The sequence below is a fragment of the Caballeronia choica genome (assembly GCF_001544535.1).
In the GTDB taxonomy this organism is placed as follows: Bacteria; Pseudomonadota; Gammaproteobacteria; order Burkholderiales; family Burkholderiaceae; genus Caballeronia; species Caballeronia choica.
In genome coordinates, this window is sequence record NZ_FCON02000042.1 from 1 (window position 1) to 57,671 (window position 57,671).

At 63.0% G+C, this 57,671-nt stretch carries 42 protein-coding genes and 3 pseudogenes (1 of these 45 running past the window's edge); 17 read left to right on the top strand and 28 right to left on the bottom strand.

The window, feature by feature from the left end; all coding sequences use genetic code 11:
* Positions 1 to 108: 108 nt before the first annotated feature.
* Entirely contained in the window at positions 109 to 2,445 is a 2,337-nt protein-coding gene (locus AWB68_RS19290) for an FdhF/YdeP family oxidoreductase (RefSeq protein WP_087645951.1), read from the bottom strand.
* Positions 2,446 to 2,615: 170 nt separating this feature from the next.
* Here AWB68_RS19290 and AWB68_RS19295 point away from each other — a divergent pair, with 170 nt between their 5' ends.
* Genes AWB68_RS19295 through pdxR form a run of 3 tightly spaced genes read left to right on the top strand, consistent with a single transcriptional unit; the run spans position 2,616 to position 5,823 of the window.
* Positions 2,616 to 4,025 carry an aminotransferase-like domain-containing protein gene (locus AWB68_RS19295; protein ID WP_087645952.1) on the top strand — a complete coding sequence of 470 codons (1,410 nt, stop codon included), beginning with the start codon at positions 2,616 to 2,618 and terminating at the stop codon, positions 4,023 to 4,025.
* A 30-nt stretch (positions 4,026 to 4,055) separates the two neighbouring features.
* Complete coding sequence (locus AWB68_RS19300; protein ID WP_087645953.1) at positions 4,056 to 4,322, top strand: helix-turn-helix domain-containing protein; 267 nt, start codon at positions 4,056 to 4,058, stop codon at positions 4,320 to 4,322.
* 31 nt (positions 4,323 to 4,353) lie between these two features.
* Complete coding sequence (gene pdxR / locus AWB68_RS19305; protein WP_087645954.1) at positions 4,354 to 5,823, top strand: MocR-like pyridoxine biosynthesis transcription factor PdxR; 1,470 nt, start codon at positions 4,354 to 4,356, stop codon at positions 5,821 to 5,823.
* On the opposite strand, the gene AWB68_RS19310 is transcribed toward pdxR, so the two are convergent.
* Positions 5,812 to 6,912 carry a TAXI family TRAP transporter solute-binding subunit gene (locus AWB68_RS19310; protein WP_087645990.1) on the bottom strand — a complete coding sequence of 367 codons (1,101 nt, stop codon included), beginning with the start codon at positions 6,910 to 6,912 and terminating at the stop codon, positions 5,812 to 5,814. The genes pdxR and AWB68_RS19310 overlap by 12 nt on opposite strands.
* Before the next feature lie 161 nt (positions 6,913 to 7,073).
* Positions 7,074 to 8,807 carry a zinc ribbon domain-containing protein gene (locus AWB68_RS19315; RefSeq protein WP_087645991.1) on the bottom strand — a complete coding sequence of 578 codons (1,734 nt, stop codon included), beginning with the start codon at positions 8,805 to 8,807 and terminating at the stop codon, positions 7,074 to 7,076.
* 419 nt (positions 8,808 to 9,226) lie between these two features.
* Here AWB68_RS19315 and AWB68_RS19320 point away from each other — a divergent pair, with 419 nt between their 5' ends.
* Positions 9,227 to 10,759, top strand: coding sequence for a sensor domain-containing diguanylate cyclase (locus tag AWB68_RS19320; RefSeq protein WP_087645955.1), 1,533 nt, complete (start codon positions 9,227 to 9,229; stop codon positions 10,757 to 10,759).
* 120 nt (positions 10,760 to 10,879) lie between these two features.
* Here the strand turns inward: AWB68_RS19320 and AWB68_RS19325 are convergent, their stop codons facing one another.
* Positions 10,880 to 11,800 carry a dihydrodipicolinate synthase family protein gene (locus tag AWB68_RS19325; protein WP_087645956.1) on the bottom strand — a complete coding sequence of 307 codons (921 nt, stop codon included), beginning with the start codon at positions 11,798 to 11,800 and terminating at the stop codon, positions 10,880 to 10,882.
* A 142-nt stretch (positions 11,801 to 11,942) separates the two neighbouring features.
* Between AWB68_RS19325 and AWB68_RS19330 the strand changes: the two genes are divergently transcribed.
* The 3 genes from AWB68_RS19330 (at position 11,943) to AWB68_RS19340 (ending at position 16,032) form a co-directional block, all read left to right on the top strand.
* Entirely contained in the window at positions 11,943 to 12,896 is a 954-nt protein-coding gene (locus AWB68_RS19330) for a LysR family transcriptional regulator (RefSeq protein WP_087645957.1), read from the top strand.
* Between the two features lie 193 nt (positions 12,897 to 13,089).
* The gene (locus AWB68_RS19335; RefSeq protein ID WP_087645958.1) at positions 13,090 to 14,343 is read left to right on the top strand and encodes a sensor histidine kinase; all 1,254 of its coding nucleotides are present in this window, start codon (positions 13,090 to 13,092) and stop codon (positions 14,341 to 14,343) included.
* A gap of 72 nt (positions 14,344 to 14,415) precedes the next feature.
* Entirely contained in the window at positions 14,416 to 16,032 is a 1,617-nt protein-coding gene (locus AWB68_RS19340) for an alkaline phosphatase D family protein (protein WP_087645959.1), read from the top strand.
* Positions 16,033 to 16,084: 52 nt separating this feature from the next.
* Here the strand turns inward: AWB68_RS19340 and AWB68_RS19345 are convergent, their stop codons facing one another.
* The 3 genes from AWB68_RS19345 to ahpC all read right to left on the bottom strand — a co-directional run bounded on the left by AWB68_RS19345 (position 16,085) and on the right by ahpC (position 19,056).
* Positions 16,085 to 16,339: a hypothetical protein gene (locus tag AWB68_RS19345; protein WP_087645960.1), complete on the bottom strand. Its 255-nt coding sequence runs from the start codon at positions 16,337 to 16,339 to the stop codon at positions 16,085 to 16,087.
* Positions 16,340 to 16,807: 468 nt separating this feature from the next.
* Positions 16,808 to 18,394, bottom strand: a complete 1,587-nt coding sequence (gene ahpF, locus AWB68_RS19350) for an alkyl hydroperoxide reductase subunit F (RefSeq protein ID WP_087645961.1) — start codon at positions 18,392 to 18,394, stop codon at positions 16,808 to 16,810.
* A 98-nt stretch (positions 18,395 to 18,492) separates the two neighbouring features.
* Positions 18,493 to 19,056: an alkyl hydroperoxide reductase subunit C gene (ahpC, locus tag AWB68_RS19355; RefSeq protein ID WP_087645962.1), complete on the bottom strand. Its 564-nt coding sequence runs from the start codon at positions 19,054 to 19,056 to the stop codon at positions 18,493 to 18,495.
* A 222-nt stretch (positions 19,057 to 19,278) separates the two neighbouring features.
* Between ahpC and AWB68_RS19360 the strand changes: the two genes are divergently transcribed.
* Entirely contained in the window at positions 19,279 to 19,974 is a 696-nt protein-coding gene (locus AWB68_RS19360) for an NADPH-dependent F420 reductase (protein ID WP_087645992.1), read from the top strand.
* 26 nt (positions 19,975 to 20,000) lie between these two features.
* On the opposite strand, the gene AWB68_RS19365 is transcribed toward AWB68_RS19360, so the two are convergent.
* Positions 20,001 to 21,632, bottom strand: coding sequence for an ABC transporter substrate-binding protein (locus AWB68_RS19365; RefSeq protein WP_125482973.1), 1,632 nt, complete (start codon positions 21,630 to 21,632; stop codon positions 20,001 to 20,003).
* Between the two features lie 288 nt (positions 21,633 to 21,920).
* Between AWB68_RS19365 and ribA the strand changes: the two genes are divergently transcribed.
* Complete coding sequence (ribA, locus tag AWB68_RS19370; protein ID WP_087645963.1) at positions 21,921 to 22,607, top strand: GTP cyclohydrolase II; 687 nt, start codon at positions 21,921 to 21,923, stop codon at positions 22,605 to 22,607.
* A 382-nt stretch (positions 22,608 to 22,989) separates the two neighbouring features.
* On the opposite strand, the gene AWB68_RS19380 is transcribed toward ribA, so the two are convergent.
* The 6 genes from AWB68_RS19380 to AWB68_RS19400 all read right to left on the bottom strand — a co-directional run bounded on the left by AWB68_RS19380 (position 22,990) and on the right by AWB68_RS19400 (position 27,520).
* Positions 22,990 to 23,841 (bottom strand): carbohydrate ABC transporter permease, encoded by an 852-nt coding sequence (locus AWB68_RS19380; protein WP_087645965.1) that lies wholly within the window; start codon positions 23,839 to 23,841, stop codon positions 22,990 to 22,992.
* Positions 23,841 to 24,710, bottom strand: coding sequence for a carbohydrate ABC transporter permease (locus AWB68_RS19385; RefSeq protein ID WP_087645966.1), 870 nt, complete (start codon positions 24,708 to 24,710; stop codon positions 23,841 to 23,843). Before AWB68_RS19385 ends, AWB68_RS19380 begins: the two co-directional genes overlap by 1 nt.
* Before the next feature lie 28 nt (positions 24,711 to 24,738).
* Positions 24,739 to 25,995 (bottom strand): ABC transporter substrate-binding protein, encoded by a 1,257-nt coding sequence (locus AWB68_RS19390; protein ID WP_087645967.1) that lies wholly within the window; start codon positions 25,993 to 25,995, stop codon positions 24,739 to 24,741.
* A gap of 131 nt (positions 25,996 to 26,126) precedes the next feature.
* A complete protein-coding gene (locus AWB68_RS48240; protein WP_160110032.1) occupies positions 26,127 to 26,288 on the bottom strand; it encodes a hypothetical protein in 162 nt (53 codons plus the stop codon).
* Positions 26,289 to 26,347: 59 nt separating this feature from the next.
* Positions 26,348 to 26,818 carry a cyanase gene (cynS, locus tag AWB68_RS19395; protein ID WP_087645968.1) on the bottom strand — a complete coding sequence of 157 codons (471 nt, stop codon included), beginning with the start codon at positions 26,816 to 26,818 and terminating at the stop codon, positions 26,348 to 26,350.
* Positions 26,819 to 26,860: 42 nt separating this feature from the next.
* Positions 26,861 to 27,520, bottom strand: a complete 660-nt coding sequence (locus tag AWB68_RS19400) for a carbonic anhydrase (RefSeq protein ID WP_087645969.1) — start codon at positions 27,518 to 27,520, stop codon at positions 26,861 to 26,863.
* 123 nt (positions 27,521 to 27,643) lie between these two features.
* Here AWB68_RS19400 and cynR point away from each other — a divergent pair, with 123 nt between their 5' ends.
* Positions 27,644 to 28,597: a transcriptional regulator CynR gene (cynR, locus tag AWB68_RS19405; protein WP_087645970.1), complete on the top strand. Its 954-nt coding sequence runs from the start codon at positions 27,644 to 27,646 to the stop codon at positions 28,595 to 28,597.
* Between the two features lie 156 nt (positions 28,598 to 28,753).
* Here cynR and AWB68_RS51435 read toward each other — a convergent pair.
* Positions 28,754 to 28,861: pseudogene (locus AWB68_RS51435) on the bottom strand (IS5/IS1182 family transposase); the annotation flags it as partial.
* Positions 28,862 to 29,038: 177 nt separating this feature from the next.
* A complete protein-coding gene (locus AWB68_RS19415) occupies positions 29,039 to 29,887 on the bottom strand; it encodes an IclR family transcriptional regulator (protein WP_200828739.1) in 849 nt (282 codons plus the stop codon).
* 144 nt (positions 29,888 to 30,031) lie between these two features.
* Between AWB68_RS19415 and AWB68_RS19420 the strand changes: the two genes are divergently transcribed.
* The 3 genes from AWB68_RS19420 (at position 30,032) to AWB68_RS19430 (ending at position 34,936) form a co-directional block, all read left to right on the top strand.
* Entirely contained in the window at positions 30,032 to 31,240 is a 1,209-nt protein-coding gene (locus AWB68_RS19420; RefSeq protein WP_087645972.1) for an acyl-CoA dehydrogenase family protein, read from the top strand.
* Positions 31,237 to 33,456 (top strand): acetate--CoA ligase family protein, encoded by a 2,220-nt coding sequence (locus AWB68_RS19425; protein WP_087645973.1) that lies wholly within the window; start codon positions 31,237 to 31,239, stop codon positions 33,454 to 33,456. The genes AWB68_RS19420 and AWB68_RS19425 overlap by 4 nt, the downstream gene beginning before the upstream one ends.
* Positions 33,457 to 33,547: 91 nt before the next feature.
* On the top strand, positions 33,548 to 34,936 hold the full coding sequence (locus AWB68_RS19430; protein WP_235028412.1) for an MFS transporter: 1,389 nt from the start codon (positions 33,548 to 33,550) through the stop codon (positions 34,934 to 34,936).
* A 66-nt stretch (positions 34,937 to 35,002) separates the two neighbouring features.
* Here AWB68_RS19430 and AWB68_RS19435 read toward each other — a convergent pair whose 3' ends face one another.
* The 3 genes and pseudogenes from AWB68_RS19435 to AWB68_RS19445 form a co-directional block, all read right to left on the bottom strand.
* The gene (locus tag AWB68_RS19435) at positions 35,003 to 35,335 is read right to left on the bottom strand and encodes a hypothetical protein (protein ID WP_125482974.1); all 333 of its coding nucleotides are present in this window, start codon (positions 35,333 to 35,335) and stop codon (positions 35,003 to 35,005) included.
* Between the two features lie 197 nt (positions 35,336 to 35,532).
* The gene (locus AWB68_RS19440; RefSeq protein ID WP_087645975.1) at positions 35,533 to 36,000 is read right to left on the bottom strand and encodes a hypothetical protein; all 468 of its coding nucleotides are present in this window, start codon (positions 35,998 to 36,000) and stop codon (positions 35,533 to 35,535) included.
* A 157-nt stretch (positions 36,001 to 36,157) separates the two neighbouring features.
* Positions 36,158 to 36,586: pseudogene (locus AWB68_RS19445) on the bottom strand (VOC family protein).
* A gap of 386 nt (positions 36,587 to 36,972) precedes the next feature.
* Here AWB68_RS19445 and AWB68_RS19450 point away from each other — a divergent pair.
* A pseudogene (locus AWB68_RS19450) lies at positions 36,973 to 37,251 on the top strand (LysE family transporter); the annotation flags it as partial.
* 299 nt (positions 37,252 to 37,550) lie between these two features.
* Here the strand turns inward: AWB68_RS19450 and AWB68_RS19455 are convergent.
* The 5 genes from AWB68_RS19455 to AWB68_RS19475 all read right to left on the bottom strand — a co-directional run bounded on the left by AWB68_RS19455 (position 37,551) and on the right by AWB68_RS19475 (position 46,958).
* The gene (locus tag AWB68_RS19455) at positions 37,551 to 38,570 is read right to left on the bottom strand and encodes a hypothetical protein (protein ID WP_125482975.1); all 1,020 of its coding nucleotides are present in this window, start codon (positions 38,568 to 38,570) and stop codon (positions 37,551 to 37,553) included.
* 833 nt (positions 38,571 to 39,403) lie between these two features.
* Positions 39,404 to 42,952, bottom strand: a complete 3,549-nt coding sequence (locus AWB68_RS19460) for a tetratricopeptide repeat protein (protein ID WP_087645977.1) — start codon at positions 42,950 to 42,952, stop codon at positions 39,404 to 39,406.
* Positions 42,953 to 43,076: 124 nt separating this feature from the next.
* Positions 43,077 to 44,552, bottom strand: a complete 1,476-nt coding sequence (locus AWB68_RS19465) for a hypothetical protein (protein ID WP_087645978.1) — start codon at positions 44,550 to 44,552, stop codon at positions 43,077 to 43,079.
* Positions 44,553 to 44,561: 9 nt separating this feature from the next.
* On the bottom strand, positions 44,562 to 45,746 hold the full coding sequence (locus AWB68_RS19470) for a caspase family protein (protein WP_087645979.1): 1,185 nt from the start codon (positions 45,744 to 45,746) through the stop codon (positions 44,562 to 44,564).
* Positions 45,747 to 45,755: 9 nt separating this feature from the next.
* Positions 45,756 to 46,958 (bottom strand): hypothetical protein, encoded by a 1,203-nt coding sequence (locus AWB68_RS19475; protein WP_087645980.1) that lies wholly within the window; start codon positions 46,956 to 46,958, stop codon positions 45,756 to 45,758.
* A 1,098-nt stretch (positions 46,959 to 48,056) separates the two neighbouring features.
* On the opposite strand from AWB68_RS19475, the gene AWB68_RS19480 reads away from it, so the two are divergent.
* Positions 48,057 to 48,368, top strand: coding sequence for a DUF4148 domain-containing protein (locus AWB68_RS19480; RefSeq protein ID WP_087645981.1), 312 nt, complete (start codon positions 48,057 to 48,059; stop codon positions 48,366 to 48,368).
* A 373-nt stretch (positions 48,369 to 48,741) separates the two neighbouring features.
* Here AWB68_RS19480 and AWB68_RS19485 read toward each other — a convergent pair whose 3' ends face one another.
* The 4 genes from AWB68_RS19485 to AWB68_RS19500 all read right to left on the bottom strand — a co-directional run bounded on the left by AWB68_RS19485 (position 48,742) and on the right by AWB68_RS19500 (position 53,791).
* Positions 48,742 to 50,421, bottom strand: coding sequence for an ABC-F family ATP-binding cassette domain-containing protein (locus AWB68_RS19485; RefSeq protein WP_087645982.1), 1,680 nt, complete (start codon positions 50,419 to 50,421; stop codon positions 48,742 to 48,744).
* Between the two features lie 408 nt (positions 50,422 to 50,829).
* Positions 50,830 to 52,518, bottom strand: coding sequence for a M48 family metalloprotease (locus AWB68_RS19490; RefSeq protein ID WP_087645983.1), 1,689 nt, complete (start codon positions 52,516 to 52,518; stop codon positions 50,830 to 50,832).
* Positions 52,515 to 52,880 (bottom strand): hypothetical protein, encoded by a 366-nt coding sequence (locus tag AWB68_RS19495; RefSeq protein ID WP_125482976.1) that lies wholly within the window; start codon positions 52,878 to 52,880, stop codon positions 52,515 to 52,517. Before AWB68_RS19495 ends, AWB68_RS19490 begins: the two co-directional genes overlap by 4 nt.
* The gene (locus tag AWB68_RS19500; protein WP_235028413.1) at positions 52,880 to 53,791 is read right to left on the bottom strand and encodes a CHASE2 domain-containing protein; all 912 of its coding nucleotides are present in this window, start codon (positions 53,789 to 53,791) and stop codon (positions 52,880 to 52,882) included. Before AWB68_RS19500 ends, AWB68_RS19495 begins: the two co-directional genes overlap by 1 nt.
* 825 nt (positions 53,792 to 54,616) lie before the next feature.
* Here AWB68_RS19500 and AWB68_RS19505 point away from each other — a divergent pair.
* Positions 54,617 to 55,285 carry a tyrosine-type recombinase/integrase gene (locus tag AWB68_RS19505; RefSeq protein WP_235028414.1) on the top strand — a complete coding sequence of 223 codons (669 nt, stop codon included), beginning with the start codon at positions 54,617 to 54,619 and terminating at the stop codon, positions 55,283 to 55,285.
* A 908-nt stretch (positions 55,286 to 56,193) separates the two neighbouring features.
* On the top strand, positions 56,194 to 57,671 hold the 5' portion of the coding sequence (locus tag AWB68_RS46620; protein WP_125482977.1) for a Kelch repeat-containing protein. It continues 673 nt past the right edge of the window; the window shows 1,478 of its 2,151 coding nt (coding positions 1-1,478); the start codon lies at positions 56,194 to 56,196; the stop codon falls past the right edge of the window.

The window sequence follows — 57,671 nt, forward strand, 5'->3', positions numbered from 1 at the left end:
TTTCTTTGCTTACTTTCTTTGCAGCAGCAAAGAAAGTGAGTCCCGCCCCGGACAGGGGCAGAGCAAATAAACCAAAACCAAAACAGGTTCCATAGAAGCGCAACAAAATCAAACGGCGTAAACCTCAACCCCACCCCCAAGCGCCAGCGCCCTCGCCCGCTCCAACAACACCGGAATCGACTTCGACGTCGGCGTGCCCGCCCCATCCGCTACGGAAGCGAGTGGCACGAGCGGATTCGTCTCCGGGTAATACGCCCCCAGACACCCCCTCGGAATGTCATATTCCACGAGCAGGAATCCGTCCGCGCGCCGCTCGACGCCATCGTCCCACACGCTGGTGATATCAACCCACTCGCCAGGTTCGAACCCCAGCATGTCGATGTCCTCGCGATTCGCGAACAGCACGCGCCGCTGGCCATACACGCCGCGATAGCGGTCATCCAGCCCGTAGATCGTCGTGTTGTACTGGTCGTGCGAGCGCGTCGTCATCAGCGTCATCAGGCGCTTGCCATGCTGCGCGCGGGCGCGGTGGATCGGCGTATCGACTGAAATCGCATGCACGAGGAATTGCGCCTTGCCGCTCGGCGTCATCCAGACGCGCTCGCGCGACGCCACGCCAAGGTGAAAACCGCCCGGGTGCCTCAGGCGCTCGTTGTAGCCCTCGAAACCGTCGATAACCCGCGCAATCCCGTCGCGGATCAGCGCGTAGTCGTTCGCGTGCGCGAGCCAGTCGACCTTCGCGCTGCCGAGCGTCGCGTGCGCCATGCGCGCGACAATCGCAATCTCCGACAGCAGGTTCGGCGACGCCGGCTTGTTCATCCCATACGAGATGTGCACCATGCTCATCGAATCCTCGACGCTCACGCCCTGCGCCACACCGTTCTGCAAGTCGATCTCGGTGCGCCCGAGCGTCGGCAGGATCAGCGCGTCGCGGCCGTGAATGAGGTGGCTGCGATTGAGCTTCGTCGTGATGTGGACGGTCAGGTCGCACGCGCGCATCGCTTCCCAGGTGCGCGGCGTGTCGGGCGTCGCGATCGAGAAATTGCCGCCGAGGCCGATGAACACCTTCACGCGGCCATCGAGCATCGCCTGGATCGTGTTCACCACATCCAGCCCATGCTCGCGCGGCGGTTCGAAATCGTAGACCTCGCCGAGCCGGTCGAGGAACTGCGGGGTCGGCTGCTCCTCGATGCCGACGGTGCGGTCGCCCTGCACGTTCGAATGTCCGCGCACCGGGCACAGGCCCGCGCCGCGCCGGCCGATGTTCCCGCGCATCATCATCAGGTTCGACAGGATCTGCACCGTCGGCACGGAGTTCTTGTGCTGCGTGAGGCCCATGCCCCACGTCGAGATGACGGCGCGGCCCTTTGCGTAGATGTCGGCGAGTTGCAGGACGTCGTCCATCGGCACGCCCGATTCCACAACGATCGAATCCCAGCTTTCGGCGCGCAGGTCGTCGGCGAACGCATCGAAACCGACCGTGTGTTGCGCGATGAAATCCACGTCGAGCACGCGTTCGGCGCCTGCCGATGCCGCCGCATCGTCCAGTTCGATCACGCGCTTGGCGACGCCCTTGATCAGCGCGAAGTCGCCGCCGACCTTCGGCCGGATAAAGACCGAACTGATCTTCGTGCTGCCCATCGTGAGCATTTCGACCGGATGCTGCGGGCTCGCGAAGCGCTCCAGTCCGCGCTCCTTGAGCGGATTGATCGAGACGATCGTGGCGCCGCGCTTCGCGCACTCGCGCAATTCGCCGAGCATGCGCGGATGGTTCGTCGCGGGATTCTGGCCGAAGAGGAGCAGGGTGTCGGCGTGCTCGAAGTCGTCGAGCGTGACCGTGCCCTTGCCGACGCCGACCGTATGCGGCAGGCCGCGGCTCGTCGCTTCGTGGCACATGTTCGAGCAGTCGGGGAAGTTGTTCGTGCCGAACATGCGCACGAACAACTGGTACAGGAACGCGGCTTCGTTGCTCGCGCGGCCCGACGTGTAGAAGGCGGCGCGGTCGGGGTCGTCGAGGGCGTTCAGATGGCGCGCGATCAGGTGAAACGCATCGTCCCAGCCGATCGGCAGATAGCGGTCGCTTTCGGCGTCGTAGACGAGCGGGTCGGTCAGGCGGCCGTGCTGCTCCAGTTCGAAGTCCGACTGCGTCATCAACTCCGACACGCTGTGCTGCGCGAAAAACGCGGGTGTCACGCGCTTGCTGGTCGCTTCGGCGGCGACGGCCTTCACGCCGTTCTCGCAGAATTCGAACGTCGATGCATGCTCGCGATCCGGCCACGCGCAGCCGGGGCAATCGAAGCCGTCCGGCTGATTCTGGGCGAACAGCGTGCGATAGTTCCCGCCCGTCACCTTCTCCTTGAGCAGGTTGATCGCGACGTACTTGAGCGCGCCCCAGCCAGCCGCCGGGTGCGTGTAGGGTTCGATGCGGGGTTCTGGCTTTTTCATGATCTGGGGCGCGGGAGTCAGGCAAATGAGGCGAATAAGGCGAATGAGCCGATGGACTCAAGACTACTGTGTTCCGAAATCACCGCGGCGCACAGAAATCGTCAAAATCGAGGGATACAGTTGTTGAGTTTTGTCATAGACTTCAGCGATTCCCCGTGCGCTGAGATCCCTTGACGCTCTACGAAAAACTCGCCGATGAAATCGAGGAAGCCGTGCGGCGCGGCGTGTTCACGCCAGGTGAGCGGATCGCGTCCGTGCGGCAGGCGAGCCAGCAGCATGGCGTAAGCATCAAGACGGTGCTGCACGCGTATGCGCTGCTGGAGAGCCGCGGTGTCGTCGAGACGCGGCCGCAGTCGGGCTATTTCGTGCGCGAACTCGCCGCGCCGCGCGTCGCGGAGAAAAAGGCGCAGTCGAGCGCGGTTGCATCGGAAGTCGATGTGAGCCGGCTCGTGCTCTCCACACTGCGCAGCATCCGCGCGAACGACGCCGTGCCGCTCGGCTCGCCGTATCCCGACCCGACGCTGTTCCCGTGGCGCCGCATCAACCAGTACGCGAACGCGATCGCGCGGCGCAATGCGAGCTGGAACCTGATCGACGACCTGCCGCCGGGGAATCCCGAACTGATCCGCCAGATCGCGCGGCGCTATGCCGAGAACGGCGTGCCCGTCGACCCGGATGAAATCATCATCACCGTCGGCGCGACCGAGGCGATCAACCTGAGCCTGCAGGCGGTCGCGAAGCCGGGCGACACGGTGGCCGTCGAATCGCCGACTTACTACGCGATGCTCCACGCGATCGAGCGCCTCGGGATGCGCGCGATCGAGGTGCCGACCCATCCCGCCGACGGCATCGACATCGACGTGCTTGAGCAGATCGTCGCGACGCAGAGGATCGCGGCCTGCATGGTGATGCCGAACTTCCAGAATCCGCTTGGGTTCCAGATGCCGGATGCGAAGAAGGAACGGCTTGTCGCGCTGCTCGCCGGGCACGAGATCCCGGTGATCGAAAACGACGTCTACCACGAGCTTTACTTCGGCGAGACGCGGCCTTCGACGCTCAAGAACTTCGACAAGAAAGGGCTGGTGCTGCACTGCGCGTCGTTTTCGAAGAGCCTCACGGCGTCATACCGGATCGGCTGGGCGATGCCGGGACGCTACCGGGCGCAGGTCGAGAAGCTCAAGTTCCTCAACACGCTGACGACGCCGTCGGTGCCGCAAGTCGCGGTGGCGGATTATCTGCGGCAGGATGGCTTCGACCGCCATCTGCGACAGGTGCGCCGTGCATACCGGCAGCAGTCGCGCATCATGAGCGCGATGGTGCTGCGGTTCTTTCCGGCCGGCACGCGCGTGTCGACGCCGCAAGGCGGCTATGTGCTGTGGGTGGAATTGCCGGAGCGCGTCGATTCGATGCGGCTCTACCAGGCCGCGCTCGCGCACGGCATCACGGTCGGCCCGGGCATGATGTTTTCGACGAAGAACGACTTTCGTCACTTCATCCGGCTGAACTACAGCTATCCGTGGACGTCGCAGACGGAAGACGCGTTGCGGACGTTGGGGGAACTCGTGGGCAGGATGGCTTGATGGCTTGATGGCATAACCAGGGAGAACCGGATGAACGATGCAATCGATCCCGCGCTCGCCGCCGTGCTCGCGCAACTTTGGCGAGCCGAGGAAGAGACGCCGGGCGTTGCCTGGTCGCTGGCGAAATTGTCGAAGCAGGCCGGCCTGCCGATGAGCGCGCTGCGCCGCCAGTTGACGGCGCTCGCCGATGGCGGAATCGTCGAGACGACGTTCAGCGAGGAGGGCACCGGGACCGCGCGTCTCAGCGACTCGGGAAAGATGCTGTGTTCGCAGATTTTCGGCGGATCGGGGGATTGATCGTCGAGGCGCCTGAAAGGAACCATAACAAGTGGAAATCCACGTCACCTTGCAGGGCCGGAGCGATCTCACCGGCCAGATCTATCGGCAATTGCGCGCGGGCATCATCGAAGGACGCCTTGCCGCCAACGCGCGCCTGCCTTCGACCCGCGATCTCGCCGCGCAGCTCGGCGTATCGAGGAAAACGACGCTCGACGTCTTCGAGCGGCTGATCGCGGAAGGCTTTCTGCACACGCGCGCCGGCGACGGGACGTTTGTCGCCGAGGGACTCACACGCCTGCCGTCGGCGGAGCGCAAGCCAGCGTCCGCGCGGGCGCGGGCGGCGGGCATCTGGGGTGCGTTGCCGGGCGGCATGTCGATTCCGCTGCCGCGCACCGACTCGCAGTACGCCTTCGATTTCAAGGGCGGCGTCACTGACAAGACGCTGTTTCCGTGGGACATCTGGCGCCGCTGCGTGAACCGCGCGCTGCGTGCGCAGCAGCGCGCGGGCGGTGGTGTGGGAGCGTATCGCGATCCGGGCGGCGAGCAGGAACTGCGGCTCGGCATCGCGCGCTATCTGGCGTTCAGCCGCGCGGTGGTGTGCAACTGGCAGGACGTCGTCGTGACGCAGGGCGCCCAGCAGGCGCTCGACCTGCTGGCGCGCGTCGTCCTGCAGCCGGGCGACGTCGTCGCGGTCGAGGAGCCCGGTTATCCGCCGGCGCGCGCGCTGTTCGCCGCGCTCGGCGCCAGGCTCGCGCATGTGCCGGTGGATCGCGAGGGGCTGATCGTCGAGCGGCTGCCGAGGAACGCGCGGCTCGTGTACGTGACGCCGTCGCATCAGTTTCCGCTTGGCATGCCAATGAGCCTCGACCGGCGCGTCGAACTGCTCGAGTGGGCGAAGCGGCGCGGCGCGGTGATCGTCGAGGATGACTACGACGGCGAGTTCCGCTTCGAGGGCCGTCCGGTGGAATCGCTGAAGAGTCTCGACCGCGCGGGTCTCGTGGCGTATGTCGGCACGTTCTCGAAGACGATTTTTCCTGACTTGCGGATCGGTTACGTGGTACCGCCCGCGTCGCTGTCGGAGCCGCTGTGGACGGCGAAACGCAGCAGCGACTGGCATAGCTGCATGCTCACGCAGACGGCGCTCGGCACGTTCATGCTCGACGGCGAATTCGCAAAGCACCTGCGCCGCATGCACAAGGCGTATGCGCTGCGGCGCGAGACGCTGATCGACTGGCTGACGGGCGCGCTGGCCGATTCGTTCGAGCCGATGCCCTCGACGGCGGGCATCCACCTCGTCGCGCGGCTCACGGCGCCGTGGGACGAGGACGCCGTCGTGAGCGCGGCGCGCGAAGCTTCGATCTTCGTGCTGGGGCTTGGCACGTTTTACGCACGCGAGCGCCGCGAGCAGGGCCTCGTGTTCGGCTATGGCGGCTCGAACGTCGAGACGATCCGCGCCGGCCTGGGCAAGCTCGCCGAACTGATGCCGGCGCTCAAACGCCAGAGCACCTCATTCACATAACATCAGCACCTTTTCCTGCGCGGAACACGTCGGCTTGCGCACCGACTGTTCCGTCGCATCCGTCTGCCGCGCGGTGCGCACGGGTTTCGGCGGGGCGTCGGCGGCGGCGTTGCGTCGCGCGATGCATGCCCGCAAGCGCTTTTCCATCGGCGGATAGTATCTCCAGCCGTGTCCGAGCGGCGGCAGTTCGAGGTGAACCTGCTTCCACTTCGGATGACCGTTGGCCTGCAGATTGTCGAAGTTCGTGCACAGCGAATCGGCGAACTTCGTCAGCGTGCCGACCGTGCCCTTCAGCCCGTAGTCGTAAGTAACGAGGAATGCCTTGACGGTCAGCGTCGGCGTTTCTTCCTGGATCCAGTTCGGATAGCTCGTCGTGCGGATGATCGCGGGGAAGTAGGTCTGCTTGGCGCGCACGGTTTCGGGCGCGCTCGGGTCGAGGCGCAGCAGCTTGATCTGCTGCAGCAGTTCGGGGTTCATGTCCTGGAAGAGCTTCGCGGGCTGGCCGGCCACGACGATCGCCACGTCGATCTTGCGCACGATCAGCTTGGCGAGCGCGTCCTCGTTGCTGTAGTGCTGCGCGTTCTGATCGGGGATAGGCTCGCCGAACATCAGCCGGTAGAGCGTCGCCGCCGACTGCGCCGTGCCGCTGCCGATCAGCCCGACGCTGATGTTCTTGTCCTTGATCTCATGGATGTACTTGAGCGGCGAATCCGAGCGCACCACGAAATAGATCTCCTCGTCGTAGAGCGGCATGATGAGCCGCAGCGGCTGGATGATCTTGCCGGCGTCGGCGTTGCCCGCGGTCGCCATGTCGAGGTACGCCTGGTAGACGTCGGACTGGACCAGCGCGAACTTCACGTTGGGTTCATAACGCATGCGCTGGACGTTTTCCGCCGATCCTTTCGACGCCAGCACTTCAAGGTCGATCCCGGCCGGATCGGCAACCCATTTCGAAAGATCCTGGCCGATCTGGATATACGTGCCGCGCTCGGGTCCGGTCACGATCTTGTACTGGACGTCGGCGGCGAGCGCTTCCGCCGTGACACCGTAAAACCCGCACAGGACGAGGAAAGCGAGTGCCCAGCGCATGAATTTCGACGAGTACATGTTTTACCCTTGGTTTCGGAGTTGGACGGGTGCTGCGAAACTCACGCGACGACACGTAACCCAGGTATCGCGTCGCGTTCGAGGCGGCCCTCTCGGATCGTCTGGCCGAGCCCCTGCGGCCGGCGACCCTGGGCGGTTGCGGACTAGCGCGACGGCTTCGGCATCGTATCGCCGCCGCTCCAGCCAAACTGCTTGATTGCGCGTTCGAGCTCGTCGGGGTTCGTCCCATCGGAGAGGGACGCGCGAGTGGCCGGCCGGGTTTCCGTCGCGCCCGATGCGCCGTAGGTGGCCGCGGCGGTGTGGGTCGCGGTCGCGGGCGGCGTGGTGGTGGTTGTCGTCGTGGTCGTGGTGGCGGTGGTTGCAACGGCCGGCGCGGTTCGTGTGACGGCCGGCGTTGGCGTCGGGACGGCGGCGTACGACGGCGCGGGTGTCGTGCTCCGGACGGTCGTCGTCGTGGCCGGCGCCGTGGTCGCGGCGGGGAGCGTAGCGGCTGAAGGTGCGGGTGCCGGTGCGGCGGCCGTCGTCGTGGCGAGCGGCGTCGTCGTGCTTCGGATGCTCGCCGTCACCGGCGGAGTCGCTGGCTGCACCGGAGGCGCGACGGCCGGCGCCGGAGCCACCTTGGCGGTCGACGTTGCCGGCGTCTGCGTCTGCGTGTTCCGTGCGTACGTGGCGGAGCGGCGGCTCTCGCGAGCGGGCGGCGGCGCAGCCGTCACCGTGTGCGTCTGGGTGGGCGCCGCAGCAGGCGCGTGCGCCACGGCGACCGCGGGCTTCTGCTGGACCGTAACCGGCGCTGGCGCCGGAGCCGGAGCCGGGACCGGCGCCGGAGCGGGCTTCGCCACGGCGACCGTGGCGGGCGGTGTGGCCGCCTGCACGGCGGGCGCGGGCGGCGCTGCCGGCGGCGTCGTGACAACGGGCGGCGGCGCGACGCTGGCGATATCCGGCGCCAACTTCTTCTTCGCGAGCGGCGGCGTCCCTGCCAGCCAGCCCGCGTGCGCGATCACGCGTTCGAGCATCGCTTGCGATTCGGTGTTGCTGCCGTCGAGCGCGAGCGCTTCGCCGGCATTCTGCTGGACGCACGCCCACGCCGACGTCTTCTCGCACGCCCGCGCCAGTTGCAGCGCGGCGTCGCGTTCGAGTTCACGCTGTGCAAGTTCGTCCTTCAGACGCTGCACGTCGGGCCGCACCTGCTGCGGCGGGGTGAGGCTCTTCACGCGGTTGCGCGCCGCCGTGAGGTCGTGCTGTTCCATCGCGCTGCGCGCAGCGAGCACGGTATCGGCGACGGACATCGGCCGCTCGTCGACCTGGGGCTTTCTCTCGACGGCTGCCACGGGCGGAGCCGCCGGCGTCACCGGCAGCGCGCCGCTTTGCGCGTATCCGCCGGACTTCGCGTCCTTCGCATCGATCGCGCCGGACGCGCTGTGCTGCTCCGAGGGCGCCGGGTCCTCGTCGGTGCTGTCGTGCTGCATGTACGCGACACCGCCCGCGACCAGCACGAACGCGCAGACGCCGGCAATCACGGTCTTGCGGCGAGTCCAGCCTTCGGAGTCGGGCACGACGTCCGGATCGGGTCCGAGTTCGAATCCGAGTTCCGCGCTGGTGGCGGCCCGGACGGGCAGGGAAGCAGGAACCGGAGCGCTTTCAGAAGGGCCCGGGACAGCCACCGCCGATTCGGCCGCCGGCTCGCCTGCCGGCTTGAACAGGCTCAGCCGCTCGCCAAGGCGCTCAGGCGCACGTTCCTTCTTGCGCTCGTCGCCGAACGCGGCGGCGCGATCGGCGCCGCAATTCGGGCAACTGTCCGCGTTCTTGCGCAACGTGCTGCCACAACGCTGGCAGACGACGGAAAACATGGATGCAGGAAAGGTCAGACGGGTAGTCATACTGAAGCCCTCGAAGGACATGTGCGTATTTCCATGCCGCCATGCATGCGGAACATCGCGCGCGATGCGCGAGTTCGCGAGCAGCAATCCTTCGTTCTCCCCATGCCGTGAGTGCGCAAATATAGGGAAGCGACAGGTCGAATATGTGTCAACTCGTAAAGGACGTCAATCGCCTTTCGCACCTAGGCAGGCGAAGGACCGGTTTAAGGGACTACATCATTGTGCGTCCGGCGGACCATATAGGGTGCGTCACCCTCGCCGAACCGGATGTTGAAATGCCGCCTGCCGGCTGCGTCGAAAACCGCGTTGCTTGCTTCCGATGCGAGGTTTCTGACATATTGAGCGTCCATGGACGGTTTTGAACCGCCAATTTCCAGCTAAAAAACGACAAGGCCACGCGCCAGGCGGGACGATTTCCGATGCAAAAGCAGTTCGAGCGCGTGACCCATTTTTTCGTCTCGCCCCGCTGGGTGCTGACGGGCGGCGCGGTGTTGCTGATTGCGATGTTTTCGATCTGCGCCGTGATTCTCTGGGACGGCCGCCAGGACGCCTTCGGCCGGGCGCAGGACGGCGCGCGCAACACGATGCTCGTGATCGAACGCGACATCGCGCGCAACATCCAGATCTACGACCTCTCGCTGCAAGCCGTGGTGGAAGGCATCCACGATCCGCGCGTGACCGCCTTGCCGCCGGACATGCGCCGGGGCTATCTGTTCGACCGCGCGGCCAACGCCGAATTTCTCGGCGCCGTGTTCGTGCTCGATTCGAACGGCAACATCGTGCTCGATTCGCGCAAGGACGATCCGGCCGTCGGCAATTTCGCCGATCGCGATTACTTCATGGCGCATCGCGACCGCCCGGACGTCGGTCTCTACGTCAGCCATCCGTATCGCTCGCGTACCCGCAATCTCGATCCGAGCATCGCGCTCTCGCGCCGCATCGACAATCCCGACGGCTCGTTTGGCGGCATCGTCGTCATCGCGGTGCAACTGGAGTACTTCCACCGGCTGATGTCGGGCCTCGCCCTCGGGCCGCACGGCACGATGGCGCTGATCCGCGAAGACGGTTCGCTGCTGATGCGCGCGCCTTACAACGAGCAGGTGATCGGCCGCGACCTGCGCGGCACGGGGCCTTACACGAAGATGTCGCAGAGCATGGAAGGGCAGTTCGCCGACATCGCATCGATCGACGGCGTGAAGCGCTTCTATTCGTTCAAGCACTTGCCGGGCTTGCCGGTGATCGTCGAGGTCGCCACCGCCGAAACCGACATCTATGAGAACTGGCGCACGCGGGCCTGGCACATCGGCATCGTGATGGCCGCGTTCGGCTTCGCGTTCGCCGTGCTCAACCTGATGTTCGCGTATTCGCTGCGCCAGCGGGCGCGGGCGGAATCCGCGTTGAAGATGCTCGCGCGTCTCGACAGCCTCACGGGGCTCAACAATCGCCGCACGCTCGACGAAATGCTCGAGCGCGAGTGGCGACGCGCCAACCGCAGCGGCCAGCCGCTGTCGATCCTCTTCGTCGATATCGACCGCTTCAAGAGCTACAACGACACCTACGGCCACCAGGCCGGCGACGACGTGCTCGCGAACGTGGCGAACTGCATCGCGGGGCATCTGTCGCGCGCGAGCGATGTGGCTGCGCGCTACGGCGGCGAGGAGTTCGTCGTGGTGCTGCCGCACACCGGCCGCGAAGGCGCGCTCGGGCTCGCCGAGACGATCCGCCAGGCGATCGCGTCGCTCGGCATCGCGCACGCGGGCAGCGAACTGCATACGGTGACGGTGAGCATCGGCGTCGCGACGTGGCAGGCGCCGGGGCACGTCCACGACCAGGGCCAGAGTCAGAGCGCGCACGGCGGCACGCTCGCCGCCGTGCTGCGCGCCGCCGACGATGCGCTCTATCGCGCGAAGCAGACCGGGCGCAACCGGGTATTCGGCGTGCAACTGGCGTAGCGTAAAAGAAAGCGACCGGCAATTCCTACGCGGAAAAATTGTCCGGTTTTAGGCCGTCTGTTCGATGTCGACGGCGGCGCAGGCCTGAGCGGATCGCCTGGCGCCGCGCCTTACTTGCCCTTACTTACCCCAGCGCAACACGAGCGGATCGAGCCGGCGCGCGACTTTCAAGAGCCCTTCGCGCACGGCCGGATGCATCGGCGCGAGCGGATGGCGCACGGCGTCCGATTTGATCACACCGCCTTCCTTCATCAGCGTCTTGCAGGCGGCGAGGCCGCACTGGCGGTTTTCGTAGTTGATGAGCGGCAGCCACTGCTGGTAAAGCTCGGCGGCCTTGTCGGTGTCGCCGGCGAAATACGCATCGACGATCTTGCGGATGCCGTCGGGATAGCCGCCGCCCGTCATCGCGCCGGTGGCGCCCGCGTCGAAATCGGGGATCAGCGTGATTGCTTCCTCGCCGTCCCAAGGGCCGACGATCGCGTCGCCGCCCAGTTCGATCAGCTCGCGCAGCTTCGAGGCCGCCTGCGCCGTCTCGATCTTGAAGTACGACACGTTCGCGACTTCCTTCGCCAGCTTCGCGAGGAACGCCGCCGACAGCGGCGTGCCCGCCACCGGCGCGTCCTGGATCATGATCGGGATGTCGATCGCGTCCGACACGCGGCTGTAGAACTCGTGGATGCCGCGCTCGCCGACGCGGATCGTCGCGCCGTGGTACGGCGGCATGATCATCACCATCGCGGCGCCCGCGTCCTGCGCGGTGCGGCTGCGCCCGGCGCAGATGTGCGTGCTGAAGTGCGTCGTCGTGACGATCACCGGCACGCGGTCCGCGACATGATCCAGCACTGTCGTCTGCACGGCGGTGCGTTCGTCGTCGGTCAGCACGAACTGCTCCGAGAAGTTCGCCAGGATGCAGATGCCGTTCGAACCGGCGTCGATCATGAAGTCGATCGCGCGCTTCTGGCCGTCCAGGTCGAGGCGGCCGGCGTCGTCGAAGACGGTCGGCGCGACCGGGAACACGCCGCGAAAGGGTGGCTGGGACATGAGGCTGTCTCCTTCGTTATGTTGGGTTGCGCCGACTATACGGCCGTGAAAGTCGCGCTGTATAGTGAAACCTTTCCATCGCGTGATCGCTTTTGCGACTCACCCGGCGCTTCTCGCCCGCCTCTCGCCTGCTTCTTGTCCGATGAAAAACACGCTCGACATCCTCATGTCGCGGTTGCGCATGAAGCAGCTTCAGTTGCTGATCGCACTCGACGACCACAAGTCGCTGCACAAGGCATCGGGCACGATGTCGATGACGCAATCCGCCGCCAGCAAGGCGCTCGGGGAACTCGAATCGATGCTGGAAGCGCCGCTCTTCGAGCGCGCGAAGAGCGGGCTGATCCCCAACCAGTTCGGCCGTTGCGTGATCCGTTACGCGCGCGTGCTCGCCACCGATCTCACGTCGCTCTGCCAGGAAGTCGCGGAGATCCGCTCGGGCACGGGCGGCCGGCTCGCGGTCGGCGCGATCATGGGCGCGGTGCCGAAGGTAGTCGCGCCGATCGTCAACGAGCTGCATGCGAGCCATCCGGGACTGTCGATCGAGATCGTCGAGGACACGAGCGTGCGCATGCTCACCCTGCTCGACGACGGCCATCTCGATCTCGTGATCGGACGCGCGAGTGTGTCCGACCAGCCGTCGAAATATCACTACCAGGCGCTCGACGACGAGCCGCTGTCGGTGGTCGTCGGCTGCGATCATCCGCCGATGGCGGCGGGCGCCACGACTTTGGCGGATCTCGCCGGGCATCGCTGGGTAACGTATCCGGGCGCCATGCCGATGAACGCGCTGCTCGCGCGCGAGATGGATCTCGCCGGCCTGCCGATGCCCGCGAACCCGATCTCGACGGCGTCGACCTTCGTCACGGTCGCGATGCTGCAACAAGGCACTGATCTGGTGTCGATCCTGCCGACGGATGTGGCGCAGTTATTCGCCACGCACAAGATGCTGCGCATCCTGCCCGTGAAGCTGAAGTCGAAGTCGCAGACGCTCGGCATCGTGACGCGCAAGGGCGGCGTGTTGTCGCCTTCGGCGAAGCAGTTCGTGCAGTTGCTGCGCGACCGCAGCCGTGCATCGAAGCCGGCCGCCGGCAATTAAGGATCCTTTTAAGGTGCGGCAGTCAGGTTTAATTAATCCGGACGTGCGTAAGCCTATACTCATCACACTCCCGCGCGCGGCACGGCATCGTGACGAAAAGCCAGCCATAAGCCAGGCATCGGCAGGAGAAAAGTCACGATCAAGCAACGACCATCACAGGCGCCAGTGGCGCCATAGCGAGCGGGAAGCGGCCATGAGCGAGACATCTGTCGGCGGACTGAAGGGCCTTGTCGCGGCGCTGCGCTCGCAGCAGACGGCACTCACCGAACGGTGGATGAAACTCGTGTTCGGCGACGCTGAAGTCGAGCATTCCGACCAGCTCACTTACCGCCAGCTAGCCGATCACCTGCCGGGCATCTTCGAAGAAATCTGCATCGTGCTCGAACGAGAGAACCTGCGCGACCAGGAAGGCTCGATCGAGCGCAACGCCCGGCAACACGGCCAGTGGCGCTGGCAGCAAGGCTACCGGATCGACGAACTCGTGCGCGAGCTCGACCTCTTTCGCCAGGTGCTGCTCGCGGCGATCGGCGAATACGCGCATGAGCACCCGGATTTCGATCGTGAAACGGAGGAACACGCGCGGCTCATGACCGACGAGATCGTGAGCTTCGTCACGCTGGCGTCGATCCGCGAGGCGGTCACCGAGCGCGATCGCAAGATCGACGAATACACCGGCATGCTCGAGCGCGCGAATCACGAGCTGACGCTGCGCCAGCGGCTCATCAGCGATCTGTACGAGTCGCGCATGCAGGTGGCGCGGCGCGTCGCGCACGATTTGCGCAATTTTCTCAACGTGTTTTCGACCGCGCTGCAACTCGTCGGCCGCGCGCCCGCGAAGAAGGACACCGCGCTCGCGCTCGCGACCCGGCAGGTGGCCGACATGGGCCTGCTCGTCGACGAGATGGTCGAGTATTCGAAAGTGCTCGGCGACGATTCGGCGCTGACCGTCGAGGCATTCGACCTGACCGGCCTCTTCGACGAGTTGATGCAGGCGAGCCGCGCCGCCACCGAGGCGAAGGGCCTCAAGCTTTCCGGCCACATCGACCCGGCCTTGCGCGTGGTGACGTCGAACCGGCTGAAGGTCAAGCAGGTCGCGTACAACCTGCTGTCGAACGCGATCAAGTACACCGCATCGGGCGAGGTCGAACTGTCGATGCTGGCGGCGGGCGACGCGCATTGGCGCCTGCGCGTGGCGGATACCGGCGTCGGCATCGGCGTGGCGGATCATGAGCGCGTGTTCGAAGAGTTCGAGCGCGCCGCCGCCGACGACATTCCCGGCACCGGCCTTGGCCTCGCGATCGTGAAGGAACTGTCGCGGGCGCTCAAGGGCGAGTTGCGTTTCCAGTCGTACAAGGGCAACGGCAGCGTGTTCGAAGTGACGTTCCCGTTGACGCTCGAGGTGGACGGCAGCGCAGAGCCGCCGGAGTCTGCCGCTGGCGCGGGTTGACATACGCACGACATCGTTCGTCTCTAACATCGAGAACCTCGTGAAGAATCCAACCATCCGAGGAATCGTGCCATGCCGGACCCTGTCGAAAAGCTTTCGCGCCGTATCCTTCTCAAGCGCCTCGCGGGCGGCGCGGGACTCGCGCTCGCGGGTTCGCACATCGGCGACGTCCTCGCGCAAAGCGTAGCGCCCGCCGCCGTGACCGCCGACAAGCTGCGCCCGCTTTTGCCGGGCGGCGTGATGAGCGGCGACGTCACCGCGTCGAGCGCAATCGTCTGGAGCCGGACGGACCGGCCGTCGCGGATGATCGTCGATTATTCGACCAGCGAAAGTTTCAAGCGCTTCGAGCGGCGCGTGGGTCCGGCCGCGCTCGACAGCAGCGACTTCACCGCGCGCATCGATTTGACGGACCTTCCCCCGGGCGCGGACGTGTTCTATCGCGTGCGCTTCCAGGATCTCGTGAACGACAAGGTGTTCAGCGAACCCGTCACGGGACGGCTTCGCACCGCTGCGCTGAGCGCCGACCGGCCGGTCACGTTCGTTTTCTCCGGCGACGAAGCGGGCCAGGGCTGGGGCATCAACGAGCGCTTCGGCGGCTACCGCATCTACGAGGCGATGCGCCGCGAGTCGCCCGATTTCTTCATCCACTCCGGCGATCAGATCTACGCGGACGGCCCATTGCAATCCGAGGTCAGGCTGCCCGACGGCACGCTCTGGACCAACCTCGTCACCGAGCCGAAGTCGCATGTCGCGCAGACGCTCGACGATTATCGCGGCGCCTTCGCGTACAACCAGCTCGACGTGAACAAGCGCCGCTTCATGGCGGAAGTGCCGTTCCTCGTGCAATGGGACGATCACGAAGTGCGCAACAACTGGTATCCGGGGCAGCAGATCGGCGCGGAGGAAAAGCGCTATCAGACGCGCGCGATCTCGCTGCTGGCGGCGCGCGCGAAACAGGCGATGTTCGAGTACAACCCGTTCCGCATCAACCCGGTCGATCCGGAGCAGGTGTATCGCGGCTTCCAGTTCGGGCCGCTCCTCGACGTCTTCATGCTCGACGAGCGCTCGTATCGCGGACCGAACTCGCCGAACCGGCAGACGCAACTCGATCGCGAATCCGCGTTTCTCGGCGCGCAGCAGTCCGCGTGGCTCAAGCAGTCGCTAAAGAATTCGAAGGCTGCATGGAAGGTGATCGCGAGCGACATGCCGATCTCGCTCATCGTGCCCGACCTGAATCCGGACGTGCCGAAGGGCACCTACGAAGCGTGGGCCAATGGCGACAATGGCGCGCCGTCGGGACGCGAACTGGAGTTGATGGACATCCTGCGCTTCATCAAGCGCGAGAATATCGCGAACGTCGTCTGGGTCACGGCCGATGTCCACTATGCACAGGCGACGCACTACGATCCGTCGCGCGCGAAGTTCACGGAGTTCAAGCCGTTCTGGGAGTTTGTCGGCGGGCCGATCAATGCGGGCACGTTCGGTCCGAACGAACTCGACATGACGTTCGGCCCGGAGTTGCGCTACGTCAGCGTCCCGAAGGACAATCCGCAGAACCAGTCGCCGGCGGCGAAGCAGCAGTACTACGGCCGCGCGAAAATCGATCCGGCGAGCCGGACGATGACGGTATCGCTACACGACCTCGACGGCCGCTCGCTGTATGAAGTGAAGCTCGACCCCGAAGCGTGAGCGGGTGGGGCGCATCGGCGGCATGTTCCGGCGATGCGCCCCGGCACCGCGCTTACTGCCCAAAGAAAATGTCGCACTGGGGATAGGCGCTGCAAGTGCCTTGCCGATGTCCGGACGCGGCCATGCTCTTTCCATCTTTCGCGCCGCCATACGACGCGTCATTCGACGCTTGCGCGGAGGCGTCCGCGGTTTGCTGCTGCATCGCCGGCGGTTGGGCGTCATTCTGTGCCTCTTGGGCATAGGCGGCCGTTCCCATGGTGGCGAACAGTGCGGCGGCGGTCGCCGCGATCAACATTCTTGCGTTCATTTCCAGCTCCTTCGTGTGTGCACGACTCTCCGATGCATTGCGCCGGGCGGCGTGCTGTGGGGGTTATTCCGCTTTCCCCGACGGCGAGCCCGACGACACTGGCAGACGTCCCGCTGCCGCATGTCCACGCACATCGAGGGAAAGCGAACGGATGCCGGTTCCTGCGCCATGCCGGCTTTTTACTTATGCGCTCAAGGCGCGGTGCAGACCGCGCGGAGACGAAGAGGCGCATCCGATGCCGCGCCGGTTTCGTCGACGGACTTCATGGGTCCGCACGCACTTTCTGAAGTGCGTTGTGCAAACCATATAGCGCCGGGCGGGCGGTGGACAGTCCCTCATGAGGAGGGCGCTCGATGGGGGGATCGTTCGTGAAGTGCTTGAGAGAAGTACGCACTGGAAATGAAAAGGCGCCGCGGACCCAAGGTTCGCGGCGCCTTCACAGCGTGAAGCGCTGAATGGTGCGGGAGCTTAACTTACCGCTTCCTCGACTTGCGCTTCTTCTTCATCGACCGAGTGGCGGATCAGGTGATCGAATGCACCGAGCGACGCCTTCGCGCCTTCGCCGACCGCGATCACGATCTGCTTGAAGGGCACGGTCGTCACGTCGCCGGCTGCGAACACGCCGGGCACCGACGTCGCGCCCCTCGCATCGACCACGATCTCGCCGTGACGCGACAGTTCGAGCGTGCCCTTGAGCCATTCGGTGTTCGGCACGAGACCGATCTGCACGAACACGCCTTCGAGATCGATGCGCTTCGTGTCGCCCGAACGCAGGTCCTTGTACACGAGGCCGTCGACCTTCTTGCCGTCGCCGGTGATCTCCTGTGTCTGCGCCTCCGTGACGATCGTCACGTTCGCGAGGCTCTTCAGCTTCTTTTGCAACACGGCATCGGCACGCAGTTCAGCGCCGAATTCGATCAGCGTCACCGCGCTCGCGATACCGGCCAGATCGATCGCCGCTTCGACGCCCGAGTTGCCGCCGCCGATCACCGCGACGCGCTTGCCCTTGAAGAGCGGGCCATCGCAATGCGGGCAATACGCGACGCCATGATTGCGATACTCGCGCTCGCCCGGCACGTTGATTTCGCGCCAGCGCGCGCCGGTCGCGAGGACGATGGTCTTCGCCTTCAGCACCGCGCCGCTCGCGAGCCGCACTTCGTTGATGCGTCCCGGGAGCAGCGCTTCGGCGCGCTGTACGTCCATGACGTCGACGTCGTAGCTCTTCACGTGCTGTTCGAGCGCCGTCGCGAACTTCGGTCCCTCGGTCTCCTGCACCGAGACGAAGTTTTCGATCGCGAGCGTATCGAGCACCTGTCCACCGAAGCGTTCCGCGACCACGCCCGTCGCGATGCCCTTGCGCGCCGCGTAGATCGCAGCCGCCGCGCCGGCAGGTCCGCCACCGACGATCAGCACGTCGAACACCGGCTTCTTTTCGAGTTCCTTCGCGGCACGCGCGCCTGCGTTGCTGTCGAGCTTCGCGAGGATTTCCTTCACGCCGGTGCGGCCCTGGCCGAACACTTCGCCGTTCATGTAGACGGTCGGCACCGCCATGATCTGGCGCGCTTCGACTTCGGCCTGGAAGAGCGCCCCGTCGATCGTGACCTGGCGGATGCGCGGGTTGATGATGCTCATCACGTTCAGCGCCTGCACGACTTCCGGGCAGTTCTGGCATGAGAGCGAGATATAGGTTTCGAATGCGTAGTCGCCGTCGAGGTTGCGGATCTGTTCGATCACGGCGTCGTCGAGCTTGACCGGGTGGCCGCCCACTTGCAGCAGCGCCAGCACGAGCGAAGTGAATTCATGGCCCATCGGAATGCCGGCGAAGCGGATGCTCGCCTCCTTGCCCGGTTCGCCGATGGAAAACGACGGTTTGCGCTCGTCGTCGCTATGCTGTTCGATCACCGCGATGCGGTCCGACAGCGTGGCGATTTCTTCGAGCAGGCTCTGCAATTCGCGCGACTTGTCGCCGTCGTCGAGTGACGCGACGATTTCGATCGGCCGGCTGACCTTTTGCAGATACGCTTTCAGTTGGTTCTTGAGATTGGCTTCCAGCATGGCGGGTTCGAATTCCGTGACGAGGCGTGAGGCTTGCGATGCCCGCGCCGGCTCGTCTGGAGCCGGCGCGGGTCGTGTTGTTACTGAGTTGACTGCGCTCAGATCTTGCCGATCAGGTCGAGCGACGGCGTCAGCGTTTCAGCGCCCGGCGTCCACTTCGCGGGGCAGACCTCTCCCGGATGCGACGCAATGTATTGCGCGGCCTGCACCTTGCGCAGCAGTTCGCCTGCGTCGCGGCCGATGCCGTTGTCGTGGATTTCGCACAGCTTGATCTCGCCTTGCGGGTTGATCACGAACGTGCCGCGAAGTGCCATGCCTTCGTCTTCGATCAGAACGTCGAAGTTGCGGGAGAGGGTCAGCGTCGGGTCGCCGATCATCGGATAGCCGATCTTGCCGATCGTGTCCGACGTGTCGTGCCATGCCTTGTGGGTGAAGTGCGTGTCCGTCGACACGCCGTAGATCTCGACGCCAAGCTTCTTGAATTCCGCGTAACGGTCGGCCAGATCGCCGAGTTCGGTCGGGCAGACGAACGTGAAGTCGGCCGGATAGAACACGACGACGGACCACTTGCCCTTGAAGTTTTCTTCCGTGACGGGCACGAATTCGCCCTTGTGATACGCGGTCGCCTTGAACGGTTTGACTTGGCTGTTGATGATCGGCATGTCGTGGGTCCTTGTTTGGGTGTTGAAGAAGTGGATGAATTATGCATTTTAGCTATCGATTTTAGGAAATCAATTAATTTCATTGTGGCCATGCGAAATGGCTATGGCCCTGATTTGGCGTGGTCCGGGTTCTGCTCGAAAACGGTACCGGCAGTAAGATCACTCGCACCGGTGCCGCGCCGCATGGCGCGGCTTCACCGAGCAATCCACATGGAGGTCTTCATGAAAATAGGCATCATCGGGGCTGGCAATATTGGCAGCGTGCTTGCGCTGCGGTTGGTCGAAAAGGGGCACGAGGTGCGCATCGGCAACTCGCGCGGGCCGGGCACGCTCGGCGACGTCGAACGTGAGACGGGCGCCAGGCCGGCCGAACTCAAGGACGTGGTGAAGGACGCCGAGGTGATCGTCGTGACGATTCCCGAGGCCAAGGTGCCGAACCTGCCGAAGGATCTATTCGCGGACGTGCCAGCGAGCGTCGTCGTGATTGATACGGGCAATTACTATCCACGCCACCGCGACGGGCGCATTACCGGGATCGAGAGCGGCACGCCGGAAAGCCGCTGGGTCGAGCAGCAGATCGGGCGTCCGGTGGTGAAGGCGTTCAACAACATCTACGCGGAGCATCTGCGCAGGAAGGGTGCGCCGCAGGGCACGCCGGGACGGATCGCGCTGCCGGTCGCGGGCGACGACCCGAAGGCCAAGGCGGTCGTGATGAGACTCGTCGACGAAGTGGGGTTCGATGCGGTCGATGCGGGCACGATCGACGAATCCTGGCGCCAGCAGCCCGCGACGCCGGTCTATACCGGCGATTTCGACGCGGCAGGCGTGCGCGCCGCGCTGCAAAAGGCCGATCCGGCCCGCAAGCCCGAATGGCGCGCGACCGACAACAGCCCGGGGGACTTCGCGAATCCCGCGTAGGCCAGGTGTCGGCGACCGCGGCCGCTTCAGTCGAGCGTGATGCCGTCGAACCGGTGCCCGCCGAGCGGGCTGATCAGATAACCGTGCACGCGCTTCGAAATCGGCTGATAGCTGTTCGCATGCGCGATCGGCGTGTACGGCACCTGGTCCTTGAATACCACCTGCGCCTCTTCATAGAGCTTCGTGCGCGCCTTCTGGTCGGTGACGAGGCGCGCCTTCGCCAGCAAGTCGTCGAACGGCTTGTTGCACCACTTCGCCACGTTGCTGCCGTGCACGGCGTCGCAACCGAGCGTCGTGCCGAGCCAGTTGTCGGGGTCGCCGTTGTCGCCGAGCCAGCCGTAGAGGATCGCGTCGTGCTCGCCGTTGGTCTTCGCGCGCTTGTTGTACTCGGCCCATTCGTAGCTGACGATGTTCGCCTTCACGCCGATCTTCGCCCAGTCCGACTGGATCAACTGCGCCATCAGGCGCGCGTTCGGGTTGTAGCCGCGCTGCACCGGCATCGCCCAGAGCGTGATCGTGAAGCCGTCCGGAAAGCCCGCCTGCCTGAGCAATTCGCGCGCCTTCGCGGGATCGTGCGGCGCGTCTTTCAGCGCGGCGTTGTACGACCATTGCGACGGCGGCATCGGGTTCGTCGCGACGGTCGCCGCGCCTTCGTAGACGGTCCTGATGATCGCCTGCTTGTCGACGGCCATGTCGAGCGCGCGGCGCACGAGCACGTTGTCGAGCGGCTTGTGGGTGGTGTTGTAGCCGACGTACGCGACATTGAAGCCGACGCCCGACAGAACCGCGAGCTTCGGATCGCGACGCGCGGTGGCGATATCGGCGGGGCGCGCGAACGACGTCACCTGGCATTCGCCGCTCGCGAGCTTCTGCATGCGCACGGCCGCGTCGGGCGTGATCGAGAACACGAGCTTGTCGATGTGCACATCCTTCTTGTTCCAGTACGTCGGGTTTGCGTCGTAGCGGATGGTCGCGTCCTTCTGGTAGTCGCGGAACACGAAAGCGCCGGTGCCGACCGGCTTCAGGTTGATATCCTCGGGCTTGCCGGACTTCAGCAACTGCGCCGCGTATTCGGCCGAGACGATCGACGCGAACTCCATCGCGATGTTGCGCACGAACACGACGTCGGGCGTCTTGAGCGTGAAGCGTACGGTGTAGTCGTCGAGTTTCTGGACCGATGCGATGTTCTTGTCGTAGCCGAGATCGGTCAGGTACGGAAAGCTGACCGGATGCGCCTTCTGGAACGGATCGTCCGGATCGATCATGCGCTTGAACGTGAACACGACGTCGTCGGCGTTGAAGTCGCGCGTGGGCGTGAAATACGCGGTCGACTGGAACTTGACGCCGTGTCGCAGATGGAATGTGAAGCTCCTGGCGTCGGCGGCTTCGTCCCACTTTTCGGCGAGTCCGGGCACCAGATCGAGCGAGCCGCGTTTGAACTCGACGAGCGTATCGTAAACAGCGTGTGCGCCGGCGTCGAAGTCGGTGCTGGTCGTGTACTGCGCGGAATCGAAGCCGGCCGGGCTGCCTTCGGAGCAGAACACGAGCGTTTTGCTGGCGGCGGACGCGGCGCCGGGCATCGCGCCAAACGCGGCAAGCAACGAAACGGCGAGGGCGCACAGCGCCGGCGGGCGCGGGAAGAGGCGTGAGCGGATCATTTTTCTTGTTCGCACGAAAGAGGTGGCCGATGCAGGGTTGGAATGGCGCCGCGCGGGCGGGCGTAGCCCGTACTCTACCAAGCGATGAATTTTGCCTGAACCGATGTTTTTTGCTTTCGATAGCCCCATCGCGCACTCGTTACACGCGCCCAAAAATCCGCGAAAAACCCCGGTGATCGGTTGAAAATCTGCAAACTTTTCCGAGGGGCTTTAACATGACGTCCCGGGCAGCCGTATTTGCCGGCGTCTGAAATCGGGCGCCGAAGCCTCAGACTTACCGAACCAGCCATGAAAACCGTTTCCGATTCGCATGACGCAGAAGATGCACAAGCCGTGCAGGACCCTGATCCCCACTTCGGCCAGTGCCGTCCGAACGAGGACGTCGAGCTTGCCGCGAAGGCCACGATTCCGACGCGCTACGGCACGTTCGCCTCGTACGTCTATCGCGTGAAGCGCACGGACATCGAGCACATCGTCTTCGTGATGGGCGACGTGCGCAACGGCGAGTCCGTGCTGACGCGCCTGCACTCGGAGTGCGTGACGGGTGACGTGTTCGGATCGTACCGTTGCGATTGCGGTGAGCAGCTCGACCTGGCGCTGCGCTATATCGCAGCCGAGGATCGCGGCATCCTGCTGTATCTGCGCGGACACGAAGGGCGCGGAATCGGCCTCGCGAACAAGATTCGCGCGTATGCGCTGCAGGAGCAGGGGCTCGATACCGTCGATGCGAACCTGCACCTCGGCCTCCCCGACGACGCCCGCGAATACGATTCCGCCGCCGCGATACTGCGCGCGCTGAACGTGAAATCGGTGCGGCTGATGAGCAACAATCCGTCGAAGTTCGACACGCTGCTCAAGCACGACATTCCGGTTTGCGAGCGCGTTGCGCTCGCCATTCCGATGCGCGAGGAGAACGAGCGCTACATCAAGACCAAGCAGGCCCGCTTCGGGCATTACTTCGACGAGAACGAATAGCCGTCTAGAACGGGATCTGGGAACCTTTCTTTGAGAGGTCTACGACCGCGACATTCACGGTCTTAGCGAAGTCTTGTTCGCGAGACAGTCTGCTTTTGAATCTTTCGAGCGCGCGGTTCAAACGAAACGCCGCGAGCAGAACTATTAGCGCCAATAGGCCTTTGTCAATTATCGTGAGCAACACCTGCTTCCAGAATTCGCAATTATTCCTTGATGCTCTCGAAATCTGTGCTCGGCAAGGTCAGCGTACAAAGCAATCGGCTGCCATCGATCACCGACATCCAGTCAACTGGCGAAGCGGTGGGATCGATCAGCACAGGGCACATGAAAACCGCTGAATAAGCAAACCTCTGCTGCAACCAAGACATGGGATGGGAGCTCGCTACTTCAATCCGCCCGAAAAACCCTGCATCAAGTAGCGCTGCACATAGCCCGCGAGCAGAAGCGTCGGCACTGACGAAATCAGCCCCGCGCTCATCAGTTCTCCCCAGTCGATGCCGTTCTCGGTCACATAGCCCGCCATGACAAGCGGCAGCGTGAAATGACTTGGCGACGAGACGAACAACAGCGCCAGCAGAAACTCGTTCCATGCAGTGATGAACACAAAGATGGCGGTGGCAACGAGACCCGGTGCGCAAAGCGGTATGACGATGAAGACGATGCGCTGTGCAAGATTCGCGCCGTCGAGCGCTGCGGCCTCTTCGAAGTCGATCGGTACATCGCGCACGAACGGCAGCAACATCCAGATCGCCATCGGCAGCGTGTACAGCTGATACGCGAGTATCAGCCCGAACAGGGAATCGAGCAGATGGAGCCACTTTGCCAGCGAAAACAGCGGTACGGCCACCGCAATCGGCGGCATCAGCTTGAGTGCGAGCACGAGCATCAGGAACACCACATCGAGCCGCGCCGGAAACGCAAGTCGCGCGATGGCATAGGCGGCCGGAAAAGCCAGGGCGAGTGCGAGCACCGTGGCGCCCAGCGCGACCCACACTGAATTCAGCACCGACCGGGCCATGCCGCTTTCCCACACCGCCGCGAAATGCTCGAACGTGGGCGCGGAAGGCCACAACGCAAGCGGATGAGCCAGGCGTTCCAGCGTGGGCGTGAAGGCCGCGCCGGCCATCCATACGCACGGCAGCACCAGCACCGCCAGCGCAACGAGCCGCAACAGCCCACGCACCGCGGCACCGGACGAGCGTCGCGCGAAACCCTGCAAGCGCGCGACCGGCATCACCGGTCGCGCTTGACGGCCGATTTCCATATGTATCCCGAGACCAGTACCGCGCATGTGACCAGCATCAGTACCGAAGCCGCGCTGGCGGGCCCAACGTTGAAGAACCGGAAGCCCGTGTCGTAGATGTAGGTCGACAGCGTCTGCGTGGCATTGCCTGGACCGCCGCCCGTCAACGCGTATACCTTGTCGAACAGCTTGAAGGTGTCGATCGACCGCAGCAGCATGGCAAGGGCGACATGCGATGCAACGAGCGGGAGCGTGATGTACCGCAGGCACTGCCATTCGTTCGCACCGTCGGTGCGCGCCGCCTCCACGATGTCAGGCGGAATCGACTGTAGCCCCGCGAGAATGACGAGGAATGCCATCGGCGTCCATTGCCAGACATCGACGAGCATCAGCGACCAGAGCGCGAGGTGCGGATCGGATAGCCAGGGCACTCGCGACAGACCTGCCGCCGTGAGCAACGCATTCAGGAAGCCGTTGTAGTTGAGCCAGTTGCGCCAGATGGCGGAGCAGACGAGCGTGGAAAGCATCATCGGCAGCACGGCGAGCGGCAAAGCGATGCGCCGGCCCGGAAATCTGCGGACGAACAGTAGCGCGAGCGCAAGTCCGAACAGGACTTCAGCGATCGAGGCTACGATCGTGAACTGAATTGTATGCACGAAACTCGTGCCGAACTCGCCGTCCGCAATGACCGATCGGTAGTTGGCGAGCCCGATGAACGAGCGGTGCCCCGACGCGTAATCCACTGAGAAAAACGAATCGATCAGCACGCGTACTACCGGGTAGAGTGCCAGCACGCCGAGGACGAGCACGGCTGGACTCATCAGGACGATCAGCGGCAGGTAACGTCGTAACCGGCTCATCGACGCGTTGCCCCGATTGCCTGCGCTGTCACTGCGATACGGCGTTGGCCTGGGCGATCTTCTGCGCGGCCTGACGCAAGGCTGCGTCGGGCGCAGCCTGTCCCGTCAGCGCGAGTTGCAACGCGTCGCCGAGAATCGCCTCGATCTGCTGCCAGTCCTTCACTCGAGGCCGCGCGCGGCCGGCTTCGAGCGCCTTGAGCTGGTCCGGATACCAGCGATATTGCTTGACGAGCGTCGGATTTGCGAAGACGCTCTTGCGCGTCGGCGGAATGCCGAGCACGGCAAGTTGCGTTTGCGTCGTTGACGAAGTCAGATACGCAAGAAAATCCGCTGCCACTTTCGGATGCGCTGCATCTTTCGCAATGCCCATTTGCCAGATGCCGAGCATGGGCGCCGGCCCCTTGACCTCTCCTGGCGGAGGTTGCAACGCGATCTGGCCGACGACGCGCGACTTCGCTGGATCGTCGAGCGCAGGCAGCCATGCGGGCCACACTTCGATGGCCTGTGCGGCCGTACCGCCCTGCAACGCGTCGCGCACTTCGCCGGCGCCATAAACATCGACGTCCTTCGGTGCCCACTTCTTGAGGGCGAGGAGCATCTTCAGCGCGGCCAGCGCCTGGGGCGAATCGATCGTGACCTTGCCGTCCGTGTCGACGACTTCTCCGCCATACGCCCAAAGCATCGGCAGAAAGCCGGTGACGACGGGGTTGCCCTTCATGCCGCGAAACACGACGGCCGAAACGTCCTTGTCGGCGGTACCGATGGTCTGTGCGATCTTCAGCACGTCGTCCCACGTGCGCGGCGGCTGCAGGCCGCGACTCGCCAGCAGATCCTTGCGATAGGCAAACATCTCGACGTTGCCGACGATCGGCATCGCGTACAAGGTGCCCGTCGGCGCGCGGCCCAGGGAGACCGTGGACGACACCATGTCAGCATCTGCGAGCGTGGCAGGCAGCGGCAGGAGCCATCCGTTAGCGATGAATTCGGGGGACCAGGTGTCGTCCATCATCACCAGGTCATACGCGCGCGTGTTTTCCCGCAACGAGAGCTTCAGCTTCTGATAGAGGTCGTTGTTCGGCAGTTTCAGCAACTCGATATCGACGCCCGGATGCTGTTTCTTGTAGCCGTCCACAGCCTGCGCGAGCCCGCGGCCGTAGATGTCATCCCGGCCTGCGATCACGAGATCCGCGGCATGGGCTCCAAGTGCGGCGATGGACAGGGAAGTCGCGACAGAAGCCGCGCGAAGGCAGGAGAAAAGGGTCGTCCACTGGATCATTGAAGCCATGGCTCTCGAATTCCTCTCGGGGTAGGCGTATGCATACGATGAGTCCAGAGCTACTCACCCGCTTTTTTTGTCGCGCGCAGAGTCGCGTGAAAATGGATGCCAGATGCGGCAGCGGGGATTGCAGCAACCTATCATGACAGCCATGTGTCAGCAATGAGGGTTGCCGCGTAGCGTCCGAATCCGCACGCGGGCAGGATTGCCGTGGTCGGCACCGCGCCGCGACCGCCCTCCGCTGGCCATGGCGCGGGTTGAAGCTTGCCGCGCTTGATCGCGGCATGCCACTTTACGGTCATGTATGTATTCGGGATCAATCTGGTGGAGTGCTTCACGTAAGAACCACTCCCCAGTCGCCTCAGAACGGCTTGGTCGGCAGATATTTTCCGTCGAGCGTGATCACCGCACGCGAGCCGCCTTCCGGATCGTCGACTTTCTTGATGTCGAGCTTGAAATTGATTGCGCTGATGATGCCGTCGCCGAACTTCTCATGAACCAGCGCCTTCAGCGTCGAACCATAGATCTGCACCATTTCGTAGAACCGGTAGATCGTCGGATCGGTCGGCACGCCGCCCGGGATGCTGCCGCGCACGGGGATGGTTTGCAGCAGGCGAACTGCGTCTTCGCCAAGTTCGAGCTTGTCGGCCACGACCTTCGCGGCGTCGGTCGGCAACGGATGCTGCCCGAGTAGCGCGGCGGTGACGAAGGCGAGGCTGAGGCCAGTGCCTTCGTTGATCTGCTCGAACGTCAGGTTTTTGCGGATCTTCGCGTCGATGATCGCGTCGGTCAGGGCTTCACGGGGGGCCTGGCTATATTGGGATTGCGTCATGATGATGCTCCTTGAGATGGAATGAATCTGGAAAGCAGTTGATCAGGCAGCGAGTTCGAGTCGAGCCGGGGTTGCACAAACATGCGGATGTTCCGCGAGAGAGACGAAGCGGTTCGTCGTGCCGTCGAGCGTATCGATCGAGCCGGTTTCGATGTCGTACACCCAGCCGTGCAGGGCTAGATGTCCTTGTTCCATTGCGAGCCGCACAGAAGGATGAGTTTTGATGTTCGCGAGTTGGGCAATCACGTTTTCACGGACCATCGAGTCGACCCGGTCGCGCTCGCTCTTGTGCTCACGCGCCTCGTTGACGACCTTCGCGGAATCCGCGTAATGCAGCCAATTGCGGACTGCCGGCATGTGGTCCATGCACTTGCAGGTGGCGATGGCCGTCATCGCGCCGCAATCGGAGTGACCGCAAATCACCACATCGGTGACGCCAAGCGCGGCGACCGCGTATTCGACCGTGGCGGTCACGCCGCCCGGTTCCGGGCCGTACGACGGCACGATGTTGCCAGCGTTGCGGATCACGAACAGGTCGCCCGGCTCGCGCTGCGTGACGAGTTCCGGTACGAGCCGGCTATCCGAGCACGAGATGAACAACGTACGCGGGTGCTGACTCGTGGCCAGTTGCTTGAAAAGCTCGGAGCGCTGCGGAAACGCGTCGCGCTGGAACTTCAGGAAGCCGTCGATGATTTTTTGCATGTTTCGCTCCATCCGGGTGTTAGTCGAGAACCGATGGGCAAAGAATGCGCCGCTCAAGCTATAGTGTCCAAGACCTGTTTATTATTCTTCCTATAGGCAACGCCAATAGTTTGAGGGGGCTCCATGCTGCTCCGGCACATCCGTTACTTTCTGGCAGTCGCGGAACACCGCAATTTCACGCGCGCGGCCGAGGCGCTGCACGTGTCGCAGCCGACGCTGTCGCAACAGATCAGGCAGCTCGAGGACACACTGCACGTTCAATTGCTCGACCGGTCCGGCCGGACGATCCAGCTGACCGACGCCGGCGCAGCCTATGTGCGCTACGCGCAGCGCGCGCTGCAAGACCTCGAGGCTGGAAAGCGGGCGATCCACGACGTGCAGGAATTGAGCCGCGGCACGCTGCGCCTCGCAATGACCCCGACGTTCACCGCGTACCTGATCGGTCCGTTGCTGGAGAAGTACAACCGCCGCTATCCGAACATTACGCTGAACATCCTCGAAATGCCGCAGGACCGGATGGAGGCGTTGTTGAACGAAGATGCGCTCGATGTCGGCATCGCATTCAACGATACGCACTCCCCGGACATCGAGACCCAGGTATTGTTCGTCGAAGCGCTGGCGATGGTGGTCGGCAAGTCGCATCCGTATGCGAAGAAGCGCGCCGCGTTGACGTGTCGCGAGTTCGAGAGCGAAGCGCTCGTCCTGCTCAACGAAGAGTTTGCCACCCGCCACTACATCGATCGATATTGCAGACAGCACGGTGTCGCTCCGCGCATTGCGATGGAGGTCAATTCGATCAGCGCGGTCATCGAGATCGTGCAGCGCAGCGCGCTCGCAACACTGCTACCTGCCGCGATCGCGCGCGAGCACAGTGAACTGTGTCTGGTGGACCTGGAGCCGGCGCTGCCGCAACGAACCGCTGCGTTGCTACTGCGCAAAGGCGCATATCGAAGTGCGGCAGCACGGGCGTTCACCGTGCTTGCGCTTGAGGAAAGCGAGGCTATGCCGGGTGGCCGGCGGGCAAGGCGGCTTCGTAAAACGACAACAGTCCGAACCGCCTCGACTGCTGGCGGCTGAAGCCGCGCTACTTTAATGTAAGGAGGCTCTGCAGAACGCGGTTTCAAAGGCCTGCGCACCATGTAGGCGTTGGGCAGATTTCTCTTACCCAGCACGGTTCTCAATGACAGAGGCGATGGGCCCACACTTTGTGAACCTCATCGAGAGGGTGGCAGCAAGTTCAACCTGCGGTGTGTTTTGCGCTTTGCGCGGCGACTTGCGCATCATCCATAAATTTCCCAACGCAAATAATGTGGTGATCTGAGCGGTGTTCTTCGTCAGCCCCACTCACGTATTTCATTCTGCGCTATACGCTTGCCAACGAGCCAGCAAACGAGTCCGTAGACGAGAAGAAAGTAGGTTGCGTATGCAAACATGGTTGGCGGTTTGCGCCGCAGCAGTTCGTTGCTGACAGCATCCATTGAGGTCGTCAAGGCTTGCGTTCAGCCCGACTGCAAGGCGCTAGAACATTCCCATGGCGCCTTCTACATTACGCACCATCGATACGAGCCGCGGCCCGACGTCGCTTTCCAGTTGTCCCTCTTTGAGCAGATACGACGGCACACCGCAATTGAACACGAGGATTTCACCGTCGGCAGCCGGTTTCATTGGCACGGCGACGGCGTGCACCTCACGCCGTAGATCGCCATACGACACGCAAAAGCCTCGCTCGCGGAAGTAGTCGATGCTGCGCAGCACGCGGTCGCGAAACGTCGCCCAATCGTCGGGTGACTTGACCGCGATCTCGTTGAGTAACGCTTCGCGCCGCTCGGCGGGCAGCGCGGCAAGAAGTGCGCGACCCATCGCGGTACGCACGATCGGAAAGCTCAAGCCGATATCCGGAGGCAGGCCGAGCGGCGTGCTGCTCCGGCTGCTCTCCAGATAGACGACGTTCAGCCGGTCGCGCATGCCGAGCGACACCGACCCCCGAATGTGATCCGCCAGTTCCTTCATCGAAGGCCGGGCAATCTGCCGTACCGCCAGACTCGCGAGCAGCGGATAGCCGAGCGACAGCACGGCCGACCCGAGCTGGAACTTGCTGTTCATCCGGTTCACGCGCAGATAGCCGAGCCGCGTCAGCGTGTAGGTGAAGCGCGAAATCGTCGCCTTCGTCATGCCGGTGCGCGCGGCGAGTTCGGCATTGCCGAGTTGTGACTCGCGCGGCGTGAAGCAGTGCAGGATGTCGAGGCCGCGCGCGAGCGTCGTGGCGAACTGGCGGTCGCCGTCGAACTCGTCGGGTGCGTAGCGCGCCTTCGAATCCAGATAGTCGCTCGCGACCGGCGCGGTTTCCGGTGCGTTGTTGCGTGCCATGGCTCCTCCTTTCGAATGCGTCCATTCTGCCGCAGGTGTTCTGCATATCCAAACTGTGTTCAGCATAGTCGAACAAGACTGTCTGTCTGGACGAAAAAGTTCGATAGTAGCTCCATAAATCGACCTATATCACGGAGACAGCGAATGAACAGCAAGAACCCGGATTTCGACCCGATGCTCGCGGATGTCGTGCGTTTCGTGCGCGAGGAAGCGATTCCGCGCGAAAACGAGATCGAGCAGGCCGACGCGGTGCCCGACGATCTCGTGGCGCGGATGCGCACGCTCGGCTATTTCGGCTGGAGCATTCCGTGCGAATTCGGCGGCTTAGGCCTGACGACGGAACAGCTCGTGCGCGGTGCGTTCGAGTTGTCGCAGGCGTCGGTGGCGTTTCGGGCGCGGGTCGGCACGAACACCGGCATCGGTTCGGAGGCGCTCGTCGCGGATGGCACCGAGGCTCAGAAGCGCCGCTACTTGCCGCAACTTGCATCTGGCGCGTTGACGGGCGCGTTCGCCCTGACCGAGCCGGACGCGGGTTCCGACGCCACGGCCCTTCGCACCACCGCCCGCCGCGACGGTGACCATTACGTGCTCGACGGCAGCAAGTGTTTCATCACGAACGCGCCGATTGCCGGCCTCTTCACGGTGATGGCGCGCACTGATCCGTCGCTGCCCGGCGCCGGCGGGATTTCCGCGTTCCTCGTCGAGCGCGGCACGCCCGGTCTCACGACGAGCAAGCCGTATGCGAAGATGGGCCAGGCAGGCTCGCCCGTCGGCGATGTGTATTTCGAAGCGTGCCGTGTCCCGGCGGCCAACCTGATCGGGGGCGTCGAGGGCCAGGGCTTTCGCACCGCGATGAAGGTGCTCAACAAGCAGCGCATCCATCTGGCGGCGCTGTGCACCGGCCCCGCGATCCGTATGCTCGATGAAGCCGTCGCCTATACGTCGCGCCGCGAGCAGTTCGGCAGGCCGGTGGCGGAATTCCAGCTCGTTCAGGCGCTGATCGCCGAATGTCAGACGGAAATCTACGCAGCGCGCTCGATGATCCTCGAAACCGCCCGCAAGCGCGATGCTGGCGAGGATGTCGCGATGGAAGCATCGATGTGCAAGATGTTCGCGTCCGAGATGTGCGGACGCGTCGCGGATCGCGCCGTGCAGATGCTCGGCGGCCGTGGCTATCTCGCCGGAAACGCGGTGGAACGCTTCTATCGCGACGTGCGCGCGTTCCGCATCTACGAGGGCACCACGCAGATCCACCAGTTGAACATCGCGAAGATCACGCTGCGCCGCGCGGCGCAGAAGAACGCAGCACAACACGAGGACGGTGTAGCTACGACCGCTGCGTGTGCCGCATGAACGCCGCCATCAACCCCAAGGGCGTGCTGGACATCGAGCGGCTGGTCGCGCCGCGTTCCATTGCGATCGTGGGCGCGTCGAACGACCCCAAATCGATCAGCGGCCAGCCGATGCGTTTCCTGCTTCAGCACGGCTACCGCGGCGTGCTCTATCCGGTCAACCCGAAGTATGCGGAGATCAAAGGCGTCGCGTGCCATCCGGACATCGCCAGCCTGCCGCAGACACCCGATCTCGCGCTCATTCTCGTCGCCGCTCGGCGCGTGCCGGACATACTGCGCGAGTGCGGCAAGAAGGGCGTCCGTTATGCAATTGTCTACAGCTCGGGCTTTGCCGAAGCGGGCGAGGCGGGCGCCGCGTTGCAGCGCGAATGCACCGAAGTAGCGGCCGAGTTCGGTATCCGCGTGATCGGGCCGAACTGCCAGGGCGTCGTCAGCACCAGCGCAAACGTGTATGCGGGTTTCGGCGCGCCGTTCGGCGTCGATTACCGCGCGGGCGGCCTCTCGCTGATCTCGCAAAGCGGCGGCTTCGGCTGCGCGCTCTTGCTGATGGCAGACGAACTCGGCATCGGCCTGCGCCACTTCATCACGACCGGCAACGAAGCGGACGTGAGCCTGCTCGATCTCGTCGATGCCTGTATCGACGATGAACAAACGTCGCTGATCGCCGCGTACATCGAAGGGCTTAAGGACGCACGGCGGCTCGTCGGCGTGGCGACACGCGCGCTCGACGCGGGCAAGCCGCTGCTCGCATGGAAGGTCGGCAACACGGCCGACGGCGCGAAGGCCGCCGCGTCGCACACGGCGAACCTGGGCGGCGCGTCGGCGCTTTATCGCACGGCGTTCCGGCAGGCGGGTGTGATCGAAGTGACGGACGTCGCCGATCTGGGCGACTACGCGAAAGCGTTCGAGGCGAAGCGGCTGCCGCGCGGCAACCGGATCGCGGTCGTCACGCTGTCGGGCGGCGCGGGGATTCTCATCACCGACGCGTGCAGCGAACGCGGCATGTCGGTGCCGGCGCTCTCACCCGCGACGCTCGATGCGCTCAAGCCGATCGTCCCCGCGTTCGCTTCGCTTGCGAATCCCGTCGACCTGACGGCGGGCATCCTCGCCGAACCGCAGATCTTCACGGATGCGCTGCAAATCATCGCCGACGATCCGGGCATCGACTCAATCGCAATCATGGCGGCGGCGGCGAGCGGCGATGTCGCGCTCGCGATGGCCGAGGCGATCGTGCGCGTCCATCGCGCGACCGACAAGCCGCTGATGCTTGCCTGGAATGCGCGCCGCGACATGGCGTCGGAAGCGTATCGTGTGATCGAGGCGGCCGGCGTGCCGCTCTATGCGACGCCGGTACGTTGCGGGCGCGCGTTCGCGGTGCTGTCGGACTACGCGCAGGCACGGCGCACCCGGGCGGCCGCTCGCGCCGAACAAGCGCCTGCATCCGACCCGCTTCGCGCCGACACCGCGCGCGTGCTCATCGCGCAGAGTCCCGCCGATCTTACCGAGCACGCCGCGCAGCGTTTGCTCGCACACTATGGCATCGGGACGCCAAAGAGCGCGCTCGCGAAGACCCGCGACGAGGCGCGCGTGTTCGCGCGAGCGACGGGCTTTCCGCTCGTCGTCAAGGTGCAGTCACCGGACATCCCGCACAAGACGGAAGCGGGCGCGGTGCGTGTCGGCATTCGCGACGAGGCGATGCTCGCGAGCGCCTTCGACGAGATCGTCGCGAACGCGCGGCGACACGTTCCGGGCGCGCGCATCGATGGCGTGCTCGTGCAGGAAGAGATACGCGATGCAGTGGAGATGATCGTCGGCATCGACAACGACCCGTCGTTCGGACCCGCGATAATGTGCGGACTCGGCGGCATCTATGCCGAAGTGCTGAAGGACGTGGCGTGGCGTCTCGCGCCGGTCACGCACGCGCAAGCATGCGGGATGATCCGCGAGTTGCGGGCCTTCGCGATGCTCGACGGTGCGCGCGGCAAGCCGCGTTGCGATGTCGATGCGCTCGCTGATGCGATCGTCGCGATGTCCGCGATGGCGCTCGATCTCGCGCCCGGCCTGAAGGAGTTCGACATCAATCCGCTCTTCGTGCTGCCCGCGGGCAAGGGCGTGCGGGCAGGGGATGCGTTCGCGCGCTGCGCGCCGCGGGTTGCGGGCAAGCGGGAAGACGAGCCCGAAGCCGAGCAGCGCGCGCAGGCGATCGTCGACGGATAGGGCGTCGCGAGACGGCTGGCTCAAGATCGGACGCTGCGGGTTCGTCGCGGCGTCCACCGAACATCGTATTCGTCTTCTTCGCGAGACCAACATGCACAGCTCTTCGATCAACGGTGCAACCGATGCGAGCGGCTACACGCCCGCTGAAATCGAGCGCACCTATCGCAAGGTGTTTTTCCGGCTGATTCCGTTGCTCTTTCTCTGCTATGTGATCAGCTACATCGACCGCGTGAACATCAGCTTCGCCAAGTTGCAGTTCATGCACGACCTCGGTTTTTCCGAATCGACTTACGGCTTCGGCGCCGGTTTGTTCTTCATCGGCTACGTGCTCTTCGAGGTGCCGAGCAATCTCTGGATGCAACGCATCGGCGCGCGCCGCACGCTGCTGCGCATCATGCTCGCGTGGGGCCTCGTGTCGAGCCTCATGATGTTCGTGCGCACGCCGACTCAGTTCTATGCGATGCGCTTTCTGCTCGGCGTGACCGAAGCGGGCTTCTTTCCCGGCATCATCTATTACCTGAGCTGTTGGTTTCCGGGCGCCCGGCGCGCACGCGTCACCGCGTTCCTGATGATGGCGACCGCGGTCGCGGGAATCGTCGGCGGTCCGCTCTCCGGGTTCATCATGACGCGGCTCGCGGGCGTCGGCGGCATGCCCGGCTGGCAATGGCTCTTCCTGCTCGAAGGCGTGCCGGCCGTGACGCTCGGCATCTTCGCGTTCTTCTTTCTCGGTGACACGCCTGCAGAGGTGAGCTGGCTCGACGAGCGAGAAAAGGCACTAGTCGCACGCGAGCTAATCGCCGATGAAAAGTCAAAGCACACCGGCCATCTCGACGGCTTGCGCGGCGCGCTCGCCAATCCGCGCGTGTATCTTGCGGCGCTCGTCTACTTCGCGGTGATGATGCCGTTCAACGCAATCGGCTTCTGGGCGCCGACGATCATTCGCGATCTCGGCGTGGCAAACGTGCTCGACGTCGGCTTGCTGTCGGCGCTGGTGTTCATCGCGGCTGCGCTGGGGACGTATGTCGTCGGGGCGAGTTCCGACCGGATGATGGAACGGCGCTGGCACGTCGCGGGCAGCGCGGCGGTGACGGCGCTCGCGTTTGCGCTGTTGCCGGCGGCGGGTCATCACGTGGCCGTCGGCGTCGGACTGCTCGCGCTGGCGGCGGCGGCTTCCTATGGCTGTTTCGTCGTGTTCTGGACGATTCCGCAGACGTTCCTGCCGCGCTCCTCGGCCGCGGGCGGAATCGCGATGATCACGAGCCTCGGCGGCACGGGCGGCTTCGTGAGCCCGGCATTCGTTGGCTGGGTCAAGACGCAAACGGGAAGCGCGCAATACGGGCTGATCGGACTTGCTGTGGTGCTGATGGCGGGCGTCGTGTTGCTGTTGCTCGCGTTCCCCTCGCCTGGGCGCAACTTGGTCGCAGTGGCATCCGCCGCTCGTACTCCGCGAGGCCAGGGATTCAAGCCGACGCAGCGGTAGCGCCCCTCGCGGTCCTCGTTCGGCAGCAACCGAGCCCCTTTGCCGCCCGTCGACCCAGTTCACACTCTAAAGTTGCTCCAGGATCGGGTTGCAGTTGGGAATGGTGAAGAACATCTCCAGAGCCCGCGCCTCCGAACCCGTGGCGTTGGCCAACTTCTCGAACTCCTCGATCTGCTTTTGATAGGTTGTCGATTTGGATAGTTTCTCGAGACGCTTGCGAGCGTAGGGGATCCACGGTGCGGGGTCGGTCACCCACAGCGGATCGACAATTTTTTGGTCGCGATAGAAGAGGATCCTGGTCCCATGAAGCTTCTTGTTGGCGTGCCAGGTGCGGAACAGGTAGCGCAGCTCGCTAGTCGTGATCGGCTTCCCTTTGCGGTCGTCCTTGAAGATCGACAACTTGAACTCCTCAGACGTCGCAACACTCGCCGATGTGATCTCGTCGAGAACATAGTGCAGACGCGGGGCACCGTTCAACTTCGCTTTATTGCTACCGACGAAGTCGCGGGGACTTTGGAGCAGGAAGTAGTCGATCCCATACTTGCACGCCCGGCGGATCGCAAGGAAGAACCTCAGCTCGCCCAGTTCCTTCTCGGTTAATCCCTTGAACTGGTCCTCGGTGAGCCGGCGTAGCCCCCGGCCAGCGATCGATAGGAGGCGGCCCCGATCTTGTTCACGGCTGACCGCGTCTTCTCCAGACTTGCCAGGTATTTGCCCCCTTGGGGAAGCTGACTCAGCTTGGTAGTGAACACCGGATCGTCCAGTTTGTCGAAGCATATGTCCGAGATGGGCTTGTTGTAGTAGTTGATCTTGGTCGCCTCCGTCTTTTCAAAAGCTGGTTTCGACGCGTTTTCTTTTCTGCTCTGGGGCGTGGACGTTGGCTCCCCGACGTTCTGTCTCGTCAATGGATCCTTTTTATATATCGTGTCGCCGCGAAGCGGATCCTTCCAATTGCGTTGAAGCCACCATTCGACGTAAGCGTCCAGGTAGTTGTCCCGCGGCGACGCGAGGCCGTAAACCACGTCGTTACGCTCCGGTTCGTAGTTGTCAATGAATTCGGACATAAGTCCTCCCTGCTTGTCTTGTACTACGTGGGCAATCCAACCATAAAGTGCTGTGAGTACCGTTCTCAGCACTTGTTCAGCCATTCATTTTGGGCAGCATATGCTGCTCTCCGACCAGATCATTCATCGCACGGAGGACTTGCCACTGTGGCCGCCATCATTTCTCTTCCCGCATCGACGGCGTAAAGGTGATTGCTACCGGCAATCCTTCCGGCCCGATGAAACGACTGACGGTCGGGCCTCACGGCTCCTTCCGGTTCCTGACCAGCATCTGACACCCTCGTGATTCAAGTTCTGCCGTAGCTGCTTCGACGTTGTCGACATCAAACTCAATCCAGGCTTGCGGAATGGGTACGTCAAGACGCCACGAATCCGTGCCGAAGCATGACTGAGCGGCCTGAGAGAGCGGCCACAAGGCGAAAGTGTTTGCGCCTTTCAGACTTTCCGTGTGGAGGTAGCCGCCTTTCTCTTCCTTGAAGGGGATACCTAAAGCCCGACTGTAAAGCTGGCGGCTTGCCTGGGCTTCAATCACAATCGGGCCAATGCCTGCGATGAACAAGGCCGTGGCTAGTGGGATGTTTTCCATGGCTTCTCCTTCGCCGCGAATAAGCGGCGCCATGAGGAAGGAATCAGCTAGCGCGGGGCATCCATGAGTGTAGGCTTGTTTGAGGTGGCCGGAGACATCATCGCCCGGCAACGAACGGCGATCGAGCGGGTTCGGGAGCACTCGCGGCATCGACTGTGCGTCACTTCACGGGCGTACCGCTGATAATTGAATGTCCCTATCCGAGCGTGGTCAAGCGGCCGGAGGTGGCCGGGGTTACGCAGCTACCAAACCCGCCGGAAAGCTGCCGTTGAAGACTCCAACCTCCGCTCTGTGGAACGTGCACCGAACTGGCGCTCTCGGCCACAGACCGACGTTCGACACAGTAGCCCAGATCGCCGAAATCTAGTGTTACTGCGAAGCGAGCCATCGTCGATTACGCGACGACGTTGCTTACGCTTGCCGGTGTGCTGCTACTGAGTGTGGCAAGTCCGGGCCCAAACCTCGTGGTTGTCACTTCGACTGCTGTCGTGTCGTGACGCGCTGGCGTGGCGACTGGCGTCGGGCTCGCTTGCGCTTCCGGCTCGTGGGCGCTGATAGCGATTGCAGGGCTCGGTCTCATTCTCTCGCACATAACTTGGCTTGATGCCGTGCTTCGGGTCGTCGGTGCCGTCGATCTGATTTGGCTTGGCATGAAAATGATCCTGCGCATGATCGCCACGCGCTAGAGATTTCCTCCCACTCGTTCTCGTTCTGGCGACCTTATTGAGTAGCGGGCGGCCGCTCTACGGAAGCGCGTAAGTCCGTATCGGGTCGACTTATGCCTTAAGCATAAGTGCCTCCTTCAGACATTCGACGAGGTATACATCGGACCGGGTTCGGCCAGCCCCGTTGCAGTGGTCGACTAAAGGGAGAAACTGATTCAGTGAGGGATCAGTTTCTCCGTGGCAGGCTCGACTGAATCGAGGAAGGTGGGCGTTCCGGTACGGGAATTCCGTTATGGAATTCAAACTTTCAATATTTTGTTGCGGTTTTTCGACCAAATTGGCAGGTCGTAGCCTTTGCTGGCAATTGGATCTATTTCAAAATCTTTACCTAACAGCGTCCACTTTCCATTTTCGCCCTCTTTAGCCTTTGTAAACTGTGCGCTGGCCTTCCAAAACCAGTCTAGTCTTGCGATGGATACCCAGATACTGTCAGGTACATTGGGCCTGAACATCAGATGGGTCTGGAAATGTTCCTCAACCATGATTTCGTCGAATTTGAGATGCTCTTCCTTCGGCATATTCACGAACAACGGGGTCGCCGGACTGTCTTCCCCTTTTATTAGTGTTGACTCGCACGGCCATCGTGCTGTTATGAAGTCCTCTGGCTCGCCATCTTTTTGTTTAAACCTTGGGTCGGTACTTTCGCTCGTGCCATAGAACACGTCCTCGTCCAGCACCCACTCGCCGTCAGAACTCCCACTCATATTGACCAGTAAGTTCTTATTCAGGCTCTTTTGTCGATGTATTTTCATCAATTGAACGAAAGCATAGCTGCCCGCCTTCGACGGGGAGCCAATCAGCTTGGCAGTCCACTCGATACCCGGTTTTTTCGTCGATTTTAGACCGCCAAATGTCAGGTAAAGCGCACCCTGTTGATGAAACTCGCTGTCAACGAGGCCAATATGAATGTCATCTGTCTTTGCGGAGAATTCGACGATTTTAGCGGTCGATATCGAGATATTTAAATTAGCGGCATGTGTTTTTCCATCTATTTTTACATCAAAAATGACTCTTGCTTGCCCCGTACATGTAAAGCACCAGGACGCCGTGATGCCATCCCCTATGGTTGCAAGCGTCTCCGTGGACCTGTTGTTTGTCATCTGAAAGTCGCCGCAAACTGCGGCGCCTGATACATGCCAACGTGGATCGACTACGATGCCTTTAGAGCAGGTAACAGAAAAATTCAGACGCTCGCCAACGCATGCATCATAAGATTTATCAGTCGCTTTGCCGTTTACATTAATCGTGAGGTCTGCCATTTCTTTCTCTCCTGGTTTCCTGATTACTGTCGCGCATCGGAAAATACGTTCTACGCGGGTGAAACCGAATGGCGGGTGCATGGTGCCGGGCCAATCAGCGAATGCGCCCGGCGAATTCAGTTCTGAAGTGCATCATCTGATACCGTGGAGCGGCCCAGCCGCGACTTACGCACGGGCCAAAACAAACGCTACCAGATTCAGCACTTCCACGGCGAAAAGAGGGTCGTCCGCGGTGGCAGTCACGGTGAAATCGCGAGAGGACTGCTGAGCTGATCGCAACCGGCAAAGTGGAGACAAGCGTGCGTCGATCGTTTGCATATCCGCCACGGACGTGTTAGCGGTCCAACGATAGCAATGTTCGATCACGCGCCGTCCTATGTGGCGGAGTGAATGGCGGAAGTACAACCGGAAACTGCCTTTGATTTCTTCACCGGGTCGGAGGGCCGGAGTGGGTCGTTGCTGTCTCCCCAACGTCCCAACGCGAGCAACGCTGCCGCTCAAACTACTCGGGAGTCTGATGTCAGCAAAGCCGACCATAGCTGCAGTTGGCCTGGTCGCGCCAGCGGCAGCTATGGCCGAAATGCTTCGATAGGACATTCGCCCGATTTGGGACATGGAGCAGCCGTTCGAATGACGAACCTGTGGGATCGGCGAACGGCAACAATTCGCCGACCTGAGACGACGGCCACGTTCGCGAGCGGGTTCCCGATCACCTCATAGTGCCGCTCGGGCCGCATGACGCACACGATCCCTTGGCTCTTCCTGGACAACCCGCTGCAGATGCCATACCGGGGCCCAGTCGGCATTGCTGAGACCACCGGCGCCCGCAGTCGTCAGGCATAGACGCCGCCGAAGCATTGAGTGAATACGCACAGGTGGTCGACGAGCGCGCGATGAAGCGCAGGCCACTTCCCGCGAGTCTCGACCAGGTGCAGGGCTGCGGCGCCGGAGAACTGTTCGCGCGCGGTACTGCTCTCGCACCACGCCCGGGAGAACGCACGGTGTGTCTCGGATGAGAGCATCTGTGAGCCGCCAAGCACTTTCGCGAGCGAGGGTGGCAGCACCCAAACGCCGATGCTGCGTGTGAGCCGATAGGCTCGATCGGCCTTCGCGAGCGGATCGCCCGTCGGCGGACCCGCGTATTGGGCGCGAAGAAGCACTTCCTGCATCGCTGCCGCATAGGCTGGTGCAACGAGCTTGACGATCTGGGCCGGCCAAAGGCCAGACTTGAGTTCTCGCTTGGACTGATCGAGCGCGGCCGCGGCGGCAAGACCAACCACCCGGTGATGACGAAACAGGGCCATCAGCATGGGCATGTGAAAGTCGGAGACGGGGGCCAGGCAGGCGACAACGCTGCCTGCGCCTTTGAGCTGCATCGCGCTGACGATTCCCATTGCATCGACACCGACGCCCTTGGAGACGATGCCGCCGACGCATGTGGAGCAGATGAACTCGTCGATGGTGCCCGGCAGGGATAGCAGGCCGCTCGGATCAAGCCGGGTGCCAGATTCCGCGTCCAAAAGCAAGACGGCGAAGCGGCTGCTGCCCTGACCCGAGGTCGCGCCGTGACAGGCCACTTGCACGCTGTGCGCATGATTGCCGGTCCGCAGGCGTTCTAGCGTTTCAAGTCCGTCTTGGACCCGTATGGCAACTTCCACGCCGCTCAGAAGGGCGGCCTCGGCCTGCACGAACGGGATGGGCACTGTCGTCGCCCAGGCGCAGTCGAAACCCACATCCAAAGCGACCATTGCGCTTCCGCGCGCGCTGCGGTTCGACCGGGTGGCCTCAAAGACGCGCAGGAAACCCGGCAGCGCGGCGTAGCAGCCGGTGCACTCGATCGGGCTGCCGACTTGCAGGGCCAGCCCTCGGAGCCCCGGTGCGTACACTACGTGGAGCCTGTCGACTCCGATGAGCCCGCCGGCGAGCGGCTTCCAGATGGCCGCAGCGGCATCCGTTTCCAGCCCGAAGAATTCGAATGATTTCGACGGAACGCCATTGCCCCGATCGGTCAGCAACCCCTCCGAATCTATCTGATCGAGCTCCACACGTCCGCGCAGACCCTCGACGCGAGCCCCTTGGAAGCGCGGCCGCTCCAAGGCCGCGAAGGTCTCTTCCAGCGCCTCAAGTGCGGGGAGAGGCGTCACGTCATGGCCGGATCTGCGGAGCGTGATCGCAGCGACCTTCCGGTCGGCGAACTGGACCAGCAGCACCACCGCCTCGCCCTCACCGAGTTGGCGCTGGAGGTCTGATGTCGCGTGAGGTCTGGACCGTTGGCTGACTGGCAGACCTGGCTCTGCGATCCGCAGTTCGTCATGGGCGGCGCTCAGTTCGCTCACCGCTGCCTGCTCCTCGATGGCCACCTGCTTGCGACGTGCCAGCAGTTGCCTCCGGTAAAGTTTCGTCGTGGCGTGGTTTGGTCCGCCCGTGGCGATACGCGCGCTAATCGTCTGAATGTCTGCGTCCAGCATCGTCAGCTGTATCCGTGCGTCGTGCAGCTTGCGTCGGGCGATGCCATAGCGCTCGCGTACTTTGCCGTGGGCGTCTTTGTCCTGGGCGCGGGAGTCCAGATCGGCTCTGGCCCATGCTGCCGACTCCAGCCCGTGCAGTGGCGCCAGCGCTCGAAGAAGGTCGTCCCGCTTGTGGGCCAGGCAGTGCCGAACCCATGTGTCGTGGAATGCGATGAATCCTTTCAGTAGGTGGAAGGAGGAGTCCTGGTTGAGGAGTTCCACCGTCTCCCACATCATCGAGCTGACACGAGCAAGGAGGGCCTCGAGTTCCATGTGCGCATCCAGCATGAGGAGCGCGGCCGCCAGCCGGGCGCAGCGATCGAAATCACGGGCGTCCAGAAATTGGCGAGCAAGAATCTGCACGCCGACGCGACTCGCATGTTCGAGCGACTTGGGCCTATCGCCCGCGCTGTAGAGGGCCTCGGCCAGGCTCAGTCGAACCTCCAGCGTGTCCGGGTGATCCTTTCCCAGCACAGCCGCCGTCTTCGGCTCTATGTCCTCGTACAGCGCGCAGGCCTCGGCGTGCTTGCCCTGCTTGCTGAGCATGTTCGCGAGATCGTTCGCGGCTTGGAGTGTCTGTGGATGGTCCGGGCCATTGTCTCTAGCGCGGAGAGCCAGGATCCGGCGTTGCAGACGGATAGCTTGGGCGTAGCGCATGCGACCATGCAGAACCGCTGCGTAGGAAGCCATCGACGTGACGGTATCAGGATGTTCGGCGCGGAGCGTCTCCTCGCGCAGCCGCCACGCGCGTCGCGCCAGCCTGCCGGCGGCGGGCAGATCTCCTTGCTCCCTCAGCAAGTCGGCCAGGTTGGTCAGTGCCATCAGCGCATCGGGATTGCCATCCCGCACGCCGGCTCCGTGATCCCGGACCACGCGGCGCAGCAGGTGCGTCGCCTCCGTGAAGTGACCCAGATCCCGGAGCGTGCCCGCCAGGTTGTTTGCCGCGATGAGCGTGTTCGGGTGGGACCTGCCGTCGCGCCGGCGCCGTTCGCGGAGGACCTCGCGCTCAAGGGCCAGGGCCTGTGGGAACTGACCGAGCGCGTAGAGCGTCGTCGCGAGGTTCGCGACAGCCGTCACGGTCTCCGGGTGGTCGGGCATCGTCGCCTGCCGGCGGGCCAGGATATGCTCCTGCAGACGGAGCGCCCCCTGCAAGTCGCCGAGCCGCTGCAGTAGCTCGGCAGCGTTGTTGGCTGATGAGAGCGTGTCGGCGTGGTCCGGGCCCAGTTCTGGTGATTCGGTTCGATCGCGGATCACACGCTGCACCAGTCGTAGCGCGCCCTTGTAGTCCCCGGCCATCTTCATGGCGTCGGCCATGTTGCTCTCGGTCGTGAGCGTCTGAGGGTCCTTGCCTTTGCCGGGTCGCGCTCGCCTGTTCGCCTCGATGAGCGGCTTGAGGATGTCCATGGCACCCCGAAAATCGCCCCGGTCCAACAGCAGGACCGCGATGTCGTTACGGTTGTCGAGTGCCTCCGGGTCGCTGTCGGCGACATCTGCCAACTGCTCCTGAACGAATCGCAGGGCGTTCAGCGACTCCTCGAATTCGCCGTCCTCGCGCCGGGCCAGGCCCCAGTGACGCAGGATCGTCAGCGTATCTCGGTCCGCGAGCGAACTGAACTGCAGCCTGCAGCGCAGGGCAAGGGCGAACGCTGCCGACGCAGCATGTGTGACGCCTTCTCTGTACGCCGACGCGCCCAGGACGTGAAGACGTTCCGCCATGGCTTGTGCCTTGGCTTCCAGAGAACCCAGCCGTTTCGAGCCGTCGGCCGCCTGTTCAATGGGGAGATCTGCGAGTTCCGCCGCCATCGCCTCCAGCAGTGCGTTTTCGCTTGGAGGAAGAGGGGCGCGACTGTCGAACGAACGAAGGAAGTCATGCATCTGCGAAGGGCATCTGGTGAGTGAGGCGACATGCGAGCAGCGCTTTGCGAGTGTGTCCGAAGCAGGCGGACCATACCGCCTAAGGCGGCAGCGTAGCCTCGGTTAGTGACGCGAGCGGCCGGGATCACTCATCTCCGTCGAACACCATGAATGCGTTGCGCTCTCGCTGCGCGTCCCAGTCGCTTCCGTCGGCCGGCATCGACAAGGTGTCCAGGCCGAGCGCGTTCGCCCCGACTTCGCGGAACAAGTGCAGACCTTCCTCCGCGGGCAGGCCGTATTGCCGGGAGAACCCCAGCCGCAAAAGATCGTCCGTGGATGTCGACTTGGTTGACTTTACCAGTGCGCGCTCAAGGGAAGGCGCGATCGTTCCGAAGTCTGCCGAACGGTCGATTGCCTGGCCAATGCCCAGCCGAGGCTCGTTTGCGAGCGGTGCCGGCTCGTTGGCGTTGCCGTAGAGACGGGTCCACGATGGCTCCGCCGGACTCCGACCATAGAAGGAGAAGTAAGCACCCTTCAAGGCGCGCGCCTGCAGATAGGCGCGCGCGGCCTGGTACCTCATCTGGAAGCTTTTCGACTCGCTCTTGCCTCGGTGTATCGCGGCCATCGTCTCGACGAGGATGGAGAGCCCCATCGAGAACACGGGCAGGCCGCGCTCCATGGCTTGCGCGATGTACTTGCGAACGCGCTGTTGATCCGGGTTCTTGCGCTGCAGCGCGAGTGCCGCCGCCACGATAGGCCCGTCGGCGAGGTCGGGGAACCAGTTCACGAGGTTGGTGACCCACAGTCGACGGTCATCCAGGCGGTTCATCTTGAGCAGCACGTACGCGCCCGCAGCTGCCGACACCGGGTCTTCCATCTTCTTGTAGAGCGCGACATCGGCTGCGTGCCAGGCCTCCGCGAGGCGGTCGGCTTCTGTGGCGGCGCCGCTGGTGAGATACGACATGATCAGTTCGTTGACTGGGTTCGTCCGGCCAACTGTCACGTCGATGGAATCGCCGTCTTCCGCTGCGCGGCGCGTGAGCGCTATCTGGACCTGCCCCTGCGGCGGAAGCGATACTAGTCGCCAGGCCACGTCGTCGCCGCCCACCTGAAGGACGTGAGGAAAGGCCGGGACGTCAAGGACAATCAGGCGCGCACCGTCGCCTCTCAGCTGTTCTTGGGGCCGCATGTCTGTAGCAACCCAGCGACCGGCGCGCAGCGCCCATACGGTGACCCATACGGGTCCGACTCTGCGTGCCCGAACTTGCACGTCGCCTCTGAAGACCGGCGAATTCAGGTGTTCCAGTGACCTGAACGGCGTCACCCACCGCAGCCACTCGTGAGGGCTGTTGGCTCCTGCAACCAAGGTCACGCCGTTCGAGCCGTCTTCGAGCTTCGTGGACGACTGCAATTGCTCGCCGTCGGGGCGTACTGCCACCACGTGCACGCGAGGCATGTCATTGGCCGCCTCGGCCAGGATGACAGTAGCTGGTTCCCTCGGGGAGACGACCCCGTGACCCACTGGTTCACCATTGGGACCATACACATTAAAGGGCAGCGCGAGCAGTCGCGCATCGGAGAGGTCTCCGGGCACGGGCATGGTCACAGTCAGTTCACGCATGACCATTCCTCAGGGAATCTGGAAACGGCGGGAATACACGGCTTGCGCGAGCAGTCGTTCGGCGTCGATCTTCTCTGCGACTCCACCACCGACGCCATAGGTCCACTCGCCTTGCGGTACGACAAACTTTGCGGGGCCGGCGGTCAGTGCCTGTGAATGGCGTGATGAGCCGTTGCGCTCCATGAAGGCCTGTGCGACTGGCCGGTATCCGCGAGGGTCAACGTCGAGTTCGACAAGCACGGATGGTCGTCGGGTCAGGACGTGCAGCGGCATGTCCCAGGAGCCTTCGCCTTGGGGTGACCCGAGCTTCTGAACGTTGTCCTCCTCCCCAGCTTGCCGCAGCCGGTTCAGGAACAGGCCGGTCGCCGCACGAAGCTGCGACACCGTCACGTCGAAGAGCACGTCGGGACCGGGGCGCTGCTGGCCGCAGTGACCGCGCAAGGCTTGGAGGAGGGCGGTCGTGAAGCGTGCCGTGCCTTGTGGGTCGGCATACGCGAGGCGGTTCGTCGTTGTCGCACGAAGTACCGCCCAATCAGTGCACAGAGCATCTCCGGTCCGGGGACCGTTGATCAACGGCTGCGGCGCTGCGATCTGGAAGAGTACCTGCGGACTGAACTCCATGCAGGCATCGATCAGGAAGAGCAGGTTCGCGCGCGTCTTGCGGATGGAGACGTGGCAGGTGTTGGACACATGAAAGGCTGCCTGCCAGGGATCCTCGGGGTCTTCGCCGAAGTCGTCGGCAATGAGGTACTGATCGACACCGTCGCCTACGCCGTGGCCGCAAAAGTAGAAGATGCCGCGGCTTTGAGGGTTTGTCGCTAGCCTCGCAAGCCAGCGCTTGTACGCGTCGCGCACGTTCGGCAGCGTGGATCGAGTCACCGGCTTCACGACATTGGCGGGCGTCGTGTAGTCGCCTGCGGGTGACGCGAGCATCTCCACGCTGCCCAGTGGGGCTTCGGGGTTGTTGAACGCCTGGTCGGGCGGTTGGCCCGCAGCGGGACTAATGCCGTCGGCGCCACCGAGGAACCAGTTCGCCATCGACTCCACGGAACGCCGAGGAGACCCGAGCGGTGACCCGTCGCCGAAACCCGCGGCGGCGAGCTTGGGGTAGGTCTCGCAGCCGACAAGCAGCGCATGCGTGGCGGTTCGCGCTGGATCCTGTTTGATTGCATCCGACTCGAAGATCAGGCCCATCGATGCCTCCTACGACAGGCGCATGGCCAAGCGTTTGTAGAAGCTTGGGCGGGCGAAGTAGCCGCCGTGCGCCTGCAGAAGACCGTACCCTGTGTCGAAGCGGTAGTCGTCCGGTCCGTCGAACACCGTCGTGGTCCGGAAGGAAAACACATCATTGGTGTCGAACACGTTGAGCCACTTGCCGAAGGCCTTGGGTTTACCGAGTCGGTCCTTCGGTGGGTTCGCGGGCATGTTGCTTTTGCTCGCCCTGTACAACGTCATCTCCTCGAACAGGGCGATCTGGGAGCCCACCGAGACGAACATGTCGAAGTTCAGGTCCGGCTTGAAGTACGAGACGATGTCGTAGAGGATGACGCCGCCCAGGCTGTGTCCAATGACGACGAGTTTATCGTCGCCCGGGCGTCTTGCCGCTTCTGCCTTGGTGAGGTCCGCCAGGACCTGCTGAACGATGGGTCCGGGTTGCTCAGCGGTCCCACGCTCCGAGAGATACACGAAGATATCCCCGAGGAAGCGGGAAGCCTTCTCGTGCGTGCTTTGACGCCCGACTCCCACGAGAAGCGCTGTGGCAGCGTCTCCAGGGGCCGAGCCCAGCCTGCTCACCGCCTCCTTGAACGACTGGTACCAGTCTTTGAGGCCGAGCGACTCAATGGCTCGCCCGGGCGGTGCGGTCCGGTAGGGCTGGATCTCCTTGAGCAGGGTCTGGATGAAGTCGACGTTGCTCAGTGAAGGGCTGGCCAACGCCCATTGCGGCGCCGGGTGATCCTTAGCATAGGCCAGGGATGCGAGATAACCTTCGACTACGTCGCCATAGCCTGAACCCTTTGGGGCCACAGCAGATGCGGTGTCCCAGGCCAGATCGATCGCCTCCTCGAAGCTCCGCTCGCGACTGACCTCGCCGAGGCTTACCGCGCCTGGCCCGTACTGGTGACGTGCCTCACCCATCCAGAGCTCCAAGTCCGCGGAACCTGGGCCGGGCTTCTTCAAGCTGAGCGTCTCGACTGTGTTCGATGAACCGGGCAGCGAGGCTTGCTTCCACCGAAAGCGCACGCCGTTTCCACCCCAGTAGGGGAAGTAGGTCGCAAGCTGCGTGGGATCGAGGCCGATTCGCGGCGCGAGGAGGCTCTCGAGGAAGCCGCGGATCCTCTCGACCCCCTCGTCATAGTCGGCATCCTCACGTCGATTGTTGACACCATGGACAAACACGATCGGCATTTCGGTCCTCCCAGGGTCGAGGCCACGTCGGCATGCCTGCCGAGAAGGCACTATCATACTTCGCGTCCTCTGGCTGCACCAGCGAGTAGCATCCGCATGCGTCGACCGTGCGACCGGCCGGCAGACTCGCGATGCTGGCGCGGGCGCCCTGTGCAAGACTGAAATGCTGCTATGCAAGCGGCAACCCGGGTGCGGGCCGTACTCTTCCTTGCCGAATGGGCGTTCAGATGTCTTCTCCCGGTGGCCGAGATGTGACACTCCGATAGGCTGTTCATCATAGAGAGCTACTGCCGAGCTGCCAGAGTCGAACTGCGCGGCTGCTACAAGCATCAGGAAGCGCGCGAGACTGTGCCGTATCACTTCGAGGTCCTTCACCGGGGCCTCCGCAAGATGCAGCACATGCATGAGGAGCGACGACGGAGTGGCCTTGGCTAGGTCTATATGGCCGCATCGCCAACCGTGACCGACCACTGATGGCCGAGCGTTGCCAAATGCGGTCCGCCGAAGTCGACCCACTGCCACCGGTCCTTCGGTCTGCAACCAGCGGCAGCTACAAAGTGGTCCGGTCATTCAGGCCGCCGTCTCGGGGACGGCAGTTCGGCCATTGCGGTCGCTGGTTCAGCGACATGACAGCGGCAGGTGAGGACCCCATTGCCGTCATTCAGTGGCTGGTTGAATTTGTCGATCGTGAATGGCCGCTGTGGGGGAAATCGAATGTTCGTTGGCGGACCCATAACCCACATTGGGCCTGTCTGGGTTATGCGTCGGCAATGCGGCGGATTGCTGACGATACCTAGGACGAGCAGTCACCCCGCAGCTTTTCGATCAGCGAAGACCACGTTCTCGACCCATCTCCTCCGACCGCTGTCCGACGCGGTCGGCAGAAACGCGACGCTTCTCGGACGCCCGACATCCGGTGGGCGTGTTTCTCTTTTCGAAAATGCGATGGTCATTCGAGGCGCTGGCGCCTGACTTTCTTCCCTTTGTACAGTGCGCCTCTTCCGGTGACTGGACTGAGGCACAATAGGCGAGGAAGTCACGCGCGACCGGCGGGATCGCGCCGCTGCGTTGCGCCAATCGGACGCATGGAGATGTGCTATGGAAAAGCTCACGAATAGCTGCTCGACGCTTGCTGCGTTGGCGCTCCTTCTGACTGGCTATGCCGCCGCCGGAGTACCACACAGCGGGCCACATCTGACCCCAACCGAGTGCCATGACCTGGCCGCGACTAAAAGCAACGCGCCTCGGACGAGGTCACAACACCGAAGCGAGATTTCGGCTCTGAGCAAAGCGGGCTACAACCCATCACCATGGCACGACGACCCAAACTACCCAGCGGATCTACACGCGGCGCAGCGCCGGGTCGACCATTGGTTCGAAACGGAGTGCAAGCCGTCTCAACCCAGGTGAGAAGGCCCGGAGCCACTACGGTCCTCCTTAGAATTAGCGCGCAGCAACCGCGCGTCGCATTCCAGCGCAGCGCCGATACCTTGGAGCGTGGCCTGCAGACCGCCCCACGGGTCTCCCTTTCAACGAATGTACATGGGCGCCGCGGTTTTTTCACTCCACTGATGTCTAGCCCGCTTTACTGACATCGCCCAGTTCGCGCCACCGGGTCGGCATCGACAGACTTTTCGTACCTTGCAACGGCACATTCGGAAGACCGCTTATGGCCGATCACGGTTCGATCGAATGATCTCCGGCCGACCCTTAAGCGGCCTTCGACCCGTTGCGAGCCCTATGCCGGCTTCCATCTGGAACTGCCAGGAGGTTAACCGTTAGCTCAGGCGTTGACCTTCTGCTCCCCGGAAGCCTGCTCACGCATGCGACGGGCTTCGTCACGAAGGAACTGCTGGTAATCGTCCAGATCGCCGTCGAAGGGCTCGACGCTACCCTTGGTAACGAGCCAGAACTCGTCACATACCGCGCGCAGCAGGGACCGGTCGTGACTGACCAGCATCACTGTGCCTTCGAATTCGTTGAGCGCCATGCCTAGCGCCTCGCGTGTGGCCAGGTCGAGATGGTTAGTAGGCTCGTCGAGCAGCAGCAGGTTAGGACGCTGCCACACGATCATGCACAACACGAGCCGCGCCTTCTCGCCGCCGCTCATCGTACCGACTGCCTGATGGACCATGTCGCCACTGAAGTTGAAGGTGCCGAGGAAGGTGCGAAGCGATTGTTCCGTGCCGCTCTGGCCGGGGGCACGCATGTGCGCCGGCGTGTCCTTGGCCAGGCGGATCATGTGTTCCATCGGCGTGTCGAGCGGGCGCAGCACGTCGAGCTCCTGCTGGGCGAAGTAGCCGATGTTCAGGCCTTTGCCTTCGCTGATTTCGCCGGCAATCGGCGCCAGCGCGTGCGCCACCGTCTTCACCAGAGTGGACTTGCCTTGGCCGTTGGCACCGAGAATGCCGATGCGCTGCCCGGCCAGCACGGATCGGTTGATGCCCCGCACGATGACCGTCGGCGGCGTCCCCGGCGGTGCGTCGGTCGGCGCCGCGTAGCCGAAGCTCGCGTCCAGCATCGACAACAGCGGATTCGGGACGTTGAGGGGCTCCTTGAACTCGAAGCTGAACTCTGCGTCGGCAAGCACCGGTGCGATCTTCTCCATGCGTTCGAGTGCCTTGACCCGGCTCTGCGCCTGTTTCGCCTTCGAGGCCTTGGCCTTGAAACGGTCGATGAATTTCTGCAGGTGGGCGATCTTGTCCGCCTGCTTGGCCATCGCGGCCTGCTGCAACACGAGCTGCTCAGCGCGCATCTCTTCGAACTTGCTGTAGTTGCCGCCATAGCGCACGAGCTTGGCGTTGTCTACGTGCACCGTCACCTGCGTCACCGCGTCGAGGAATTCGCGGTCGTGGCTGATCACGACCATGGTTCCCTCGTAGCGCTTGAGCCAGGTTTCCAGCCAGACCAGCGCGTCGAGGTCGAGGTGATTGGTCGGTTCGTCGAGCAACAGCAAGTCGGACGGACACATGAGCGCGCGGGCCAGCTGCAGACGCATGCGCCAGCCGCCGGAGAAGCTGTTGACCGGCTGGTTAAGCTGCTCGGCACTGAAGCCAAGGCCGAGGATCAGCGCTTGAGCGCGTGCGGGGGCATCGTGTGCACCGGCGTCGTGCAGGCTCATGTAGGCGTGCGCCATACGCATGCCGTCGTCGCTAGCCTCGGCGGCGGCTACTTCGGTCTGCGCGGCCAGCAACACGGTGTCACCCTCGACGACGAAGTCGGTCGCGCTCTGCGTCGTCTCCGGCATCTCCTGCGCGACCTGGCCCATCTTCCATGCAGCGGGAATCGAGAACTCGCCGCCGTCTTCGTGCAGCGTGCCGTTGAGAAGGCCGAAGAAGGATGACTTGCCGGCGCCATTGCGGCCGACAAGGCCAATCTTTTCGCCGGGGGTAAAGGTGACGGACGCGCGGTCGAGTACGACATTGACGCCGCGGCGCAGTGTGACATTACGGACGGAAATCATAAGGAGCTACTTCGAAGAGGATAGGCATGATAGCCGACCGGACGTACGGAGCTGTCTCTTTTCTCGCCGCACGAGTGAAGAGCTGCTGGCGCTTTGCGCCGCCCACCGGCCACAAAGCGAGGCGGGTACTGGCGCACCGGGCGTTCCGGGTGCGGGGCCAGGAACAGACGGTGAGTGACGGCTCCTCGCCGTTTGTACCCGTTCGACCCCTTCACCGTAAGCCGCCGGTCGAAAACATTTCCCTGCGCCAGCGGCAGCTTTGCCTCTCGGACGCGCGATTCAATTCACAATTTAGCCATGTCATCATCGCGATTTATGCGTGTGGCATGACGCCGACGAGCGCGCAATTTGCCTTGCGCACCTGTGTGTGCAAGGCCTGCATAGCAGGCGGTAGTTTGACTCAGCTGCTCATTTGTTCACGCCAATCAGCTTGTTGAGCACGCTATGGATGTGCCCCATGCCGCCCTGATCCGCCTGCTTCGTCTCGGCGGGCGTCTGCGAGGCCGCAAGACAAGGCGTGCGATAGTCCGGATAGTTCGCCGTGCATTTCAGCGCGAGATCCTTGGCGGTCTTGGTGTCGCCGGTCTGCCGGTAGAACGCGATCATCGGCGACCACGTGAGCGGTGCACGGCCGAATTCGTCGAACTGTTTTTGCAAGAAGGGAAGTGCATTCGCCCGATCGCGTGACGACGCCATGCGATTCGCGAGATTCACCTGAATCTGCCACGACCGTTCGTGCGCGTTCTGGTTGCGCCGCAGGATCTGGATCGGCGTGTCCTGAGGACCGGTCGCGGATAGCGACGTCAGGTTCGAGACGAGGTAGAGCGGCAAGCCGTCGTTCGCCGTGGGTCCGGACGCCATCGTGTTCGCCGCAGCGAGCGCCTCGCCGTAGTGCTTTTGCGCCTGCAGGGTCTGGATGTTCGACGCGAGCGCGTAATGCGCGAGGATCGTCGCCGTCGCGCCTTGCTTGCGCGCGTTCTTCCACGGCTCGACCTTGGCGTCGGGCATTTCGTCGCCGAGCAACGGCTCGATCTGCTTGCGCAAGTCCGCCTCGCGCTGGGCGGCGTCACCGTGCGTTTCCTGCACCGTCTCCGCCTCCGCGCCGATGCGGTCCTCCAGCGCGTGCTGCGCATCGAAGGTCGCGCCGCCGAGCGAGCCCTTCACGTCGACGGTGTTCGAAGTCGCCGTTGCCAGCGCGTCGCTCAGGCGGTCGAGCGTACCCATCTGCGAGGTGAACGGGGTGAGCGAATTGTTGAAGACGGGCGACTTGAGCGGATGCTTGGTGGCGTCCTTCACTGCCTTGTCGCGCGCGGCGGCCGTTTGCATCTCCTTGAGCTTTTCCTGCTGCTCTTTCGCCTGTTTGTCGTAGGTGCCGATCCGTGCAAGAAAGGTGCGAAATCCCTCCGAGTACGAATAGCCGCATTTCAGGCTGATGGTGGCGCCGAAGCGGTCCGCCGCCTCTTCGAACGAACGCTGCCACGCGGGGAAAAGCGCACGCGTGCCGAGCGCCTGAACGACGAAGATGTTGTCAACGCCGGACCATTCCGTCGTGCTCGCGCGCTTGTTCGCATAGTTCCATGCGAGCGTGGCGATCGCCGCGCCGGTCTCGCCGGCGGTCTTGACGTCGTTGGCCGCGTAGTGATTCAGATAGACATGGCCGAACTCGTGCGCGAGCACCGCGAATATCTCGTCCTCGCTCTCCGCGATCTGAATCCAGTACTGCGAGACGTAGATGTTCCCAGCTGCCGACGATGATGCGGCGAGCGCAGTATCCGCCGTGATATGCACTGTACCGGGATAGTCGGGCACGCCGGCCGTGCGCTTTATCTTCGCGAGCAGGCCGTTGAGATAGCGTTCCATCTCCGGCATGGAAACGAGTCCCCAACCGTCTGCGCGGTTGTTGTTCAAGTCTTCGGTGACGGAAGGCCAAGAGCGCGCGATAGGCGGCGGAAGCTTGCCCATCTGGTGCATGCCGGCGTCGGAATTCGAACCGGGCATCAATTCGGAAAGGCTCGAAGGAAGCTTGGTGTCAGAGCATGCACTCGCGCTCAGCGCGCATGCCACGGCGAGGCCGAGTCGGGTTGCGCGAGTGTTCATGGTTGCCGGCACCGGTCGGAGCTAGCGTTCATGGACCCGGCAATGGATTTGGATCCGGGTGGAACAGTGCAGACGACCATCGCCGTGGGAGCGGTGTTCACGTCGAGCGAGTTGACCCACCCGCTGCCTGCGGGCGTCGCGACTTCGTAGAAGCCTTTGGACTTCGACTTCACCTTCCACGGGAAACCCTGCGCCGGAATCATTCCGGCGAAGTCTTTCTTCGATGGTGACTTGTAGAGCCGGATCTCTTTCTCGCCACCCATCTGCGACACGATATCTGCGTTCTGCGCATGCGCGGCGCACGCCGCGCCAAGCAGCAACGCCGCCGCCAAGACCTTGCCCGATGTCTCGATCATTTTCACTACTCCTCCGGAGCCAGAAGCCAGTCGACCAGGTGTTTGTTCCATTCGAGCCACTCGCTCACGAGCGCGAACAGCGCGACGTGCACTGCCGTGAGATACGCGACGTTGAAGAACGCCTGCCCGAGATACAGCAGCGCGCCCACGATGGCGAGGGACAGTGCGATCTCGCATACCTTGAAACAGGTCCAATGCAAGGCAGTGCGGAATTTGGCGGTTCCGTGCGCACGGCGCGCCGCGCGCACGGACTGCAATGACGATGCGGATGTCGGGTGCGTGTTCTGGGCGGCGCTCTGCGTACTAGCCACGTCAAGCAGAACGAGAGCACCGGGATTGCCGTTGCTCTCGAATCTTGCGATTTCGGGACGAGCCGCCGTGACCGTCTCATCCACCGTTTCCGGCGTGTTATGAGTCGGCGCTCTCTCGTGCTTGACGTGACGCCGTTCTTTCCGCGATTCGACCAGCCGCTCCTTGCTGATGCTCACGATCGCGACTCCCAGCAACCCGACCAGCACCAGCCAGAAAGCTCGAACATGCGCATCATCGAATTCAAAGCCGAGTTCGACCGCCTTGGTGTAGTCCGGTCCCTTGCTAAGGAGATTGTCGAGCGCCATCGCATGTAGATACACGCCAGGCACACGCTCGTGAATCGGCGAGAAGACGATGTCGTTGGAATTGGCGAGCGCGCCGCCGATCATCACCACTTTGTGATTGAAGGCGTCGAAAGAGGAGAGCCGAGAAGGATAGCGCCGGCTCGAAGCATCATCGTTCCCGCACGCTTGTGATGCCCTCACGAGATCAGGCGGGAATTGATGGCGTGGAGTATATCTGGCAGGGCAAATCCGAAATCGTTGCATTGAGCGAAAGGGAGCAGTTTCAGGACGCAGCGTACAAGGTGCGATCGACGATTGCAAAACCACCGACTCCAGAGGAAAAAAAAGCGTCTGCTCCCATCTACATTCATTCTGCGCGGAGGACGCGCGTCATCCTTGGAGACGGCGCTGCACGAGTTGGTACACCTTCGGATGAGAATCGATCGCGACCTGCCGCCATCGATTCGCTTCAGGTTCTTCTGCGAGAGTAACCAGCTTGCATGACCGAGGTTATGCCAAGTGCCAAGTTTGGTTCAAAAGGCTCTGTTGGGCAGAGCCAGAACTACGGGGCTTTGTCGATAGCTTCGGGAAACAGGGTGAAAGTGAAGGGCGTCCTCGACAGAATCGAGGCAGTTTGGTCGTTCTACCTGGTCGCTCATTCGACGGGAGGGCTGGTTGCGCGAGTGTTTCTGCGTTCGGCAGTCGCTTCTGGTACCGGATGCGGTCCTCGTCATCACTGACGGTCACCCCACGTAGTTGTTTAAGTGCAGGTCTATGCCGCAGTGGTTCATGCCGGCCTTGTCGGTTCAGAGTATGTTTCGCAAACTGACTTTAACCCCGCCGCTTCATCACGACGAGGAGGCCGGCTACAGGATCATCATTCGCGGTTGGCAAGCGGTGAACGTCAGGAAAGCGGCTGGTAGCCGCCTTACAGACGTTGTATCTGAATGTCAGCAATGGCCGAAATGTACCCGTAGGTTATCGGGCAGGTTTCTGATGCCGACCAGCCATCCGGAAAGGCCCCGTCGGATCGGTGAATGGCGACACCTCGCCGGGCCGAGTGCGAACCTCGATGAAATCCGCCCAGAGTGGGCGTCAAGCCCGGGTACCACAATCGAACTCCCATCATCCCTGTGGGAGACTGCTATGAAGACCGAACAAACCCGTGCGGCATGGAACAAAGGCAAGCTGGTTGGCCAGAAGCCACCGCTAAGGCCGAAAGACGTCTGGGCCATCCGGATCTACCTTCAGAACGCTCACGCTGTCCGCGATCACGCCCTGTTCAACCTTGCAATCGACAGCAAACTGCGTGGTTGTGATCTTGTCAGTCTGCGAGTCCGTGATGTCACGCATGGCAATCAGGTCCTCGCGAGGGCGCAAGTCATTCAGCGAAAGACACAACGCCCAGTCCAATTTGAACTGACCGAGTCGACCCGGAGGGCGGTCGCCGCATGGCTTGAAAAGGCTGCCCTGAGGTCGGAGCAGTACCTCTTCCCAAGTCGACTATTGGCGTCCCCGCACCTTTCAACCCGGCAATATGCCCGGATGATACGTCGATGGGCGGATGCCGCGGGACTAGATCCGACGGCATACGGCACGCATTTGATGCGCCGTACCAAGGCAACCCTGATTTACAAGCGCACGAAGAATCTCAGGGCGGTGCAGTTGCTGCTCGGCCATAGCAAGATCGACTATCTCCCGCGCCGAACAATGTCCCGCGACCCCAGGAGCCCACGGCATGACGGCACACGGTCGCGCCTTTCGCGGGACATAGATTCGGTCTGCAAGATCCACGGGAACGCCGGGATCGTTTAGCTGGCTGCGAACTGCTGTGTGATCAGAGATCCGACGAGCACATGACGTGTCCGCTCGTTCCGTGTTCGACGGGCGAACGAGCGCTGGGCCACTTCTCCTACGAAGGTCTTGTAATCCAGTGAATAGGTCCTGCGAAAGCGCGATCTAATGTCCAGCGCACTTGCGGCACATCCCCAACGCGCGGGGCTTCCGAGTGATCACTGGACATAGTTCCGCGCGGGAGATAGTCGAGCCTATTGACTGCAGTCAATAGGCTCGAAAGCACAATCAGGTACCTGGGCATCGAAGTCGACGACGCGCTTGAGATTTCCGAGCAGACTGAAATCTGGCGCAGCTGGTCCTGGCCGCGCGAAACGATTCTACATGCTGGTTCGTGCGGCCACTTTCCAGCGCGGCGCTCCTGGGGCAAAGCCGGCGGACTTGTGCCGTCGTCGTCGCCGCAGGACCACCATCGTAGCGGCCGCTTCGGCGCGGAACCCTGCCGGACAGCCTATGCGTTCGACCCGGCCATAGCCGACACTCGCTGGTCGGGCGCCGTGCGGCTGCTGCATGCCGCTCTGCTGTCATTGGCGATCCGGTGCAGATGAATGTCGGATTCAGGGAAGTGCGAATGAGTCTTCACGACCCTCAACGGACGGTGGGCCAGAGGCGACCTAATCGGCAGCAATTAGATGGAACGGACAATCATCCCCTTCTCAGTTGACCTTCGGGCACTTCGAGTTTCGGCCATTCGGGAGGTCCGGTTTCGTCCGGCGCGGGGCAAGCGCTTTAGACCGTTTCGGTCGTATAGGCCGACTGCATAGTTCAGGGAAACCTATGACCGAATTCGGCCAATAGTATTAAAAAACCCTAAGACACGGACGGAATGACTATCCTTCACAAGGATAAGTGGAGGGGAGGTTCCAATAATGAACACCCGACGCACCCCAGCAAAGATCGGTGGGCTCTTCCTTCTTATCGTGGCGGCCCTATTTATAACCCAGTTCGCCGCCTGCGGAAGTTCATCAGAGTCGTCTCCGCGAGTTCCACTCATTCGACCTTTTGCTCTCAGCTACGCCGATAGCTCCGTGGTGTATGTGGTAGGCCAACCCATCATTCCAAACATGCCCAGTGTGCGCGGAACGGTGGATTCATTCTCCATCGAGCCTTCACTCCCAGTTGGCCTCACTATCGACCCTCACACGGGTGTCATTAGTGGGACTCCCGCTTCGCCGACTGTCGCTACGATCTACGAAGTGAACGCCACGAACGTCAAGGGTTCGGCTGTCGGACGTATCCAGATTGAGATAGTCGATCACGTGATAGCCCCGGAAAGTCTGAGGTACTCCCTCGAATCTGCAATCTACGCGGCAGGTCAAGAGATCGTCCCGAACATGCCGATCACTACTGGTGGAGAGATTACACAGTTCACCGTCGATCCGGCCCTCCCATTGGGCCTCTCACTGAACCCTCAGACGGGAATCATCAGTGGTGCCCCTTTATTCCCCCATCCGGCTTCACAGTACACCGTAACAGGTGCCAATTCTGCCGGTAATGTTCAAACGAATATCTCAATTGTGGTGGAGCAAGTGGCGGTGCCTCCCGGCGTAGTAAATCCGCCCCCCGTGGTGAATCCACCCCCTGTGGTGAATCCGCCCCCGGTGATAGAGCCGCCCCCGGTGATAGAGCCGCCCCCGGTGATAGAGCCGCCCCCGGTAATAGAGCCGCCGCCGGTGATAGAGCCTCCCCCCGCGTTGGTGCCTCCCTCCACGGTTTCCTATACCGATGCGGTGTACGTAGTGGGTCAGCCCATCGTGCCGAATGTGCCGAGGCTGACGGGTGGGGCGCCCACACAGTTTGCGGTGAACCCGACTCTGCCTGACGGTCTCGACCTTGATAACGTGACCGGTGCTATCACTGGTGCGCCGACGACCCCGCAGGCCCCAACCCCGTACACGGTGGTCGCGTCCAACTCGGCAGGTCAAGCCCAGACCACCCTGACGCTGACTGTGACGGCTGCTGGTACGTGGACGCCTTCCGGTAGTCTGAATAATCCCCGCGTAACACATACAGCATCGCTGCGTCCTGATGGCTCAGTGCTGGTGGCAGGCGGCTACAACACCGACACCGAACGTGCCGCACACATACTCGACTCAGTGGAAAGCCGGGCCCTGGCAGGAATTTGGCTCACTACCCGATCGATGGCAACACCGCGCTTCTTACACACGTCTACTACGCTTCAGGATGGCCGTGTTCTTGTCGTGGGTGGCGTGGGTGCCAGCGGTAGCGGACTGACCTCGGTCGAAATCTTTGACACGCAATGGGGGATGGCGGCCCCCACGATAGTAGCCCACGTGAGTCACACAGCAACCCTTCTCAAGGATGGTCGGGTCCTTGTTGCAGGAGG

What these genes read in the sequence shown, in the direction of transcription:
- AWB68_RS19290 (WP_087645951.1), bottom strand. Translation starts at nt 2,445, where the DNA reads ATGAAAAAGCCAGAACCCCGCATCGAACCCTACACGCACCCGGCGGCT.
- AWB68_RS19300 (WP_087645953.1), top strand. Translation starts at nt 4,056, where the DNA reads ATGAACGATGCAATCGATCCCGCGCTCGCCGCCGTGCTCGCGCAACTT.
- AWB68_RS19310 (WP_087645990.1), bottom strand. Translation starts at nt 6,912, where the DNA reads ATGCGCTGGGCACTCGCTTTCCTCGTCCTGTGCGGGTTTTACGGTGTC.
- AWB68_RS19315 (WP_087645991.1), bottom strand. Translation starts at nt 8,807, where the DNA reads ATGACTACCCGTCTGACCTTTCCTGCATCCATGTTTTCCGTCGTCTGC.
- AWB68_RS19320 (WP_087645955.1), top strand. Translation starts at nt 9,227, where the DNA reads ATGCAAAAGCAGTTCGAGCGCGTGACCCATTTTTTCGTCTCGCCCCGC.
- AWB68_RS19325 (WP_087645956.1), bottom strand. Translation starts at nt 11,800, where the DNA reads ATGTCCCAGCCACCCTTTCGCGGCGTGTTCCCGGTCGCGCCGACCGTC.
- AWB68_RS19330 (WP_087645957.1), top strand. Translation starts at nt 11,943, where the DNA reads ATGAAAAACACGCTCGACATCCTCATGTCGCGGTTGCGCATGAAGCAG.
- AWB68_RS19335 (WP_087645958.1), top strand. Translation starts at nt 13,090, where the DNA reads ATGAGCGAGACATCTGTCGGCGGACTGAAGGGCCTTGTCGCGGCGCTG.
- AWB68_RS19340 (WP_087645959.1), top strand. Translation starts at nt 14,416, where the DNA reads ATGCCGGACCCTGTCGAAAAGCTTTCGCGCCGTATCCTTCTCAAGCGC.
- AWB68_RS19345 (WP_087645960.1), bottom strand. Translation starts at nt 16,339, where the DNA reads ATGAACGCAAGAATGTTGATCGCGGCGACCGCCGCCGCACTGTTCGCC.
- ahpF (WP_087645961.1), bottom strand. Translation starts at nt 18,394, where the DNA reads ATGCTGGAAGCCAATCTCAAGAACCAACTGAAAGCGTATCTGCAAAAG.
- ahpC (WP_087645962.1), bottom strand. Translation starts at nt 19,056, where the DNA reads ATGCCGATCATCAACAGCCAAGTCAAACCGTTCAAGGCGACCGCGTAT.
- AWB68_RS19360 (WP_087645992.1), top strand. Translation starts at nt 19,279, where the DNA reads ATGAAAATAGGCATCATCGGGGCTGGCAATATTGGCAGCGTGCTTGCG.
- AWB68_RS19365 (WP_125482973.1), bottom strand. Translation starts at nt 21,632, where the DNA reads ATGATCCGCTCACGCCTCTTCCCGCGCCCGCCGGCGCTGTGCGCCCTC.
- ribA (WP_087645963.1), top strand. Translation starts at nt 21,921, where the DNA reads ATGAAAACCGTTTCCGATTCGCATGACGCAGAAGATGCACAAGCCGTG.
- AWB68_RS19380 (WP_087645965.1), bottom strand. Translation starts at nt 23,841, where the DNA reads ATGCCGGTCGCGCGCTTGCAGGGTTTCGCGCGACGCTCGTCCGGTGCC.
- AWB68_RS19385 (WP_087645966.1), bottom strand. Translation starts at nt 24,710, where the DNA reads ATGAGCCGGTTACGACGTTACCTGCCGCTGATCGTCCTGATGAGTCCA.
- AWB68_RS19390 (WP_087645967.1), bottom strand. Translation starts at nt 25,995, where the DNA reads ATGGCTTCAATGATCCAGTGGACGACCCTTTTCTCCTGCCTTCGCGCG.
- AWB68_RS48240 (WP_160110032.1), bottom strand. Translation starts at nt 26,288, where the DNA reads ATGACCGTAAAGTGGCATGCCGCGATCAAGCGCGGCAAGCTTCAACCC.
- cynS (WP_087645968.1), bottom strand. Translation starts at nt 26,818, where the DNA reads ATGACGCAATCCCAATATAGCCAGGCCCCCCGTGAAGCCCTGACCGAC.
- AWB68_RS19400 (WP_087645969.1), bottom strand. Translation starts at nt 27,520, where the DNA reads ATGCAAAAAATCATCGACGGCTTCCTGAAGTTCCAGCGCGACGCGTTT.
- cynR (WP_087645970.1), top strand. Translation starts at nt 27,644, where the DNA reads ATGCTGCTCCGGCACATCCGTTACTTTCTGGCAGTCGCGGAACACCGC.
- AWB68_RS19415 (WP_200828739.1), bottom strand. Translation starts at nt 29,887, where the DNA reads ATGGCACGCAACAACGCACCGGAAACCGCGCCGGTCGCGAGCGACTAT.
- AWB68_RS19420 (WP_087645972.1), top strand. Translation starts at nt 30,032, where the DNA reads ATGAACAGCAAGAACCCGGATTTCGACCCGATGCTCGCGGATGTCGTG.
- AWB68_RS19425 (WP_087645973.1), top strand. Translation starts at nt 31,237, where the DNA reads ATGAACGCCGCCATCAACCCCAAGGGCGTGCTGGACATCGAGCGGCTG.
- AWB68_RS19430 (WP_235028412.1), top strand. Translation starts at nt 33,548, where the DNA reads ATGCACAGCTCTTCGATCAACGGTGCAACCGATGCGAGCGGCTACACG.
- AWB68_RS19440 (WP_087645975.1), bottom strand. Translation starts at nt 36,000, where the DNA reads ATGTCCGAATTCATTGACAACTACGAACCGGAGCGTAACGACGTGGTT.
- AWB68_RS19455 (WP_125482975.1), bottom strand. Translation starts at nt 38,570, where the DNA reads ATGGCAGACCTCACGATTAATGTAAACGGCAAAGCGACTGATAAATCT.
- AWB68_RS19460 (WP_087645977.1), bottom strand. Translation starts at nt 42,952, where the DNA reads ATGCATGACTTCCTTCGTTCGTTCGACAGTCGCGCCCCTCTTCCTCCA.
- AWB68_RS19465 (WP_087645978.1), bottom strand. Translation starts at nt 44,552, where the DNA reads ATGCGTGAACTGACTGTGACCATGCCCGTGCCCGGAGACCTCTCCGAT.
- AWB68_RS19470 (WP_087645979.1), bottom strand. Translation starts at nt 45,746, where the DNA reads ATGGGCCTGATCTTCGAGTCGGATGCAATCAAACAGGATCCAGCGCGA.
- AWB68_RS19475 (WP_087645980.1), bottom strand. Translation starts at nt 46,958, where the DNA reads ATGCCGATCGTGTTTGTCCATGGTGTCAACAATCGACGTGAGGATGCC.
- AWB68_RS19480 (WP_087645981.1), top strand. Translation starts at nt 48,057, where the DNA reads ATGGAAAAGCTCACGAATAGCTGCTCGACGCTTGCTGCGTTGGCGCTC.
- AWB68_RS19485 (WP_087645982.1), bottom strand. Translation starts at nt 50,421, where the DNA reads ATGATTTCCGTCCGTAATGTCACACTGCGCCGCGGCGTCAATGTCGTA.
- AWB68_RS19490 (WP_087645983.1), bottom strand. Translation starts at nt 52,518, where the DNA reads ATGAACACTCGCGCAACCCGACTCGGCCTCGCCGTGGCATGCGCGCTG.
- AWB68_RS19505 (WP_235028414.1), top strand. Translation starts at nt 54,617, where the DNA reads ATGAAGACCGAACAAACCCGTGCGGCATGGAACAAAGGCAAGCTGGTT.